This is a genomic window from Pseudomonas caspiana (assembly GCF_002158995.1).
Classification (GTDB): domain Bacteria; phylum Pseudomonadota; class Gammaproteobacteria; order Pseudomonadales; family Pseudomonadaceae; genus Aquipseudomonas; species Aquipseudomonas caspiana.
In genome coordinates, this window is the sequence record NZ_LOHF01000004.1 from 105010 (window position 1) to 152272 (window position 47263).

Consider the following 47263-nt stretch of genomic DNA (forward strand, 5'->3'; position numbering starts at 1 on the left):
CGGCAGCCTTTTGCGTGGTGACCCAGTCGGTCATCACAGCGGTAGGGGCAGTCTTCACGGTCAGCGGACGTACCGGCAGGGTGCCGATGACTTCACGCAGCGTCGACAACAAGTCTTCGGCGCGCTTCGGGCTGGCCGAGTTGACCAGAATCAGGCCCTGTTTCGGCGCGATAGCGGCGAAGGTCGACGAACGACGAATAAAGGCACGCGGCAGGAACGCCTGGATGATTTCATCCTTGAGCTGCTCGCGTTCCTTCTTATAGACCTTGCGCATTTGCTCGGCTTCGATCTCGTCGACCTTTTCCTTCAAGGCGTCACGCACAACACTGCCCGGCAGGATGCGTTCTTCTTTACGGGCCGAGATCAGCAGGAAGTCGCCGCTGACGTGCACCAGGGGTGCGTCTTCGCCTTTGCCGAAAGGGGCGACGAAACCGTAAGTGGTCAACTCCTGGCTGGCACAGGCACGGGCCGGTTTGGTGGCCAAAGCGGTTTCCAGTGCTTCGGCGTCAAAAGGCAGATCCTGGGTCAGGCGGTAGACAAGCAGGTTTTTGAACCACATGAGGTGAATCTCTCCTTCTATACAAAGGGGGGCATTATTCGCTGCTATTACCCTGCGGCCAACCCTGTGCTAAGCCTTTGGAAGGATTATAAAAATTATTTAAAAAAGTGCTTGCCAGAGGTTAGGTCGCTCCGTAGAATGCGCGCCACACCGAGAGTGAAGGGTGATTAGCTCAGCTGGGAGAGCAGCTGCCTTACAAGCAGCGGGTCGGCGGTTCGATCCCGTCATCACCCACCAACTCGCTCTAAGTGTTACGCGCAGCGGTAGTTCAGTCGGTTAGAATACCGGCCTGTCACGCCGGGGGTCGCGGGTTCGAGTCCCGTCCGCTGCGCCATATTCCGCTTCAAGGCCCTTGAACTCCTTGAAGCAACAGAAAGCCCGCCTAGTGCGGGCTTTTTGTTGTCTGGTTTTTTTGTATTGAAAGTAGGCATATAAAAGATGGGCATCCAGTGATGCCTTTTTTTGCGTTTGGCGTAGCGCTACCGCGTAGCCAGCACCGACCTGTAGGAGCGCGCGGAGGTAACGACGGGCGCGATGCGGTGCGTCAGGCGAATCGCTATCGCGGCCTCGCGGTGCTCGTGCGCTCCTACGAGGGGGACGATTTGAATCAGCCTTCCTACCAACCCCGTCCCGAATTGACCCAGAAGTTGACCGACAGCGAGGTCGACACCGACTCCACCTGGTGGAACCAGCCCTCCGGAAGAAACAGCAGATCCCCAGCCTCCAGCGTTATCCGCAGGAACGTGACCGTCCGTGCTGTGGGAAAGCGCTGATAGTCAGGCGCATCCGGATTAAAGTCGCAGCCATCCAGTCCCCCTTTAGGCGCAGTTGACCAGGTGCCCAACGCCGGGCGGTGGTGGGGCGCCGCAAGAATAAAAGACTTCTGACCCCAGACCTGCGCGAACAGGTTATCGGTATCGTCCCGATGCAGCGGAGTCAGTGTGCCTTTTGGGCCAATCCAGATCCTGGGGGGTATATAAAGCTGGCGTTCAAAATACTGCGGATACTCAATCAGCTTCATCAATTGTGCGGGCATGATGTTGTTGCCCATGTAAGCGGGCGGTGAGCCGTCAGCGCTCTTGGTCGCCGGTTTTTCAAGAGAGGCAATGAAGTCGGCCATCGACGTCGAGCGAAAGTCGCGATCTGTGGAAAAGGTCTTCTTCACGTAATCGCCATGACGGGTAATGCCTTGCAGCTCCGCGAAATGACGCAAGGATTCTTCGCGGCCCATGGTGAACAGCGGCCAGTCCTGCAAGGCGTTGCTGATGATCAGCGGAATGCCTTCGGGCAGATAACGGCTTTTGAACTCGCTGACTGATACTTCGGCGTATGGCCTGCGTTCCACGGTGCGCTGGATCGGCAGGCTGGCTGAAACCCGCTCGCTGACCCGCGCTGGTGTCGGATAGCGCTGGTTCATGTCAACCTTTTGCGCCTGGGCCGCACCGCGCCGCGCGTTATTGATGATCTGTGGCAGCAGCGTGGCCAGGCCCATGTTGCCGTTGATCTTCAATCGACCGCTGGCGAACAGCTCTTCGACATTGGCCATGCCGCCCATGATGCCGAGAAAGTCCTTTTCCGCGACTTCAATGGTCACATCGGGCGCACTGTGCCGCCCGGCCTCGGTCCGGCTCTGCGCCTTGACCTCCGACCAGAACGCCAGGTGCGGACCGAACACGAACTGGAAAACGCCTTCGATACCGACTGAGCCGGCATTGAGGAACAGCTTTGACAGGACGCTCTGCAAATCCATGGCGGTCGCTCTTGTAGGTGTGGTGAAGAGGGAACGAATGGAGGGGCGGGAAATTTATGCGGGGTAAGGGGGTGAAATCGTGGCGCCTGTATCGTCGGAATGCCGCCCAGACCAAGCACCGCTCCCACAGAAGAAACTCGATTCCATGTGGGAGCTGGGCTTGCCTGCGATAAGGACACCACAGAGCCCATTTGAAACCCCGCCCTTAATTTCAAAGTGTTTCATCCGTTTTCAGAGGACTGGTCGAGCTGCACAGCTCCCACCCTCACAACGGATGACCTGCGATGAATGCACAAGACGCCTTGAAACTCGCCCGCCGCTTTATCGAGCTGCCGCTGCAAAAACGGCGGTTGTTCCTTGAGGGATTGCAGCGTGAAGGTGTCGATTTTTCGCTTTTTCCTATTCCTCAGGGTGTGAACCCTGAGGAGTACCGAGTCCTGTCTTTTGCCCAGCAGCGGATGTGGTTTCTCTGGCAGCTGGACCCCCAAAGCAGCGCTTACAACCTGCCCAGCGCCGTGCGTCTCAACGGCGCGCTGAACAAGACAGCGTTGGAGCAAGCGTTCGCCAGCCTTATGGAGCGTCATGAAACCCTGCGGACCGCTTTCGCCGAAAAGGACGATGGCGTGCAGCTGGTTTCCGCAACCACGCCATTTCAGGTCATCCACAAGGATTGGCGTGACCTGAAGTTCCAAGAGCAAGAATCCCGAGTTGCGGAGGAAGCCGAGCGGCAGTCTCGCGAACCGTTCGATCTGGCCAACGGGCCGCTGTTGCGCGTTACGCTGATCCAGCTTGAAGAACAGCACCACGTGCTGTTGCTGACCCTGCACCACATTGTTTCCGACGGCTGGTCGATGAATGTACTGATCGATGAGTTCGTGCGTTTTTACGAAGCCCACAACACAGGTCAGATCGCACAGTTTGAACCGCTGCCGATCCAGTACAGCGATTACGCCCTGTGGCAACAGCGCTGGCTGGAAGCGGGGGAGCAGGATCGCCAGCTGGGCTACTGGCTCAAGCAGTTAGGCGATGAGCATCCGCCGCTGGAACTGGCCACTGATCACCCGCGTCCAGCGCGGCCGGATCATCGCGGCTTGCGGCATGACTTTGCGATAGATGAAACGCTGGCAGGCGAACTGCGCGAGCTGGCCCGGCAGCAGAACGTCACGTTGTTCATGTTGCTGTTGGGTGCGTTCAACGTGCTGTTGCACCGTTACAGCGGGCAGACCGATCTGCGCGTCGGCGTGCCCGTCGCCAATCGCAATCGCAGCGACATCGAAGGGCTGATCGGCTTTTTCGTCAACACTCAGGTGCTGCGCACGCAACTGGACAGCCAGACCCGCGTCGACCAGTTGCTAGCCTCCGTGAAGGAAGCCGCGCTTGGCGCGCAATCCCATCAGGACTTGCCGTTCGAGCGCTTGGTGGATGCGCTCAAGCTTGAGCGCAGCCTCAGCCATAACCCGCTGTTTCAGGTGATGTACAACCACCTGCCGAACGTCGCGGATATCGAAGTGCTGAAAGTCGGCGATGGCCTGGAGCTGAGCCCGCTAGAGTGGCAAGGACGGACCACGCCATTCGACTTGACCCTCACCACTCACGAGCGCGGCGGCAAGCTGTTTGCCTCTTTGACCTATGCCAGCGAATTGTTTGAAGCGCAGACCGTAGAGCGCATGGCTCGTCACTGGCTGAACCTGCTGCGAGCGATGGTCCGCGACCCGCAGGCGCTGCTCGGCGATCTGCCATTACTCGACGACGCTGAACGCACGCTGCAATGCGCTGACTGGAACCAAACGGCACAGGATTTTCCGGTCAGCGACAGCGTGCTCTCGCTGATCAACGCCCACACCCTGAATACGCCGGATGCGACAGCGCTGGTTTTTGCAGGGCAGCAACTGAGCTACAAACAACTGGAGCGTCGCGCCAATCACCTTGCGGCAAGACTTATTGCCGAGGGCGTTGGCACTGAGAGCCGGGTAGGCCTGGTGGCCGAGCGTTCGCTGGACACCCTGGTCGCGTTGCTCGCCATCTGGAAAGCGGGTGCGGCGTATGTGCCGTTTGACCCGGAGCTGCCGCCGCGCCGCCTGACTGACATGATTGCGGACAGTGGCGTGACGCTGTTGCTCAGCCCGGAGCAGACCTCGCTGCCGGTGAGCGAGAACGTAAACGTACTGGCGCTTGAGCGCGTGGCGCGAGGCGAGAGCGATCAAGCGCCACAGGTGACCCTCGATCCGCAGCAACTGGCCTACGTGATTTACACCTCCGGCTCGACCGGCAAATCCAAAGGCGTCGCCGTCAGCCACGGCGCGTTGCTCAACTATGTGCAGGGCATCATGCAAACGCTGCCAATCGAGCAGGCCCGCAGCATGGCCATCGTTTCCACGCTGGCCGCCGACCTCGGCCATACGGTGCTGTTCGCGGCGCTGTGTTCGGGGCGTGAATTGCATGTGATCGAAGCTGACGTGGCCCTTGATCCCCAGCGTTTCGGTGCTTACCTGAGCCAGCACGCCATCGATGTATTGAAGATCGTACCGTCTCATCTCGAAGCACTGCTCAGCGGTGATTCGCCAGAAAATGTGTTGCCGCAGACCTGTCTGGTTTTGGGCGGCGAAGCCAGTTCGCCAGCGCTGATCGATAAGGTAAAAGCGCTGGGCACGTGCCGAATCGTCAACCACTACGGCCCGACCGAAACCACCGTCGGCGTGCTCACTCAGGCTGTTGAAGGCCCGCGCTCGATTGCTCTGGGCCGCCCGCTGCCCAACGTTCAGGCGTACGTGCTGGACAGCGCCTTGCAACTGAAACCGCTGGGCAGCGACGGCGAGTTGTACATCGGCGGTGCTCAGTTGGCTCGGGGCTATCTCGGGCAGTCAGCCATGACCGCTGAGCGTTTTGTGCCGGATCCCTTCGGTGCGCCGGGTGCTCGTCTGTATCGCACCGGTGACCGGGTACGCCAGCAAGTCGACGGCAGTCTGGTGTTTATCGGACGGGTCGATCATCAGGTGAAGATTCGCGGTTTCCGCATTGATCTGGGCGATGTGCTCGCCGCGTTGCGCAGCCATCCATTGATCAAGGACGCGGCCGTGCAAGTGGTAGGCGAGCAGAGCAGCCGTCGCATTGTGGCCTGGCTGGTCTGGTCGGTACCGGGTTCGCTGGAAGCGGTACAGGCATATCTGGCCGAACGCCTTCCGGATTACATGTTGCCCGCGCAATTCATGACTCTGGAACGACTGCCACTCACCGCTAACGGCAAGCTGGACAGCCGCGCCTTGCCGCTGCCTGAGCGCGCCAGCGAGACGCAGGTTCATGTCGCGCCGCAGACCGACAGCCAGATTCGCCTTGCCGCGATCTGGGCCGAGGTGCTGAAGGTCGATGAAGTCGGTTTGCAGGACAACTTCTTCACTCTTGGCGGCCATTCGTTGCTGGCCGTGCAGATCGTCTCTCGAGTCCGTCGCCAGTTCGGCGTTGACCTGCAACTGCGGGCGCTGTTCGACACAGAAAACCTTGAGCAACTGGCCGCCGTGGTCGATCAACTGGCGCCGCAGACTCAAACCCACGCATTGCTCCCCGCTGATCGCAGTCAACCATTGCGAGCGTCGTTTGCCCAGCAGCGTCAATGGCTGTTCTGGACCATGCAGCCTACCAGTACGGCGTATCACACGCCGCTGGTGGTGAAGCTGAGCGGCGATCTGAACCTTCAAGCGTTGCAGCGCAGTTTCGACGCGTTGCTCGCTCGCCATGAATCCCTGCGCACCACCTTTATCGAACAGGACGGCGTGCTGTATCAGCAGGTTCAGCCAGCTACCTCCGTGCAGTTTGAGCTGCAAACCCTCTTGGGCGCAGATGACGTTGCCATTGAGCAAGCCATCCACGAGGAAACCCAGCGCCTGTTCGATCTGGCTAACGGCCCGCTGTTGCGGGTCAAACTGCTCGCCACTGCCGAGCAGCAATCGGTATTGGTGATGACCCTGCACCACATCACCTCGGACGGTTGGTCCATGGGCCTGCTGGTGCACGAGTTTGTCGAGTTCTACCAAGCGTTTGCCGAGCTGCGCGAGCCCGCGTTGACGGCGTTGCCGGTGCAGTACGCCGATTATGCGCGTTGGCAGCATGACTGGCTGGAGCAGGGCGAACTGCAACGCCAGCTGGATTACTGGACAGCACGTCTGGGCCACGAACATGAATTGTTGGCGCTGCCGCTGGATCACCCGCGTCCTGCCACCCGCAGTTATCGCGGTGGCCGGGTGGCGTTGCGCTTGCCGAGCCTGCTGGAAAGTGGTGTTCGGGCGTTGGCTCAGCGCAACGGCGTGACCTTGTTCCAACTGTTCCTCGGTGCTTTTGCGCTGGTCTTGCAGCGTTACTCCGGCCAGTCGGACCTGCGCATCGGCGTGCCGGTGAACAACCGCAATGCCGAAGAGCTTGAGGCGGTGGTCGGCTTCTTCGTCAACACACTGGTGATTCGTTTGCAGCCGGATGTGCGGGTTTCTGTGCAGCAATGGCTGGACCAGGTTAAGGACAGCACGCTCTCGGCTCAGGCCCATCAGGACTTGCCGTTCGAAAAGCTGGTAGAAGCACTCAACCCGGATCGGGCACTCAACTACAACCCGCTGTTCCAGGTGATGTACAACCACTTGAGCACCCTGGGCGGTACCGCAACGGGGGCAAGCTTGCCCGGCCTGCGCGCCGAGGAAATGCCGCTGCCGGGTGCGGCCGCGCAGTTCGATCTGGCCCTGGAAACCCTGGAAACAGCGCAAGGCATCGACGTCGCGCTGGTGTTCGCCGCCGAGTTGTTCGAGACCGCCACCGTTGAAGGGCTGGCCGCTCACTGGCAGCGTTTGCTGCAAGCCATGATCGACAACGATCAGCGCGCGCTGGGTGATCTGCCGATGCTGTCCAGCCACGATGTCGAGCGTGCCGAGCGCTGGAATGCCACCGATGTTCGCTATGCCGATGAGGTCTGCGTGCAGCGCCTGATCGAAGCGCGGGTCGAGCGTACGCCTGACGCGGTGGCGCTGGTGTTTGGCGCTGAGTCGCTGACCTATCGCCAGCTCAATCGCACGGCCAACCGTCTTGCTCGACAGCTGATTGAACTGGGTGTCGGGCCGGACGTGCTGGTCGGTGTTGCGGCCTTGCGTTCAGTCGAAATGGTTGTTGCGTTGCTGGCGGTGCTCAAGGCCGGTGGCGCTTATGTGCCGATTGATCCGGAGTACCCGCAAGAGCGGCAGACTTACATGATCGAGGACAGCGGCATCGAACTGCTGCTGGTCCAGCCCGAGTTCGAAGGCCAGTTGCCTGAGTCCGTTAAAACGCTGGTTTTACAGACACCCTTGAACGACGGCGAGTCTGGCGATGACCGCAATCCGCCGATTGATCTGGATGGCGAGAATCTGGCCTACGTCATCTACACCTCGGGTTCTACCGGCAAGCCCAAAGGTGCTGGCAATCGACACAGCGCGCTGACCAATCGCTTGCAGTGGATGCAGCAGGCGTATGGCCTGTCCGCGCGTGACACGGTGCTGCAAAAAACGCCGTTCAGTTTCGACGTGTCGGTGTGGGAGTTCTTCTGGCCATTGATGACCGGTGCGCAACTGGTCGTGGCCCAACCCGGTGATCATCGCGATCCGGCGAAACTGGTGCACCTGATCGAAGAACATGGCGTCACCACCCTGCATTTCGTGCCTTCCATGCTGCAGGTTTTCCTCCAGTCGCTGCCGCATCAACGCTGCACCAGCCTGCGAAGGATCATTTGCAGCGGTGAAGCGCTGCCGGTCGATGCGCAGAATCAAGTCTTTGCCCGACTGCCTCATGCCGGGCTCTACAACCTGTATGGCCCGACCGAAGCGGCCATCGACGTGACCCACTGGACCTGCCGCGACGAAGGGCTGGACAGCGTGCCGATTGGTGAACCCATCGCCAACCTGCAGACCTGGATTCTTGATCAGGCGCTGCAACCGGTATTGCCGGGCGTTGCCGGTGAGTTGTATCTGGGCGGTGCAGGCCTTGCCCGTGGCTATCACCGACGTCCGGCGCTGACTGCCGAGCGTTTTGTGGTCAGCCCGTTTGGCGATGGCGAGCGCCTTTATCGCACCGGCGATCTGGCGCGTTATCGCGCTGACGGCGTTATCGAATACCTGGGTCGCCTCGACCATCAGGTGAAGATTCGCGGACAGCGCATCGAACTGGGTGAAATCGAAGCGCGACTGTTGGAGCAGGCTTCAGTCCGGGACGCTGCGGTGGTTGTGCACAGCAATGATCAGGGCCAGCAGTTGGTGGCTTATCTGGTGCTGGAGGCGGGCGGGTCTGACACAACGCTGATCAAGGATGAGCTCAAGCAAGCATTGCCGGGCTACATGGTGCCTAACCAGTTTGTGTTGCTGGATCACATGCCCCTCAGCCCCAACGGCAAGCTCGACCGCAAGGCGTTGCCTGCGCCAGCGGTATCCAGTGATCAGGATTGGCAGGCACCAGAAACCGATTTGCAACGTCAGGTCGCGGATATCTGGAGCGAAGTGCTGCGTCTGGAGCAAGTGGGCCTCAACGACCACTTTTTCGAACTCGGTGGTCACTCGTTGCTGGCGACCCAGATGGTCGCTCGCACCGCCGAGGCGCTGGGTCTTGAAGTGCCGCTGGATATCCTCTTCGAGCACAGCACGCTGGGCGGTTTCACTCAGGCACTGAGCGAGCTGAATGTGCGCCGTGTGCCTGCATTGCAGCCGTTCGCCCGTGGTGATTTAGCACCGCTTTCGTTTGCTCAGGAACGTTTGTGGTTCCTCTGGCAACTGGAGCCGACCAGCGCTGCGTATCACATTCCCATGTCCCTGCGCTTGCGAGGACCACTGGACCTGGCGGCACTGGAAAGCAGCCTGAACGCAGTGATTGCCCGCCATGAAAGCCTGCGCACCCGCTTTGTTCAGGGACTTGTTCAAGAGAGTGGTGAGCCGCGTCAGCAGATACTCGCTGAGTTGAAGCTGTCCATCGCCGTGCAGAATGCCAGCGTTGATACCGATGTTCGGGCGTTCATTGCCGAGCAGACCCGTCAGCCGTTCAATCTTGAACGCGATCCATTACTGCGTCTGGCGCTGCTGCGTCTGGCCGACGACGACCACGTGTTGACGCTGGTGCAGCACCACATCGTTTCCGATGCCTGGTCGCTGACGTTACTGATTGAAGAATGGCTGCGGGGCTACGGCGCGCTGATCGCCGGCCAGCAGTTGGCGTTGCCAGCGTTGCCGGTGCAATACGCCGACTATGCCCTGTGGCAGCGTCAGTGGTTCGCGGAAGGCGAGCGCGAGCGCCAACTCGCTTACTGGCAGGAGCAATTGAGTGGCGGTGATTCGGTACTGGAGTTGCCGCTTGATCGGCCGCGCCCGGCGATTCAGAGCTTCCGTGGCGGCCGGGTCGAAATGCGTCTGCCGGTCGAGCTGAGTGAAGCCCTGCAGGTGTTGGCCGGGCAGCAGAACGTCACGTTGTTCATGTTGCTGCTGGCGTCGTTCCAGGTCCTGCTGCAACGTTACAGCGGCCAGCGAGATATTCGCGTCGGCGTGCCAGTCGCTAACCGTCACCGGGTCGAAACCGAAGAACTGATCGGCTTCTTCGTCAACACTCAGGTGCTGCGCGCCGAGGTGGACGGTCAGCAGGGCTTCGATACGTTGCTGCAACAGGTGCGCCGTACCTCGCTGGACGCCCAGGCGTATCAGGACCTGCCGTTCGAGCAACTGGTCGAGGCTTTGCAACCGGAGCGCAGCCTCAGCCAGAACCCGTTATTCCAGGTCATGTTTAATCACCAGAACCGGGTTGACGACAGCGTACTGCGCAATCTGGATCTGCCCGGTCTGAGCATTGAGAACCTGGGTGTCGAGAACGATAGTGCGCAGTTCGACCTGTCGCTCGCCACCTTTGAAACCGAAGCCGGCCTCAAGGCCACCCTGACTTACGCGTCCGACTTGTTTGACGCGCAGACCGTGCAGCGTCTTGGCGATTACTGGCAGAACCTGCTGGCCGCCATCGTTGCCGAGCCCGGCCAACGCATCGGCGAACTGTCGATGATCGGTGCGGCCGAGCAGCAGCAAGTGGTGCGCGACTGGAACCTCGTTGAAGACTGCCCGATTGATTTTGCCTGCGTGCATCAAGCGTTCGAGCATCAGGTCAGCCTGACGCCAGACGCTGTTGCGTTGGTCCACGATGATCGTCAACTGAGTTACAGCCAGCTCAACGCCAGGGCCAATCAAATGGCCCATGCGTTGCGGGAGTCGGGTGTCGGTCCGGAAAGTCTGGTAGGGATCGCCACCGAACGTTGCATGGACATGGTCATCGCCGTGTTTGCCGTGCTCAAGGCCGGTGGCGCTTACGTACCACTGGACCCGCAATACCCGCAGGAAAGGCTGTACCAGATGATGCAGGACAGCGGTCTGCGGTTGTTGCTGACCCAGACGTCATTGCTCGACAGCCTGTTGATCCCTGAAGGCATTGCCTGCCTGTGCCTGGATAACGCCGAGCAATGGAACGGACATCCGACGGCCAACCTGCCGAACAGGCTGCACGATCACAATCTGGCGTATGTGATGTTCACCTCCGGCTCTACCGGTCGCCCCAAAGGTGTGGGTATCGATCAGTCGGCGCTGAGCGGGCATACACGGGTTTCCCTGGGGTTCTACAACCTGACTGCTGCCGACCGGATCCTGCAGTTCTCGACGTTCAACTTCGACACCTTCGTCGAGCAGCTTTTCCCTGCGTTGACCTGCGGTGCAGCCGTGGTGCTGCGCGGCCCGGACTTGTGGGACAGCGAAACTTTCCATCGTCACCTGATCGATCAGCGGATCAGCGTGGTGGGGCTGACAACCTCCTACTGGCACCTGCTGATCCGTGATTTTGCTGCCAAGGGCATCAAGGATTACGGCGCATTGCGGCAGATGCATACCGGTGGCGAGGCGATGCCGCCGGAAGGTATTCAGGTCTGGCGCGACGCCGGTCTGGAGCACGTGACACTGCTCAACACCTACGGACCGACCGAGGCAACCGTGACCGCCACCACCATTGACTGCGAGGCCTACGTCAGTGGCAAGCAAGCGCTGCCGCTGATGATGCCGATTGGCAAGCCACTGTCAGGGCGAAGTATCTATCTGCTCGACGAAAACGCTCAACCGGTCCCGATCGGGTCGGTGGGGGAGTTGTTCATTGGTGGCAGCCTGCTTGCTCGCGGCTATTTCAATCGCCCTGATCTGACCGCTGAGCGCTTCATCCCCGATCCGTTCGACGGGCAGGGTGGTCGGCTGTATCGCACTGGAGACCTGGCTCGCTATCGCGTCGACGGAGTCATCGAGTATGTCGGGCGTGTTGATCATCAGGTGAAGATCCGTGGCTTCCGTATCGAACTGGGCGAGATCGAAGCTCGTTTGCTGGAGCAGGATGAGGTCCGCGAAGCGCTGGTGCTGGCGGTCGATGGCGTGGGCGGTCAGCAACTGGTGGCTTACGTCGTGCCGGAAGGCGAATACGAAGCCCAGGCATTGCGCGACCGGCTCAAGGCGCAGCTCAAGCGCAGCCTGCCTGATTACATGATCCCGGCGCACCTGATGCTGCTGGAGCGTTTGCCGCTGAGCCCCAGTGGCAAGCTGGACCGCAAAGCGCTGCCCGCCGCTGATTTCAGCCAATTGCAAAACACCTGGACCGCACCGCGTACCGAGCTGGAGCAGCGCATCGCCGCGCTCTGGCAAGACGTGCTCAAGCTGGAGAGGATCGGTCGTACCGATAACTTCTTCGAGCTGGGCGGCCACTCCTTACTGGTCGTGAGCACGGTCTCACGCATTCAACTCGAGCTTGGTATGAAAGCGACTGTGCAACTGATGTTCCAATTCCCTGTTCTGGGTGATTTCGCCACACAGCTGGAAGCCCTTGGTGGCGCAGTGGAGGCCTCGACCCTCGACGGTCTTGAAGCCTTGCTCGACGAAATGGAGGAGGCATGATGGATCAGGCCGCAGCTGCACGTATCGCCCGTCGTTTCATCCTGCTGCCACTGGATAAGCGCCAAGCCTATCTGGAAAAAATGCTCGAACAGCGAGTGTCGCCCGCCAACCTGCCGATCCCCGAAGTTCGTTCAGAGCTGGATGTGCTGCCCTTGTCCTACGCGCAGGAGCGTCAGTGGTTCCTCTGGCAACTGGAGCCGGACAGCAGCGCCTACCACATGCCGACGGCGCTGCGTTTGCAGGGCGAGCTGGACATCGACGCGCTTGAGCAGGCTTTCAACGCGCTGGTTGCACGCCACGACACCTTGCGCACGACCTTTGCCCTCGATGGCGAACGCCCGCATCAGGTCATCCACGCCCAAGGCCGGTTGACGCTGGCACGGGAAACGTTGCCAGGCCATGCCGCGCACGAGCGTGACGCGCTGATCCAGGCATTCGTTGAAGCACAAACACGGCTGACCTTTGATCTGGCCGAGGGGCCTTTGCTGCGCGTCACGCTGTTGCAATTGGCTGCCAATGACCATGTGCTGGTGATGGTCCAGCATCACATCGTCTCCGATGGTTGGTCCATGCAGGTCATGGTTGATGAGCTGGTGCAGCTTTACGTGGGTTTCAGCCAGCAGCAACCGGTTGAACTGCCCGCGCTGCCGATTCAGTACGCCGACTATGCGATCTGGCAGCGGCACTGGATGGAGGCGGGCGGCAAGGCTCAGCAACTGGCGTACTGGACCGGGCAACTGGGTAACGATCAACCGGTGCTGGAACTGCCCACTGATCGTCCGCGTCCGGCGGCGCAAAGTCATCGTGGTGCGCGACTGGACCTGCCGCTGGACGCTGAACTGAGTCGTCAGCTCAAGGCCCTTGCGCACGCGCAAGGCGTCACGCCTTTCATGCTGTTGCTGGCCTCGTTTCAGGTCCTGCTGCATCGCCACAGCGGGCAGCGTGACATCCGCGTCGGTGTGCCTACCGCTAACCGTAACCGGGTTGAAACCAACGGCTTGATCGGCTTCTTCGTCAACACTCAGGTGCTGCGTGCGGAACTCGATGCTACCCAGCGTTTCAGCGAACTGCTGCAACAGGTCAAACAGACTGCATTGGGCGCGCAGGCGCATCAGGATTTGCCTTTCGAACAATTGGTCGAAGCACTGCATCCAGAACGCAGCCTTAGCCACAGCCCGCTGTTTCAGGTGATGTACAACCACCAGAGCGATGACCAGCATGGCCGCGGTCAGCGTGCGACGCGATTGCCCGGCCTGAGCATCGAAGGTCTGGTGTGGGACAGCCACAACGCTTCGTTCGACCTGACACTGGACACGGTGGAAAGCGCCGAGGGCCTATGGGCCTCGCTGACTTACGCCACCGACCTGTTCGACGCCACGACCGTGCAGCGCATGAGCGAGCATTGGCTGAACCTGCTGCACGGCATCGTCGCCGATCCGCAGCAGCACATTGGCGCGCTGCCGATGCTCGGCCAGCGTGAACTGGATCATCTGCTGCTGGAGCGCAACGGCCTCAACGACAAGCATGCCGCCGGGCTGCTGGTGCATCAGCGCATCGAGCAGTTGGCTCAGCAAACGCCGGACGCCACCGCGCTGATTTTCGGCAAGCAGACGTTGAGCTTTGCCGAACTCAACCAACAGGCCAATCGCCTCGCGCATCGACTGATCGCGGACGGTGTCGGCCCTGACGTGATCGTCGGTATTGCGCTGGAGCGCGGTCTGGAGATCGTCGTGGCGCTGTTGGCCGTGCTCAAGGCCGGTGGCGCTTATGCGCCGCTGGACCCTGAATACCCGCAGGAGCGTCTGGCGTACCTGATGCGCGACAGCCGCATGGCGTTGCTGTTGAGTGATTCGGTGTTGCGTCGGCGCTTGCCGATTCCTGACGATCTGCCGGTGCTGGAAGTCGATCAACTAGACGCCCGTGCGCAGCCCGATACCGATCCGTCTGTGGCGTTGCTGCCCGATCATCTGGCTTACGTCATTTACACCTCCGGTTCGACCGGCCAGCCCAAAGGTGTTGCAGTTGCTCACGGTCCGATGGCGATGCATTGCCGGGCCATCGGCGAGCGTTACGAGATGACGGCTGACGATTGCGAACTGCATTTCATGTCGTTTGCCTTCGACGGTGCCCACGAGCGCTGGCTGACTGCGTTGACCCATGGCGGTCGTCTGTTGATCCGTGATGCAGAGCTGTGGACGCCTGAGCAAACGTATCAGGCCATGCATGAGCATGGCGTGACCGTGGTGGCGTTCCCGCCGGTGTACCTGCAACAACTGGCTGAACATGCCGAGCGCCACGGCAACCCGCCGCCGGTGCGGATTTATTGCTTTGGTGGCGATGCAGTGCCGCAGGCCAGTTTCGAGCTGGCCAAGCGCGCGCTCAAGCCGCAGTACATCATCAACGGTTATGGCCCGACTGAAACCGTGGTCACGCCGCTGATCTGGAAGGCGGGTGCGGACGATCATTGCGGTGCTGCTTATGCCCCGATTGGCAGCCGCATCGGCGAGCGCAGCGCTTATGTGCTGGACGCTGATTTGAACCTGTTGCCGCTGGGTGTCGCTGGTGAGTTGTACCTGGGCGGGTTGGGTCTGGCTCGCGGTTACCTGAACCGTCCGGGCATGACCGCCGAGCGTTTTGTCGCGGATCCGTTCAGTGCCAAAGGCGGGCGCCTGTATCGCACCGGCGATTTGGTCAGCCAGCGTGCTGACGGCACGTTCGATTACCTGGGTCGCCTTGACCGCCAGGTAAAGATTCGTGGTTTCCGTATCGAGCTGGGCGAAGTCGAAGCCCGTCTGCTGGCGCTGGATGGCGTACGCGATGCGGTGGCTGTCGCGCAGCAAGGGCTGAGCGGGCAGCAACTGGTCGGCTACATCGTGCCTGATGCGCTGGATGTTCTGACCGATCCTCAAGTGCAGCTCGATCTGCGTGAAAGTCTCAAAGCGCAACTCAAGGCCGAGCTGCCTGACTACATGGTGCCCGCGCATGTGTTGTTCCTTGAGCGCATGCCCCTGACACCCAATGGCAAGCTGGATCGCAAGGCCTTGCCTCTGCCGGACACCAGCCTCTTGCAGCAGCATTACGTCGCCCCGCGCAACACGCTGGAAAGTGATATCGCGGCGATCTGGCAAGACGTACTCAAGCTTGAACAAGTCGGTGTCACCGATAATTTCTTCGAGTTGGGCGGCGACTCGATCATCTCGATTCAAGTGGTCAGCCGTGCGCGCCTGGCTGATATCGCCTTTACCCCGAAAGACTTGTTTCTGCACCAGACCGTTCAGGCGCTGGCCACTGTGGCCCGGCGTGGTGCGCCGACGCAGCAGATTGATCAAGGTCCTGTGATCGGCGAAACGCCGTTGCTGCCAATTCAGCAATGGTTCTTTACTCAACCGATCCCCGAGCGTCAGCACTGGAACCAGTCGGTGGTACTGGAGCCACGTCAGCCCTTGAATGCGCGGGTGTTGCGTGCCGCGTTACTGGCAATGGTCAATCATCACGACGCGCTGCGTCTGGTATTCCCGGAGGCCGGGCAAGGCCGGGCGGTATTTGCCGAACCGTTGGCTGGCGATGCTGATGCCGCGTTGAGTCTGCTGTGGCAGGTCACTCTGAACGGTGCCTTCGAACTTGAACCGTTGTTCGAAGAAGCCCAGCGTAGCCTCAATCTGCAAAACGGTCCGTTGTTGAGGGCAGTGCTGGCGGACCTGCCGGATGGCAGCCAGCGTCTATTACTGGTGGTCCATCACCTGGTGGTGGACGGCGTGTCGTGGCGGATTCTGTTCGACGATCTGCAACGGGCGTATCAACAATTGCTGGCCGAAAAGCCATTGGATTTGCCCGCGAAAACTTCGTCGTGCAAGGCTTGGGGCGAGCAGTTGCAGCGCTGGGCCCGGGGCGATGAGCTGGTTGCAGAACTGGCAGGCTGGCAGCAACGGCTGTCCGGCATCAACGGCGACATTCCTTGCGAACGCCCCAACGGCGCCTTGAATAACCGCCTGGCGCAGACCGTTCATACACGGCTGGATGCCAACGCTACGCGACAGTTGTTGCAACAGGCGCCAACGGCATATCGCACTCAGGTCAACGACTTGCTGTTGACCGCCCTGGCCCGTGTGATTGCACGCTGGAGCGGCCGCGACGATGTACTGGTGCAACTGGAAGGCCACGGTCGCGAAGAGCTGTTTGAACAGATCGATCTGACCCGCACCGTGGGCTGGTTTACCAGCCTTTATTCGGTCAGCCTCAGCGCTCATGGCGAAACCGGGGCAGCCATCAAACGTATCAAGGAGCAGTTGCGATCAATCCCCAACAAAGGCGTGGGGTTCGGCGCGCTGCGTTATCTGGGCGACGGCGCGACCCAGGCCGCCATGGCTGCATTGCCGACGCCGCGGATCACCTTCAACTACCTTGGTCAGTTCGACGCCAGTTTCGACGATGAGCAGGCATTGCTGGTCCCGGCCAAGGAAACTGCTGGTGCCGAGCAAAGCGCGGATGCGCCGCTGGGTAACTGGCTGAGCATCAATGGCCAGGTATTCGGCGGCGAACTGAAACTGGGCTGGACCTTCAGTCGGGAAATGTTCGATGAAGCCACCGTGCAGCACCTTGCTGACCAATTGGGCGATGAACTGCAGGCGTTGATCGCTCATTGCCTGGACGCCCAGGCCGGTGGCTTCACACCGTCTGACTTCCCGCTGGCCACTATCAATCAGGCACAACTGGACGCCTTGCCGCTGCTGGCCGCTGACGTTCAGGACCTGTATCCACTGGCACCGATGCAGCAAGGCATGCTGTTTCACAGCCTTTACGAGCAAACGCAGCGGGGCGCGTACGTCAACCAGATGTGTGTGGACGTCGAGAACCTTGATCCCGAGCGCTTCCGTAAAGCGTGGCAAGCCGTCGTTGAACGGCATGACATTCTGCGCAGCGCGTTCCTGTGGCAAGGCACGCTGGAGCAGCCGCTACAGGTCGTTTTCAAACGCGTCGAGTTGCCGTTTCAGGTCCTCGACTGGCGTGAGCGCGTTGCGCCGGAGCAGGCATTGCTGGCGCTGGCCGAGAGTGATCGCATGGCCGGGTTTGATCTGGGCAAGGCACCGTTGCTGCGTCTGACGCTCGTGCGCACTGCCGAGCAGCGCCATCACCTGATCTACACCAGCCACCACATCCTGATGGATGGCTGGAGCAGCTCGCAGTTGATCGGTGAAGTTTTACAGCAGTACGCCGGTCAGCCAGCACCAGCACACACCGGTCGTTATCGCGATTACATCGGCTGGTTGCAACGTCAGGATGTGGCGGCGGATCAGGCGTTCTGGGCGGCACAAACCGCCGATCTCGCCGCGCCGACTTTGTTGGCCGAGGCGCTGCAATCGGCCGCGACAAGCAGCGGCTTCGCCGACTACTACCTGCGTCTCGACGCTGCGCAAACCCGTGCACTGGGCGACGCTGCGCGGCAGAGCAAAGTCACCCTGAACACGCTGTTGCAAGCCGCGTGGTTGCTGACTCTGCAACGCTTTACCGGGCAACACACCCTGGCGTTCGGTGCCACGGTGGCGGGGCGTCCGGCAGAGATTGCTGGCATCGAACAGCAGATCGGTCTGTTCATCAACACGCTGCCGGTGATTGTTTCGGCTACACCGGAACAGGCGTTGGGCGCCTGGCTGGTCGACCTGCAATCGCGCAATCTCGCATTGCGGGAGCACGAACATACGCCGCTGGCGGACATTCAACGCTGGGCAGGACAGGGCGGTGAAGCGCTGTTCGATAACCTGCTGGTGTTTGAAAACTACCCGGTGGCCGAAGCGCTGCAACAGGGCGCACCCCAAGGGCTGCGCTTCGGTGAAGTACGCAGCCGCGAGCAGGGTAACTACCCCCTGACCCTGGCGGTCAGCCTGGGGGAATCGCTGTCGGTGCATTTCCATTATCAGCGCGAGCATCTGGACGCTGATGCTATCGAGCAGGTCAGCGCGCATTTCGCTCGCGTGTTGCAGCAGTTGTCGGTGGCGGTTGGCGAAACGCTATTGGGCAGCCTGCAAGGTGGCAGCCCATTAGAGCAGCAACAGGCCGTACAGGCCTGGAATCCGCAGCCGCAGAGCTTTGCTGTCGAGCATCCTCTGCACAAGCTGATCGAAGCCCAGGTCCAGCGCGCACCCGATGCCGTGGCATTGAGCTTTGGCAATGAGCACGTCAGCTACGGCGAGCTCAATCAGCGCGCCAACCGGCTGGCGCATCGTTTGATCGAGCAAGGCGTTGGCCCCGATGTGCTGGTAGGTCTGGCGGCTGAGCGGTCCGTGGAAATGCTGGTCGGACTGTTAGCGATCCTCAAGGCGGGCGGTGCTTATGTTCCGCTCGACCCGGTTTATCCGCAGGATCGTCTGGCGTACATGATTCAGGACAGCGGCTTGCGTTTGCTACTGGCCCAGCCACATGTGGTCGATCAGTTGCCGGACCTCAACGAGGTCGAAACCCTGCTGCTGGGCGCGAATCTCAGCAGCTTCAGCGCGGATAACCCGGTAACCAGCGTCGGGCCGGATAACCTCGCCTACGTGATCTACACCTCCGGTTCCACAGGCCAGCCCAAGGGCGCATTGTTGCCGCACAGCAACGTGGTGCGCTTGTTCAGCGCCACTCAGCAATGGTTCGATTTCGATGAGCGCGATGTGTGGAGCCTGTTCCACTCCTACGCGTTCGACTTCTCGGTGTGGGAGATTTTCGGTGCGCTGCTACATGGCGGCCGCCTGCTGATCGTGCCCCATGAAACCAGCCGCTCGCCGGAAGATTTCCACACCTTGCTGTGCCGTGAAGGCGTCACGGTGTTGAACCAGACGCCATCGGCTTTCAAGCAACTGATGCAAGTGGCTGTCGAGTCTGACGCGACACCTTCACTGCGTTATGTGGTGTTCGGCGGCGAAGCGCTGGACGTCGCCAGTCTGCGTCCATGGTTCGAGCGTTTCGGCGATCAGGCCCCGCAACTGATCAACATGTACGGCATCACTGAAACCACCGTGCACGTGACCTGGCGTCCGGTCAGTCTGGCGGACCTGCAAGCCGGCGCGGCCAGCCCGATTGGCGCCCCTATCCCTGACTTGTCCTGGTACTTGCTGGACGCTGATCTCAACCCTGTGCCGCGTGGCTGCGTCGGTGAGTTGTATGTCGGTCAGGCGGGCCTGGCCCGGGGTTATCTGAACCGCGCTGGCCTGACCGCGACGCGCTTTGTGCCGAGCCCGTTCGACGAGCAGGGCGGGCGTTTGTATCGCACCGGCGACCTGGCGCGCTACTGCGTCGATGGCTCCATCGAGTACATCGGGCGTATCGACCATCAAGTGAAGATTCGTGGCTTCCGTATCGAGCTGGGCGAGATTGATGCGCGCCTCAATGAGCTGGAAGTGGTTCGCGAAGGTCTGGTGCGGGTTCACGAAGCGGCCAGCGGTGCGCAACTGGTGGCGTATGTGGTGCCGCAGCAGTACAGCGCTGATGCGCTGACACAGGCTGGCCTGCGCGACGTCATCAAGACGCTGTTGCGTGACAATTTGCCGGATTACATGGTGCCGGTGCAGTTCCTGTTCCTTGAACGCATGCCGCTGACTGCCAACGGCAAGCTGGACCACAAAGCACTGCCTGCGCCGGATACCGGTCTGGCGCAACTCGACTACGTGGCGCCGCAAAGCAGCCTTGAACAGCAGATCGCGGCAGTCTGGCAGGACGTGCTCAAGCTGGATCAGGTGGGTGTCACCGACAACTTCTTCGAACTGGGCGGCGATTCGATCATCTCGATTCAGGTGGTCAGCCGTGCGCGTCTGGCAGGTATTCGCTTTACGCCTAAAGACCTGTTTGAGCGCCAGACGGTGCGCGCTTTGGCTCAAGTGGCGCAACTGGGCGATGGTGCGCTAACCATCGATCAGGGCCCGGTGAGCGGCGAAATGCCGTTGTTGCCGATCCAGCAATGGTTCTTCGAGCAGGACATTCCCGAGCGGCACCACTGGAACCAGTCGGTGCTGCTGGCCCCGCGTCAGCGTCTGGACGCTCAAGTGTTGAGCGTGGCCGTGCAAGCGTTGATCAATCATCACGATGCCTTGCGTCTGACCTTTGCCCAGCCCTTCAATCTGGGCCGCTTCGATGCAGCCCCGGGGCAGTCGCCGCTGTGGTGTGAGACTGTCAGTGATGCCACACAACTCGAGTCGCTGCTGAACAAGGCGCAACGCAGTCTGGATCTGCAGAACGGTCCATTGCTGCGGGTGCTGCTGGCTGAGTTGCCCGACGGCGAACAGCGTCTGTTGCTGGCCATCCATCACCTGGTAGTGGACGGCGTTTCATGGCGGATTTTGTTCGAGGACCTGCAAAGCGCTTACCGGCAGATCGAGTCGGGCAAGACTGTGCAATTGCCGAGCAAAACCACCGCCTTCAAACACTGGGCGCAAGGTTTGCAAACCCTGGCTCGCGACGGCGGTTTGTCGTCGCAACTGGCGTTCTGGCAAACGTTGCTGTCGGGAGCATCGACGGATCTGCCGTGCCTGAACAGTGCTGCCAGCCTGCGCGCCAGCGACAGCAAAACGGTCGGCGCCAAGCTGTCCGCCGACCTGACCCGGCAATTGCTGCAACAGGCTCCAGCGGCCTATCGCACCCAGGTCAACGATCTTCTGCTGACCGCGCTGGCCCGCGTACTCGCGAACTGGACCGGACGCGATGACGTGCTGGTGCAACTGGAAGGTCACGGTCGCGAGGCGGTGCTGGAAGACGCTGACCTGAGTCGCACGCTGGGCTGGTTCACCAGCCTGTTCCCTGTGCGTCTGACGGCTCAGGCCGAGCTGGAGCCGTCGATCAAACACATCAAGGAGCAACTGCGGGCCATCCCGGACAAGGGCATTGGCTTTGGCGTGTTGCGCTATCTGGGCGATGAGCCGACCCGCAACAAATTGAGTGAGCTGCCGACACCGCGCATCACCTTCAACTACCTTGGCCAGTTCGACGGCAGCTTCGACGATGCTGACGCGCTGTTCGTCCCGGCCAAAGAAAGCAGTGGGGTCGAGCAGAGCGCGGACGCGCCGCTGAACAACTGGCTGAGCATTAACAGCCAAGTGTTTGCTGGCGAGTTGAGCCTCGCCTGGACCTTCAGTGCCGAAATGTTCGCCGAGCACACCCTGCAGGCGTTGGCGAATGAGTACATCGCCGAGTTGACCCGCGTCATCGAGCATTGCAGCGATCCGCAGCACAGCGGGCTGACCCCGTCGGACTTCCCGTTGGCCCGTATCAGCCAGGCCCAACTGGATGCGTTGCCCCTCGAAGTGGCTCAAGTAGAAGATGTCTATCCGCTGGCGCCTATGCAGCAAGGCATGCTCTTCCACACCCTGTATGAAGAGCAGATGGGGGGCGATTACACCAACCAGATGCGTCTGGACGTAGAGGGCCTTGATCCGGAGCGCTTCCGGCAGGCCTGGCAAGCGGCCGTGAATCAGCATGGGATCCTGCGCAGCGGGTTCTTCTGGCAGGGCGGTCTGGAGCGGCCGTTGCAAGTGGTGTTCAAGGATGTGGTGCTGCCTTTTACGGTCGTTGACCTGCGCCACACAGCCAACCTTGCCCACGAACTGGAAAAACTGGCTGACGCCGAACTCAGCCGTGGTTTTGATTTGAGCAGCGCGCCGTTGCTGCGTCTGGTGGCGGTGCGCGTCGACGAACAGCGTTATCACCTGATCTACACCAACCATCACATCCTGATGGATGGCTGGAGCAACTCGCAGCTGCTCGGTGAGGTGCTGCAACGTTATGCCGGTGAATATCAAGCGCAACACATGGGCGGCTATCGCGATTACATCGCCTGGTTGCAGGCGCAGGATGCCGCGCTGAGCGAAGCGTTCTGGCTGGATCGACTCAGTGTGCTGGACGAACCGACCTGGCTGACTCGTGCTCTGGACTTGCCTGCGCAAGCGGGTATTGAAGCGCATGGTGATCACTTCGAAGCGTTCAGTGCCGAGCAAACCCGGTTGTTGGGAGATTTTGCCCGCCAGCAAAAAGTGACGCTCAACACCGTAGTGCAATCAGCCTGGCTGCTGCTGTTGCAGCGCTACACCGGGCAGCCAGCCGTGGCCTTTGGTGCGACGGTTTCCGGGCGTCCTGCCGGGCTTAAAGGTGTCGAGCAGCAGATCGGTCTGTTCATCAACACCTTGCCAGTCATTGCCACGCCGCAGCCGGAACAGGCGTTGAGCGACTGGCTGCAAACGGTTCAGGCCGACAACCTGGCATTGCGTGAGCATGAGCACACGCCGCTGGCCGATATTCAGCGCTGGTCGGGGCAGGGCAGCGATGCCTTGTTCGACAGTATTCTGGTGTTCGAAAACTACCCGGTGTCGGAAGCCTTGCAGCAGGAAGCACCGCAGGAACTGACCTTCGGCAAGGTCGACAATCACGAGCAGACCCACTATCCACTGACATTGATCGTCGGTCTGGGCGAGGCCTTGTCGCTGCACTTCAACTACCGGCAGGCGAACTTCCCGGAGCACACCGTGCAGCAGATTGCTGGCCAGCTTCAGCACTTGTTGATGCAAATGGCCGGCAGCCACGCGGGTAAGCGCTTGAGCGATCTGGCGTTGCAGGACGACGCTCAGATCGAAGCGCACCTTGCCCAGTGGAGCCCGGCAACTCAGGCGTTCCCGGTCGAGCAGTGTCTGCATCAATTGATTGCTGCGCAAGCAGCGCGGACGCCCCAGGCAGTGGCGGTGTCCTTCAAGGATCAGAATCTCAGTTATCAAGCGCTGGACAGCCAGGCCAACCGTCTCGCTCACGCGCTGATCGCCGCAGGCGTCGGGCCTGACGTTCGCGTCGGCATTGCCGTGCAGCGTGGGCTGGAGATGATTGTCGGCTTGCTGGCGATCCTCAAGGCAGGCGGTGCTTACGTGCCGCTGGACCCGGATTATCCGCAGGACCGTCTGGCCTACATGATCGAAGACAGCGGCCTGTCGCTGTTGTTGACTCATAGCCATCTGCGTGACCGGTTGCCGATTCCGGCGGCCGTAAGAACCCTGCTGCTGGACGCGGACCTGTCTGCACAACCGAGCCACGATCCGTGCGTGTCGGTGAGTCCTGAAAACCTCGCTTACGTGATCTACACCTCGGGTTCAACAGGGCAGCCGAAAGGCGCGTTGTTGCCGCACAGCAATGTCGTGCGGTTGTTCAGCGCGACTGAGCAGTGGTTTGGTTTCGATGAACACGATGTGTGGAGCCTGTTTCATTCCTACGCGTTCGACTTCTCGGTCTGGGAGATTTTTGGTGCATTGCTGCATGGCGGCCGCTTGCTGATCGTGCCCCATGAAACCAGCCGCTCGCCGGAGGATTTCCACGCGCTGCTGTGCCGCGAAGGCGTGACGGTGTTGAACCAGACGCCATCGGCGTTCAAGCAATTGATGCAGGTCGCCGTGGCGTCTGATGCCAACACGGCGCTGCGTTATGTGGTGTTCGGCGGCGAAGCGCTGGATGTCGGCAGCCTGCGTCCATGGTTCGAGCGTTTCGGCGATCAGGCTCCGCAACTGATCAACATGTACGGCATCACCGAAACCACTGTTCACGTGACTTATCGTCCGGTCAGTCTGGCGGACCTGCAAGCCGGAGCGGCCAGCCCGATTGGCGCGCCGATTCCTGACCTGTCGTGGTACTTGCTGGATGCGGATCTAAACCCGGTGCCGCGTGGTTGTGTTGGCGAGCTGTATGTCGGGCAGGCGGGTCTGGCCCGTGGTTACCTGAACCGTGCGGGCTTGACCGCGACACGCTTTGTGCCGAACCCGTTCGATGAGCAGGGCGGGCGTCTGTATCGCACCGGCGATCTTGCGCGTTACTGCGTCGATGGCTCCATCGAGTACATCGGGCGGATCGACCATCAAGTGAAGATTCGCGGCTTCCGTATCGAACTGGGTGAAATCGAAGCGCGGTTGCGTGATTGCGCAGCCGTTCGCGAAGCCGTGGTGCTGGCCATCGACGGCTTGAGCGGTCAGCAACTGGTGGCGTGGATCGTGCCGCAGGCATTTGATGCTGCCGGGCAGGCCGCTCTGAGAGAGCGGATCAAGGAAGAGCTCAAGGAAACGCTGCCGGATTACATGGTGCCAGCGCACTTGCTGTTCATGGAACGCATGCCGCTGACCGTCAATGGCAAGCTGGATCGCAAGGCCCTGCCGGCACCTGACGCCAGTCTCGCTCAGCAAGATTATGTCGCGCCGCGTACCGAGCTGGAACAGCGTCTGGTGACGATCTGGCAAGACGTGTTGCGTCTGGAGCGTGTCGGGCTGACCGACAACTTCTTCGAGCTGGGCGGCGATTCGATTGTCTCGATTCAGCTGGTGAGCCGGGCGCGGCAGGAGGGTATTCGTTTTACGCCCAAAGACCTGTTCGAATGTCAGACCGTCCAGGCTCTGGCTCAAACGGCCCGGCTGGGTGATGACACGCTGACCATCGATCAGGGCCCGGCAGCGGGTGACATGCCGTTGGTGCCGATCCAGCAATGGTTCTTCGAGCAGGATATCCCGGCCAGTCAGCACTGGAACCAGTCCGTGCTGCTGGCGCCGCGTCTGGCGCTGGATGCCGATCTACTGGCGACGGCTCTGGTCGCGTTGGTCAACCATCACGACGCTTTACGCCTGGTGTTCGCGCCGTCCACTGGAACTGTCACGGGTACCTTTGGCGCCGTCCTTGAAGGCCCGTCCACTGAGATGTTGTGGACAGCGCAGGTGAGTGATCCTGCGCAGTTGCAGCCCCTCTTCGAAAAAGCCCAACGCAGCCTTGATTTGCAAAACGGCCCGCTGTTGCGTGCGGTGCTGGCTGATCTGCCGGGAGCAGAACAGCGCTTGCTGCTGGTGATTCATCACCTGGTAGTAGATGGCGTGTCCTGGCGGATTCTATTTGAAGACCTGCAACGACTTTACAACCTCGCTCGCGAGAACGCGCCGGTGCAATTGTCGACGCGTACCAGCAGCCTCAAACGCTGGGCCGAGCGCCTGCAGGAACATGCGTTGACGGACGCGATGCAGCAACAGGTCAGCTATTGGCAAACGCAGTTGCAGGGTGTCCCGGCTGATCTCCCGGATGTGCGGCGTGAAGACGCGCAGCAGGTTCGTCATGCTGCCACCGTGCATTGCCGTCTCGATCAAGTGACGACCCGCCATCTTTTGCAGCAGGCTCCGGCCGCCTATCGAACTCAGGTCAATGATCTGCTGCTGACGGCGCTGGCTCGGGTGATAGCGGGTTGGACCGGACGTGCCGATGTGTTGATCCAGCTGGAAGGGCATGGCCGTGAGGACCTGTTTGAGGACATCGACCTGACCCGCACCGTGGGCTGGTTCACCAGTCTGTTTGCCGTAAAGCTGACTGCGCATGCAGAGCTGCCGGCGTCCATCAAGGGCATCAAGGAACAGCTGCGCGCGGTGCCTCAGCGCGGGCTTGGGCTGGGCGTGTTGCGTTACTTGGGTGATCAGCAGACCCGCAAGGCGTTGCAAGGCCTGGCGACGCCCCGGATCACCTTCAACTACCTCGGTCAGTTCGATGGCAGCTTTGACGAGAGTGACAGCCTGTTCAGGCCAGTCTCGGAAAACAAAGGGATTGAGCGCGATGAATCGGCACCGCTGGATAACTGGCTGACCATCAACGGGCAGGTTTACAACGACACCCTTGAACTGGGCTGGACCTTCAGCGAGCAGATGTTCGACACCGGGTTGATTCAGCGCCTGGCTGACGAGTTCTGCGTGGAGCTGCGCGAGGTGGTCGAGCACTGTGTCGAACGTCCGCTTCAGGCATTTACGCCAAGCGATTTCCCGCTGACACGCCTGACCCAGACTCAGCTTGATTCGTTGCCAGTCCCGCTGGCGGCAGTCGAGGATATCTACCCACTGTCGCCGATGCAGAGCGGGATGTTGTTCCACACCCTAGAAATGCCGGGTGAAGCGTTCTACATCAGCCAGGTCAATGTGGCCGTTGATGGTCTCGACGCGCAGCGCTTTGTTGCCGCTTGGAACACTGTCATCGAGCGACATGAAATCCTGCGCACGGGGTTCTGGGCTGCAAGCAATCTGGCAGAACCGGTACAACTGGTGTACCGCAGCGCACAGTTGCACGTACGGCAACTGGACTGGCGCGAACACAATCACCTTGAGTCGGATCTCCAGGCGCTGGCCGCCGACGACTGTGACCAGGGCTTTGATCTGCTCGCTGCGCCGTTGATACGGCTGACACTGGTTCATCTGGCCGGGCAGCGTCACCAGTTGATCTGGACCAGCCACCATATCCTGATGGATGGCTGGTCCAGCTCGCGTCTGCTGGGTGAGGTTTTCCAGTGTTATGCCGGGCATGAATCAGGTCCGCGCATCGGCCGCTATCGCGATTACATCGCGTGGCTGCAGGCTCAACCTGAACAGTTGCTGGAAACGTTCTGGAAGGCTCATGTTCAGGCGCTGGAAGGGCCGACGCAACTGGCGACTTCGGTCTATCCGCGGCCTGACGCCTCACTCAGTGGTCATGCTGCGCACTATCTGCGTTGGGACAAAGCGGCGACTGATCATCTGCGCGAGCGGGCCCAGGCCTTGCGCGTGACACCCAATACGCTGGTTCAGGGCGCCTGGCTGTTGCTGTTGCAGCGCTTTACCGGCCAGGCATCGGTGTGTTTTGGCGCGACGGTTGCCGGACGTCCGGCGGCGGTGAGCGGTTGCAATGAAATGCTCGGGTTGTTCATTAACACCTTGCCTATCGTTCAGGCGCCTGAGCCAGAGCAGCGTGTGGACCAATGGCTGGCGCAACTTCAAGCATTCAACCTCGAAGTGCGTGACCACGAGCATGCATCGCTGGCGGATGTGCAGCGCTGGTCGGGCCATGGCGGTCGACCGTTGTTCGACAGCATTGTCGTGTTCGAGAACTTCCCGGTGGATGAGCGGCTGCGCGACACCGACAGCCATCAACTGAAGTTTGGCGAGTTGAGCACCCGCGATGTGACCAACTACGCCATGGACCTGGCGGTAGAGCTGGCGCAGACCCTGCAAATCGAGTTCCTGTACTTGCGTAACAGCTTCACCGATGAAGGCGCGGCTCAGGTCATGGCCTGTTTCGAGACCCTGTTGAATGCCTTGCTGGACCAACCGCAAGCGACCCTCGGCAGTCTGTGCATGGTTGACGCTGAAGACGGCTTGATCAGTCAGCAGGGTGTCGGTTCGAAACAGACAGACAGCGATTCGCTGCCTGCATTGATTGCCAATCTTGCGCAGATTGACCCGCAAGCGGTGGCCGTTGTCTGCGGTGATGAAGCACTGACGCGTGGGCAGTTGGAGCTGCGTGTCAACCAGCTCGCTCACGCCTTGACGGCGTCAGGTGTGGGGCCACAGTCGGTGATCGGAGTCGGTCTGGAGCGTTCTGTGCAGACCATCATTGCGCTGTATGCAGCCCTTAAAGTCGGCGCTGCTTACGTGCCGATGGACATCGACTACCCGCGAGATCGTCTGGAATGGATCATCGAAGATTCAGGCATGCAGGTCTTGCTGACCCACAGTGCATTGAGCAACCGTTTACCGTGTCCGCCAACTGTCACGCGGATGAACCTGGACGAGCTGGACAGCCTCAGTTTACCGGTTGATTACCCGATGACTGCCGTCAGCGAGCAGGAACTGGCGTACTTGATTTATACCTCTGGCTCAACCGGCAAACCCAAGGGTGTTGCCGTGGCGCGTGGCCCATTGCGTGTGCATTGTCAGGCGATTGCCGAACGCTATGAAATGGATGCCGATACCCGCGAGTTGCTGTTCATGTCCTTCGCGTTTGACGGTGCTCAGGAACGCTGGTTGTCGACGTTGATCAGCGGAGGTCGTCTGGTGGTCCGGGACAACACGCTGTGGACGCCTGAGCAGACGTATGACGCCTTGCACAGCCATGCGATCACCATTGCCTGTTTCCCGCCGGCCTATCTGCAGCAACTGGCCGAACATGCTCAGGCACACGGCAATCCACCTCCGGTCAGTATCTATTGCTTCGGGGGGGATGCGGTGGCGGATGCCAGTTTTGAGCTGGTCAAGTCTGCGCTCAAACCACGCTACATCACCAACGGCTACGGCCCCACTGAAACCGTGGTCACGCCGCTGCTCTGGAAGGCTGGCGTCGATGCTCGCTGCGAGGCGGCTTACGCGCCGATCGGCACAGCTGTCGGGCCTCGTTCGTTGTACGTGCTGGATGCGCAACTCAATCGTGTTCCTGCGGGGGTGGCTGGCGAGTTGTACATTGGGGGCGATGAGCTTGCTCGTGGTTACTACCGTCGTCCTGGATTGACCGCCGAGCGCTTTGTGGCGGACCCGTTCAGCCATACAGGAGGCCGCTTGTACCGCACCGGTGATCGGGTGCGGCAGCGAGCTGACGGCGTGTTTGAATACCTTGGGCGCCTGGACAATCAGGTGAAGATCCGTGGCTTCAGGATCGAACTCGGTGAAGTCGAAGCTTGTCTGCGTGAGGCGCCGTCAGTACGCGACGCAGTGGTCATCGCCCGTGACATTGCAGGTGGCAAGCAATTGGTCGGTTATGTAGTTGCACCGTCGCAAGCCGGGCTGGCCGAACAACTACGCGCCCGCTTGCAAGAGCGTCTGCCGGACTATATGGTGCCCGCTCACCTGATGTTGCTGGATCGTCTGCCCCTGAACCCTAACGGCAAGGTGGATCGTCTCTCGCTCCCCGAGCCTGAGTTCCAGGGCAGCCAATACGTGGCGCCGCGTAATGCACTGGAAAAACATCTGGCCGAGGTCTGGCAGCAAGTACTTGAAGTGCCTCAGGTCGGTGTGACTGACAACTTCTTCGAACTGGGGGGCGACTCCCTGCGCACGCTCAAAGTGTTAAGCAAAGTCAGGGCATTGCAGTTGCCGGATTTCGAGCTGAAATTGCGTGACATGATGAGCAGGCCGACCATTGCCGAATTGTCCGGGTATCAGGCTCAAACCGAGCTGGACCCCGTCCTGCTATTGAATGCTGCATCGGCAAGTGTTCCCGCGTTGTTCTGTATTCATGCGGGTTACGGCACGGTGTTCGACTATGACGCATTGGCGCGGCGTCTTGATGGCAAGTGTCGAGTGTATGGCGTGCAGTGCCGCATGCTGCTCGACCGCGACTGGCAGGATACTTCGCTGCAGTCCATGGCCATCGATTACGCCCAGTACATTCGCCAGAAACAGGCGCACGGTCCTTACAAACTGGCCGGCTGGTCATTGGGCGGGGCGTTGGCAGTGCTTGTGGCTCAGGAGCTTGAAAGTCAAGGGCAAGCGGTACACTTTGTGGGCTTGATCGACAGCTTCATCCCGAGTGCTGAACGCGAGCCTTTGATTGACTCGCAGCACGAGTGGTCGGGCTTCCTGACGTCCGTACTGGGTCAGGCACCTGCGCAAGTCTTGCCGTTACCGAGCGATCTGCACCGGGAGCAGTTGGCAGCGATCATTCAGCAAGCTCGCGGCGATTGTGCCAGCCGCGACACGGCCAGCGCTTATGCGGCGTTCGATGCAGATGATTTGGCGCAAACCTTCCTGGTTGGCATGCACCTGGCTGAGCTGTCGGGGCAGGCAGAAGCTCTGCCGCCAGTGAGTGCCACCGTTCACTGCTGGTGGGCGCAGGGAACTGACATGCAAATGCGCGATGCTTTCGAGCAGACATTGATCGACAAGGGGCATAGCACGTCAGTCGCTGCTGACCATAACGGGATCGTGAGCCATGGGGATTTTCTCCAGACCTTTCTGACGACCTTGGAATCGGTGCCACAGATGGAGACTTAACACGCTCGCACCGGCTTTATTCCATTTCGGTGGGACCGGGTTTAGCCGGGAAGAGGGCGGTACAGTCACTGAAGACCAGTCGTCAGTGACAAAGTCTTCCCGGCTAAAGCCGGTCCCACTGGAAAGCCCCGCCAGCAGGGCTTTGTCGAGACTTCATTTTTATTCAAAGGATTTTTCATGCCAGTACATCCTGATCTAGCAGCCTTTCTGGAAATGGCGGAGTTTGGTCGCTTGAGTGGCAGCAGCAAGCCGCTGCATGAGCTGACGCCGGTTGAGGCACGCGAGACGTTTGAACTCACCTCTGAGTTGTTCCAGACGTCCTTGCCTGAAGGTGTTCAGGCGCAGGCGCTTCAACTGCCCGCACGCCAGGGCAGTACCCTGTCTGCCCGGCTTTACCGCAAGCCCTGCAATGAACCTGACGGTCAACCGGTTTTGCTGTTCTTTCACGGCGGGGGCTATGTGGTGGGCAGCTTGCAAACCCATGATTCAGTCTGTGCACAACTGGCCGCCGCATCCGGTTGGGCTGTGCTTGCGGCTGATTATCGACTGGCGCCGGAGCATATTTTTCCCGCCGCCTTCGAAGACGCTGAAGATGCCGTGAATGCGATTCCGGCGCTGGCCAGGGACTTCGCTCTGAATGCCGCTCGCGTCGTGTTTGCGGGCGACAGTGTAGGCGCCAGTCTTGCTGCCTCGCTAGCGATTCAGGCGGTACGTCAAGACAGCCCGTTGACGGTTAAGCCTGTCGCACAGCTGCTGTTTTATCCGGTGGCTGACATGAGTCGCGAGCAGCAATCGCATCGCACGTATGCCGAAGGGTATTTGCTGGAAAGCCTGACTTTGCAGTGGTTCTATCGTCAGTACTGCCCCGACCCGGCGAGCCGTCTGGATTGGCGTGCTTCTCCCTTGTTGGCGCGGGACATTGCAGGCGTCGCCCCGGCGTATGTAAGCCTGGCAGAGTTCGATCCGCTTTATGACGAAGGTGTGTTGTTTGCCGAGCATCTCAAGGAACACGGCGTACCGGTGCATCTGGAGACAGAGCCTGGACTGACCCATGACTTCTTGCGCATGACGGAGATGGTCGCGACGGTGCCGCAGATTTATCGCAGAGTGGGGCAGTGGTTGCAGTTGCAGGGGTGATTGACCGTTCGGCAATCAACAAAAGCTGAAGCATTAAAAAACCTGGCGCGGTTACCCGGCCAGGTTTTTTTATGAGGGGCAGTTTTGCTTAGAAACGATACTTGGTCGTGACCATCACGTTGCGCGGGTCACCGTAGTAACCGCCAAGAAAGGTTTCATCCAGAGAGCTGAGGTATTTTTTGTCAAACAGGTTGTTGACGTTCACCAGCGTTGAAAGGTTGTCAGTGAACTCGTAACGCGCCATCAGGTTGAATACCGCGAAATCATCCTGTTTGGCCTTGACCGTGGTAGTGCCGCCCAACCCAAAAGGGGTCGCGCTGAAGTGCATACCGCTTTGCCAGTTTACGCCGCCCCCAATGGTCAGGTGATCCAGTTCACCCGGCATGCGATAGGTAGTCCAGAACTTCGCCAGTTCAGCAGGGGCAACGGTATTTATCCGGTCGCCGTCTGCATTCTTGGTGACGGCGTGGGTGTAACTTGCAGCGACTTTCCAGCCGGGCAGAATCTCACCATTGATCTCCGCATCGAAACCACGAGTCTTGGCGCCCTGAACCGGTACATATGCTCGCTCTCTGATCGTACCAGCCACAATCTGGCCAGGATCGAGTTCGGCCAGGTTGTCCTGCTTGGTCAGGAACACGTCGAAACTGGTAGTAACCTTGCCATCGAGAAATTCGCTTTTCAGGCCGAGTTCATAGGCGTCGCCAGTGCGCGGCTCCAGAGGTTTGCCACTCCGGTCACGCGAGCTTTGAGGGCGGAAGATACTGGTGTAGCTGGCATAGACCGAGTGCTGATCGGTCAGGTCATAGACGATACCGGCGTACGGCGTGACTTCTCCAGTTTCCTGATACTTGGTGTTTGTGCTTCGGGAAGAGTTCGCTGGATCCCGGTAATGGACATAGCTGTCATATTTGTAGTCGCTTGTGCGCGCGCCCAGAATAATTGACAGATCATCAGTGGGTCTGAGACGCACTGCCGCATAGCTACCCAACTGGCGAATTACGGTGTCGTTGTCAAACAGGATCTGGCCGTTTCCTTGAGGTTCGGCTGTGTAATTGTCCCAAGTGTAATAATTGATGAACCGGCCTTCTACTGACTCACCGGCGTTCGGATCGTTGTGGTCCTCGTACTTGGTGTAGGTCATACCTACAACCAGCTCGTGGTCGCGTCCGAACAACTGGAATGGGCCTTTGGCGTTAACGTCTATGCCCGTCTGTTTTTGCCAGCCAGTCGAGGAGCCACCATAGAGCTGCACACCTTCGCCCGTGGTTTCATTCAAGAAACCCCAGCTTGCGGATGCGAGTTTGGAGTCGCGTTTGCTGTACATCTGATTAACAGAAGCCTTCAACGACCAGTCGTTGGCTAATTGTTGTTCGAGCGAATAAAACACATTGAGTGTGTCTTGCTGACGGCTACTCCAGCGTGATGCCGGGTTGGTCGAGCGGGAAAAGTCAGTTTGGGTGCCTTGGCTGGTGAACAGCGGGAAACTGGCAAATGAAACTCCACGCGGGTCCTGTTTCTGATAGTCGTACCCGGCGGTCAGCAGGAGGCTGTCGGTGAGGTCGGCTTCGATGACTCCGTAGTAGACCTCTTTTTCGGTCTGGTAGTGATCGACGAAGCTGTTGCCCTGCTGGTATGCATTGACCATGCGTCCGCGAATGTTACCGGTTGGCGTCAGCGGGCCTGAGACGTCCATCTCCGTCCGGTATTGCTCCCAGGAACCCAGGCCAGCGCTAACGTAGCCTTGGAATTTGTCGGTAGGCCGCTTGCGCACCAGGTTGATCGTACCCGACGGGTCACCGGCTCCTGTCAGCAGGCCGGTAGCGCCGCGCAGCACTTCTATGCGGTCGTAGATCGCCATATCTGAAAGGCTTTGCGGCGTCGCACTGGTGGACACTACCAGCGTAGTGGGCACGCCATCGTACTGGTAGCTGTCGATGCCGTAACCGCGAGAGAAGATGTTTACCCGCTCCGAGTCCAGAGGTTGCAGGGAAATCCCCGGGGTCTGCTCCAGCACTTTGGCCAGGCTATTCAGGTTCTGGTCATCCAGTCGCTGACGAGTGATGACGCTGACGGTCTGCGGCGTTTCGCGCAATGATAGATTCAGACGTGTTGCTGTGTTGGTTGCACCTGTGGTGTAAGACCCGGTCCCCTCGGTAGTCGCTCCCAGCCCCTTGCCGTCGATGTTGGTTGCCCCCAACTCCACCGACCCTGCACTGCCACGACCGGATACGGTCAGGGTATCGCCCTGCAGGCTGTACGCCAGGCCTGTGCCTTTAAGCAGAACGCCGATGGCCTCCCTGGGCTCATAGCGACCGCGCAGTGCTGTGCTGTTCAGGCTTTGCGTGTCGTCCGGGCTATAGAGCAGTTGCACGTTGGCTTGTTGACCAAAGGTCTGCAATGCGGAAGCCAGTGGCTGCGCAGGAATGTTGAAATCGATTTCCTGGGCACTGACCTGAGCCGACAGCGGAGCGATCATGGCCACGCCCATAGCCGCGCCCAACACGCGAGGCTGGAACAGGCGGCGCAGAGTGATGGCCCGGGTGAGGGGCGAGAGGCTGTGTAGTGCTGGCATCGTGGGCTCTTGCTCTTGAAGTTGTGTTGTAAACGGGAATTATTTGTATTGGCGACTATGAGACGTTGTACCCGAAAAAAACCGGAAAAGATTTTCCGGTTTTTTTGCGCGATCAGTAAAAGCTCATGCCACCACTGATTCTGTCTCTGTGACCACGCTGCCTGCGCGCATGCGTACGATCTGGTCGGCGACATCGAAATACCGGTCGTCGTGGGAGATGACGATGATGGTTTTGCCCAGACGTTTGAGGTCCGGCAGCAGTTCGGTATAGAAAATGCGCCGGAACGTCGGGTCCTGATCAGCGGCCCACTCGTCGAACACTAGCACCGGGCGCTCTTCCAGCCATGCGCTGACCAGTGCCAGACGTTTGCGCTGGCCGGTGGACAAGTCGGTGGTGGTGAACGCGCCATCGCGCACGCTGACTTTATGATCGATCTCAAGGCGTTTGAGGTAGCGGGTCGCATCTTCAGGAATCTGCGTGTCGCCCTGAATCACGTCATCAAACAGGTAATAGTCGGCAAAAATAGTGGTGAACAGTTGTCGGTAGTCGTCGCGGGTCTGTGCGTTCACTGCTTGCCCGTTGAGGGATATTTCCCCGGTCTGCGGTGCATACAGGCCCAGCAACAGCTTGATCAGTGTGGTCTTGCCGCAACCGTTTTCGCCGACAATAAAAGTGATATCGCCTTCTTTGATGCGCAGATTGACCGGGCCGAGCTGGAAAGGCTGGTTGCCTTCCACTGGAGGGAAACTGTAGCTGACGTTGTTGAGTTCCAGGCTGTGCACCGCAGTGGTGGTGCTGCCTTGATCGCTTAGCAGCAGGTGCGGCTCGGGTGAAGAAAACTGTCGGGACAGTTCAGCGATGCGGCGAAACGCAATTTGTGCGCGGCTGATGATCGGCAGGGTGCCGATCAGGTGTTCCAGCGGGCCTTTCATGTACAGCAGCACCAGCACAAAACCGCTCATGACCGCTTTGTCGCCGCTTGGCCAGACCGATTGCAGGGCCAGTGCCAGACCGATCACCACGAAGAACAGCATCGAGCCGAAGGACTTGGCAATGACGAAGGTGTTGATCGAGCGAATTTGCGTGTCGCGGATGTTCCCGGCCGTTTCCTGTATGCCATGGGTGAACATGCGATGGCGGCGCGGGCGATGGATGCGTAATTCCTTGGCGCCTTCGGCAATTGCGTTGTAGTGCCGTTGCAGTTCATCTTCACCGGCACGTGCCGTTTCAAAACCGGCAATGCCTTTGCCCCGTGCGATGAATTGCACCACGGTGCCGATCACAATCGCCACCAGCATGATCAGGAACATCGGCCAGGACAGCATCGCCAGATAACCCAGGCAACCGAGGGTTACCGAGAACGAAATAGCCAGTGGCGCAAAGGCGAAGGCGAAATCGCTGATGGTGTCGACGTCATGGGTCAATACCGGGATCAGGCGATGGCTACGATAGCGCTCGATCTGGTCGATGGGCGCCGAGAGCACTTTCTCGCCCAGTTCTTTACGCAGCGTGGCGATGATGTGTTGCCCGACATAGTTGGTGCCCATGTCGGAGCAAATCGAGCTGAACAAAGCCAGCAAGCAAAGCCCGGCAAAGCCCAGCACCACGCCTTGAGTCAAACCGGCATCAGAATGCAGGGCGTTGTTGATGGTCGCCAGCAAGGCCGTCACCGACAGGCCGCCGACAATACCCAGTGCGGTGGAGAGCGTTACCAGTGGCCAGAAGGGTTTGAGCAGGCCGAGCAATTCGCGCAAGGCGCTGCGAGGTTGGCTGGACATTGAAGTCTCCGCATCGAATGGGTAAAGGAGGGGGCGACAAGCGTTCGCGGCTTGTCGCCAACTACCCATAGAACGAGCAGATGGCCCGGCAATTTAGCCCGACGTCCTCTCGACTGAAGCGGGTCTTGCTGAATGAACATGGAACCTGTGGGAGCTGAGCTTGCTCGCGATAACGCTGGACGCGGTTCACTTTAGTTCGCGTCCACTCTTATCGCGAGCAAGCTCAGCTCCCACAGGGGATCGCATTCCAGTTCAAGTTTGATGTGTAATTTGCAGCGCGACTTGCAGGCCAGTACTCACTTTCAGAACTCCTCGACAACATGAAACCCGAGGAAATCACCCCTCACATCCGGATGCCGGTCGTTGCGATTGCCGGAGCGGGAAAAGATCGGTGCTTCGCCCCAATCATTACCGCGCATTTGTCGGGTGATGCAGCCGGGTTCGTCCCACACACTGCCGTCGGTCGGTGCGCCGTTGTAGTCGCCGTGCCAACAGTCTGCGGTCCATTCGTAGATGTTGCCGTGCATGTCGTATACCCCGAAAGCATTCGGCGGATAACTGCCTACCGGCGCGGTGTAGGTATAGCCGTCCTTGGGGCCGTAAGTGTTTGCGTTGCGACTGATCTGATAGTCGCCGCCCGGGTCCATCTCGAACGGGAAAGGCCCGGTACTGCCTGCGCGTGCGGCGTACTCGCGTTCTGCTTCGGAAATCATGCGGTAATGCTTGCCGGTTTTTTTCGATAACCAGGCGGCATAATCCTGCACATCGAACCAGCTGACGCACACCGCTGGCTGCCGAGGCCCCTGTTTGTACCGGGGTTTGCTGGCCACGCATTCACGGCCCGGTCGAGTATCTCCGTCGGCAATTTTCACCCCGGTTTCACGAACGTACGCATCGAGTTCGCCCGCCGTGATGTGAAAGCGGCTGATGGCGAAAGGTTTGGCGAAAGTCACCGTGTGCTGCGGGCCTTCGTCACCCTGGCGGCCGACTTCATCCTCCGGTGTGCCCATGACGAAACTGCCTGCAGGCAGCACGACCATTTCCGGGCAGACCTTTTCACAGCCTCGGTAGACGGTGCCCGGAGCCGGAATTGTCGGCGCGGCAGGGGCAGCCTGGATGGCTGTGGCCAGTCCGCACAGCAGCAGGGTGGCGGGCAAATGACGAAGAGTGGTTCGAAGCATGTGAGGTTCTCGCTTGTGTGCAGAGGGCGGTGTCATAGCTGTCTGGTCAGTACGTTCATGGCCCGGTCGACTTCCTGTTCGGTGTTGAGCAAGCCGGGCGCCATGCGCACCACCGGTCCGACGTCGCGATTCACGGCGTCGACGATGATGCGATTGGCGGTCAGCGCGGCAGCGACCTTGTCGACGTCCCGACCCTTGACCCTGAAGAAGGTAAAACCGGCCGAATAGTCCGGGCTCAATGGCGTCACCAGCTCGATTGCGCGGTGTTCCGTCAGCCGTTGCTTGAGGTAGCTGTTGAGTTCATGAATACGCGACTGCACCGCCGCTTTGCCCAGTTGCAGATGCAGTTCGAACGCCTTGCCCAGCGCCCAGCGATGCTCGAAGGCGTGGTAGCCACCGGGGGTCATGATGGTGGCGAAGTCCTGCTCTTCAGAGAACGTGGCGATGGTCGGGATCAGGTTGTCCATGCTCGTTGACGCGGCGCAGATGATCCCGGTACCGCGTGGGCCGAACATCCATTTATGAGTGCCCGCGATGAAGTAGTCGCAGGCCAGATCGCTGAACTGGATGTCTTCGACACCGAAACCATGCACGCCGTCGACCACATAAATGATTTTGTCTGGCTCGTCACGCTGGCTGTTGATTTCCTGCACCAGCTTGCCGATTTCGCCAACGGGCAGTTTCACGCCGCTGCCGGACTGCACCCAGGTCATGCCCAGCACCCGGGTTTTCGGCTGAATGCTTTTCGACAACACACCCAAAACCTCATCGGTGGAAACCGTGTGCGGGTCCTTGAACAGGCGTACTGCGCGCACCTGAGTGCCTTCGCGTTCGCTGCGAAAACGCAGGCTGCGCCGGGTGGAGTAATGTTCGTGCTCGCTGACCAGAATCTCCTTGTCCGCGGCCACCCGCAGCCCGCCGTAGATCATGCCCAGCCCTTCGGTGGTGCTGCCGGTCAGGGCGATTTGACGCGGTTGGACCTGAAGATAACGAGCTGCCCATTCGCGCACTTCGGCTTCGCGCTTCCATTCGATCTGACTCTCCCAATCGACCCACTTGGCCGGGTTGCGATTGATCTCGGCGCGGTAGTAATCAATCGCCTCCTGAACCGGCTTGGGGTGTGAAGTCACCAGGAAGTTGGAGAAGTGCGCGTAGTCCGGATCCAGGTTGAACAGTTGGCGAAAGCTGCCCCATTTATCGGAAGCAGCGGCTGGATCGGCTTTGGGCACGGCGGCATCAGCCGCCGCTACCAGCGATCCCGCCAGCGGCAGACTGGCAGCCAGCACACCGGCGTGTTTCAGGAAGGTACGGCGATCAGACATGACAGCACTCAATGCGGATTCGACGAGGAAGTGGCGGCCACCGGGCGCGCAGCGTCCTGGGTCTGTTGCCAGACGCGCAGGAAATTGCCGCCCCACAGCTTGGCGATGTCGGCCTCCGAATAACCGCGTTGCAGCAGTTCTGCGGTGACATTGCGAATTTCGCTGACGTCCTTCCAGCCCTTCACACCACCGCCGTCATTGAAGTCCGAACTGATGCCGACGTGATCGACGCCGATCTTGCGCACGGTGTAATCGATGGCATCCGCGAACTCTTTGAGGCCCGCTTTCGGTTCTTCTTCGAGGATGGCGTACAGCGCGCTGGCGTACTCACCGAAACGCTGTTCTGGCCAGGCGGCGATGATCGGATCGCCCGGCATCAGCGCCACATTCAGGTTGGGCAGCGGCGGCAGGTCGAAACGGGCGCGCAGGGTGTTGAGTTTGTCCTGAGTCGGCTGGCTGAGAGGACGCAGGTAGGCCGGGAAAGCGACAATTTGCACCACGCCGCCACTTTTCTTGATCAATTGCAGTTCGTGGTCGCTGAGGTTACGCGTGATGTCGACCATGGCTCTAGGGGCCGAGTGCGAGGCCACCATGGGCGTACGACTGAGTTGCGCGACTTGCTCAAGGGCTTTGGTGGACATCTGTGATACGTCGATGATCACGCCCAGCTCATTCAGGCGCTTGACCGCCTGACGTCCTAGCTCCGAAAGCCCTCCAAGGGCGTCGGGTGAGTCATTGAAAAATGGCAATGGCCTGGATGAGTCAGCCCAGTCATTGTTTCCGACGTAGCTGAAGCCGAACATGCGCATGCCGCGTGCCGTCCACAGGTCCAGTTGATTCAGATCGTGGCCCAGCGGGTACGCGTTGAGCATGCTGATGAAGATCGCAAACTTGCCTTCGCCGTGCAGGCGCCGGAAATCATCAGGGGTGTAGGCGATGGCGACCTGATTGGGGAAGTCCCGGACGATACCGGTAATGATCTTGTAGCGGATTTCCTGCTGCTTGCGCGCCTCGTCGACAAAGCCTGGAGTAGGGTGGTGCGGCGCGTTGGGGCCGTTCCACATTTCCGGCCAGCCAAACACCGTCAGCGCCGCGCCAGACAATCGGCCGCGTGCAGCCTTGGCCAGGTCGAATTGTCGTCTGCCGTCTTTGTCTGCTTCATTGCCTTGCGTGCCGAAGTCCATCGGCACGGTGATGTGACTGTCGAAAGACAGAATACGGTCTTGCAGTTCAGTGGCCTGTTTCATGATCGCCCGCGGATAGTGAACACCGTCGTCGATGAAATACTTCCAGCCTGCGAACCCAGCGCCAGCAAGCACCGCCAGGCTCAAGGGCAGGGCGATGAACCAGGTCTTCTTCGAGCGTTTGATCGTCATTGCCGTCCCAGCATGGTTGGAGATTGGCCATTTGCTGTTCGGATAACGAGTCGGTTATCTCTAAATTTAGGTGCGGGTTTTATGCAATGGCTTGGAATGCTATGCCTGTGGGAGCTGAGCTTGCTCGCGATAAGAACGACGCGATCCAAGATGAGCGCGTCCAGCCTTATCGCGAGCAAGCTCAGCTCCCACAGGGAATGCGATCTCCCGCTTAAATTTCCCGCATGACACCTCGTTACTAGCTGGACAAGCCCGCTTCAGGGCTGGCACAGGTAGGGCGATGACGATTTCTCGGCGCGGTTTCATGGCGGGGCTGGCATTGACCGGGGCAGCGGTCCCGGCGGTTTATTACGCTCATCGTGAGTGGAAGAAGCCGGAGTTCCCCGTGACCCCCGGCGAGGCGACGGTGGACCTGCCGGAGACGGCCGGGCGGCAACTGGCGGACAAGCTGCGGGGTGTCTGGCAGATTCGATTCGTGGAGGGTGACAGCGCAATCGACGGCTTGCCTCGCGAGGGGCTGGAGCTGTTTCTCGATGTCGCCCAGCGCGGTCGCGGTCTGCGCGGTTATCTGGACACCGCGCAAAACCTGCGCAATAACAGCATCGAGCCACGCTATCAGGTGATCGGCGAACTGGTGCAAGCCGACGGCGGAAAACTCAGCTGGCGGATGACACGTTCGGACTCCGTTTCGGGCGATCCCGAATATGAGTGTCTGGTGGTGCTGGATGAAGTCTGGGCCGGGTTCGGCAATGCTGGCCGGGCGACGCTCAACGTAAAATTGCTGCGCCTGGATCAACCGCTGGCGCTGCCTGCCACGAACAAAGGTTTTGTCGCCCTCAAGCAACTGTTTCCTGAGGCCCGCGAGCGCATTGCGCTGCATCCAGACCTGTTGGCCAGCATGGTCAGTGCGGAGCACCGTCTGTTCCACCAGTTGTGGCACGCCTCGCGAGACAAGTGGCACAAGCTGTCCGAAGACAAACGTAATGCGTTACGCGGCCTCGGCTGGCAACCCGGCCCGCGTGAGCAGGAGCGTGACGCCCGTGGTGAGAAAAAAGATCGCAACGGTTCTGGCATCGATTTTTTCTTCATGCACCGGCACATGCTGGGCGAGGCGCGCAAATTTCAGGACCTGCCATCGTGGCGGCGCTTTCCTCTGACTCAGCCGGATGTTGAGCGTGACCGAGCCGGGTTCGCCGCATATTTCGATAATCATGACGGCTCGTCCGTCCCGCCGACCTGGCTGGCGGGCGATGATGCTGAATACACCCAGTGGGTCAGCGATATCAAGAATGCCGAGGCTTATCACAGCAACTTCGAGGTATGGGAATCCCGCTACCGTGATCCTCGTTATTTGTCGCAACTGACCCTCGGGCAGTTTGGTTCCGAGATGGAGTTGGGGCTGCATGACTGGTTACACATGCGCTGGGCGACGGTGCCGCGCGATCCATCGAATGGCGGGCCAGTGCCAATGGGCAGGAATCAGGCGGATTTTGCGTCGCGCTGGTTCGAGCCGGAAAATGACTTTCTGGGCGATCCGTTTTCTTCTCATGTCAATCCGGTGTTCTGGCGTTTCCATGGCTGGATCGATGACCGCATCGAAGACTGGTTCCGGGCACACGAGCGCTTTCATCCGGGGGTAGTGCAGCGGATGCAGGTCAAAGGCGTGCATTGGTTCGCGCCGGGTCGCTACGTCGAAGTGGCTGATCCATGGCTGGGCCCAAGCACCCATGGCTGCAGCACCACGCCGGGTCTGATACCGGGCAAAACCGTGGAAATGGACCCGGAAGTGATGAAGCTCGCTTTGCGCATCACCTTTGGTGAAGACAAGTCCATCAGCGATCTGCTGCGCCGAGTGCCGCAACGGCCTTGGTATGCGCGGCATCTGAAGTTGGGAGGAGGTTGACTGCGACGGTTCCTGGCACCGGTGTTTTGCGTAGGACTGGCTTTAGCAGGGAGGGCAGTCTCTCTGGCGATGTAAAGCCAGTTACGGGGTCTATGTGGGAGCTGGGCTTGCCCGCGATAGGGCTAGACGCGATCTAAAGTGAACCGCGTCCAGTCCTATCGCGAGCAAGCTCAGCTCCCACATGCATTCCAATTCAGAATCGGCAGTGTATCTATTGCAACGCGTCCGTTTTCCACCCACCCCCCAAGGCTTTATAAAGCGCCACACTCGCTTGCAGGCGCGACAAGCGTAACTGGACGTTGAGGTTCTGCGCTTCATAAAGCGTGCGTTGGGTTTGCAGCACGGTGAGCAGGTCTTCGGCGCCTGCTCGATAGCGGGTTTCGGCGATGTCAAAAGCGCGCTGGGCCTGATGAAGTTCTTCGTGCTGCCAGCGGTGCTGCTGGTCTAGGCCGTCGATGCTGTTCAGGGCTTTTTCTACGTCAGCGAAAGCGTTGATGATCGCGCCGCGATAGTTCTCCAGTAACTCCTGCTGTTTGGCGACGCTCTTGTCGCGCTCGGCCCTCAACCTCCCGTTGTTGAAGATCGGTGCCACGAGTCCGCTGGTGAGGTTATAGAACGGATTCTGCAGCATGTCATGAGCCTTGTCGGCACCCGAGCCGAGTGTCGCGGTCAGGGTGACTTTGGGCAGCATCGCTGCCCGAGCCACCTGAACATCCGCTTGCGCCGCCGACAATCGCGCTTCAGCTGCAGCGATGTCGGGCCGTCTGCCGAGCAGTTCACTCGGCACGCCAGCACCAATGTCCGGACTGGTCAAACGTTCGAATTCGGCGTCCAGTGCGCGCAGGTTCTGGACCGGTTGCCCGAGCAGAGTCGCCAGACTGATCAGTGCTTCCTGAGCCTGTTGTTTGAGCAAGGGCAGTTGGCGTTGTTGAGTCGCCACCAGGCTTTTCTGCTGGGCGAGCTCAAGAGCCGTAGCCGATCCCGATTGGTAGCGCGTCTGCACCAGTTGCATAACCCGCTCGACATTGGCCAGATTAAGTTCGGCGATGCTCGCTTGAGCGCGTAAGGCCAGCGCTTGCAGATAAGTATTGGCGACACCGCTGAGCAACGTCAGCTCCACGGTCGAGCGGTCGAATTCACTGGCCCGCAAGCTGTTCTCGGCACTGTTCACGGCAGCCTGCTTGCCGCCCCAGAAGTCCACCTCGTAACTGGCGACCAGCGAGGTGTCGAAGTACTCCGCATTGCGGTCGTATTTATCCACATCCAGTTGCCGGTAGCCCTCACCGCTGATCAGGCTTTGCCGGTTATTGGTGAGGTTGCCGTTGAATTCCGGCAACAGTGGCGCTCCGGCGATGACTGCTGAGGCCTGAGCCTGACGCACTCTGGCCATGGCGGCAGCCAGGTCGTAGCTGCCTGCGCGTGCCTGAGTGATCAGCGTGTCCAGTTCCGGGCTGCTGAAGTGCTGCCACCAGAGTCGGTTGTCTGCCTGATCCGCGATGTGCGCGGCTTGCTGCCAGGCAGCAGGAGCTGCAATACCGCTGTCTGGAGGTGTCGGGTTTTGGCTGCATGCCGCCAGGGCAAGGCACATGGTCAGCAGACTCAAGGCGGGTTTCATTGATCGCTCATTCACTGGTAAGGGCCGTCACCGGGTCGAGACGCGCAGCCTTGCGCGCAGGCATGAAGCCGAACAGCACTCCGGTCACCAGGGCGCAGCCGAAAGCGCCGATCACGGCCGATACGGAAAATGCCACCGCGACCTTGCTCAGCAGCAATGCGCCACCGAGCAGCAGGGCCAGGGCAATACCGGTCAGCCCGCCCACCACTGAAAGCATCACGGCTTCGGTGAGGAACTGACGCAATATGTCCCGCTGACGAGCACCGGTGGCCATGCGAATGCCAATTTCCCGGGTGCGTTCGCGAACGGTCATGAGCATGATGTTCATCACGCCGATACCGCCCACCAGCAGCGAGATGGCTGCAATCGAGCCCAGCATCAGCGACAACGTGTTCTGGGTCCGGGCCTCTGCCTGGATCATCGCGGCGTTGTTAGTCAGTTCGTAATCGCGGGTGCCGTTGTGCAGCTTGAGCATCAGTTCATCGATCGCCTGCTCGGTTTCCTTGACCTTGCGGGCGTCCGCCGCAGCGATCACGACATATTCCGGATCGCGATTGCCAAACAGCCGGACGCTGGCAGAGGAGTAGGGGATCATGACCCGCATGTCGCTGTCCTGCTCGCCAGAACTGGCACCTTTGGCGGCGAGCACCCCGATCACCTGAAAGGGCACGTTTTCGATCAGGATGAAGCGGCCCAGTGGGTCCACCTCGCCAAAGAATTTCTCACGGACCTTTTCGCCAATCACAGCGACAGGGGCGGCACTCGTTTCATCGGCGTCGGTGAAGTAACTGCCCTGAACCACCGGCCAATTGAAAATGCCCGAAAACGAAGTATTACTGCCGCCGACGTATACCCGCTGGTCGACACTGCCAAAGCGTACGCTTGCCTTGCCGCCGTTGACCGGCATGACCCGTGTTACCTGAGGCAGGGTAGCAAGTGCGGCAACGTCAGCGAGGCTAATAATGCCAGGGGCTGCGCGGGGTGTGGCCGCAGTACCGTTGAGGTAAATGATGTTCGAGCCAAACGCGCCCATCTGCGCCATGACCTGTCGCTTGCTGCCTTCCCCTACGGCGAGCATGACCACCACCGATGCGACGCCGATAATGATGCCCAGCAGGGTCAGGGCCGTACGGAAACGGTTGATCCACATGACTCGCCATGCGGCCTGAATCGAGTCGATCAGCTCACCTTTCCAGGCACCACTCGGGCTACTGCCGTCGCTCAGCCGTTGACGCAGATCAATCGCCTGCAAAGCGCCATTGACCGGGCCTTGCTGAGCGGGTTCGGCGTTAGCGGTGTCGCTGATGATCAGGCCGTCGCGAATCTCGATCACGCGCTTGGCGCGGTCCGCCACTTCCCGGTCATGGGTGATCAATATGACCACATGACCCTGCTGCGCCAGTTCGTCCAGCAGCAGCATGACCTCTGCACCACTGTGGCTGTCGAGGGCGCCAGTCGGTTCGTCGGCGAGAATAATATGACCGCCATTCATCAAGGCGCGGGCGATGGACACCCGTTGCTGTTGACCGCCGGATAACTGATGAGGGCGGTTGCCGGTGCGACTGGCAAGGCCCAGACGCTCGAGCAGTGCGGCAGCACGGATGTGGCGTTCGGCAGCAGGAAGCCCGGCATAAATAGCCGGCATCTCGACGTTCTCCTGGGCGGAACTGGACGGAATCAGGTGATAACCCTGAAACACAAAGCCAAACGCTTCGCGCCTTAGCCACGCCAACTCGTCGCTGCTCAGCGATGCCACAGCCTGACCGGCGAATAGATAATTGCCTGATGTCGGACGATCAAGGCAGCCGAGAATATTCATCAGCGTCGACTTGCCTGAGCCGGAAGTACCGACAATGGCAACAAACTCGCCAGGGTGAATCGACAGGTTGATGCCGCGCAGTACATCCACTGTTGGCGTGTCCCCGCCGCCATAGGTTTTGCAGATATCTTGCAGGTCAATCAGCGGCGTTTGCATTCAGCCTCCCGTCCCTGCAGCGGGGCCGATCAGCAACCGATCACCTTCAGCGAGCCCATCCAGGACCTGTACTCGCAGCCGGTCACTGAGGCCGGTGCGTATCTCGCGACGCTGGATGTCGCCGTTGCGGGCGACAACCTGAACGGTCGGGCGTTGCTGGTTATCACGGTGCAGTGCCGCCACGGGAACAGTCAGGACATTTTCTGCACGCCCTGCGACGAAGAATACCTGCGTGGTCATTTCCGCCATGAGTGCATGGTCAGGGTTCTCGACGTCGAGCAGTACGGTGTAGAGCACCACCCGGCCGCCACCAGGATTGGCGCTCGCCGGGCTGCCGCCGCCCTGACTGATCTGATCGAGAGGTTTGGGCGGAATCGGCAATACCTGCCTCACCGTACTGTTCCAGCGTCGGGTGCCGCCGCTGAGGGTAGTGAACCATGCAGTCATGCCCGGTTTGACGTGGCCAATATCCGCTTCGGACACCTCGGCCCATACGGTCATCGGCGACAGCTTGGCAATGCGCAGGATCAGTGGCGTCTGCTGCTGGGCATTGAGGGTCTGGCCGACTCTCGCGTCCAGCGCTACAACGGTGCCGGACATCGGCGCATAAATCCGGGTGTAACCCAGCTCTGCTTCGTCGCTGCGTAAACTTGCCTGAGCCTGGGCGATCTGTGCCCTGAACATATCGATGCGCGCTTGAGTGGCGTGCAATTCGGCCTGGGCGGTTTGTACATCCTCCTCACGGGTCGCGCCGCCAGCGGCCAGACTTTGCTGGCGATGGAATTTCTGCCGCGCCAACTCATGTTGCGCACGCTGCTCTTGTAATTGAGCTTTGAGGTTGTCAATGGAGTAGCGCGCCGCGTCGAGTCTGGCCGTTTGGGTGGACGGGTCTATCTCCACCAGCAATTGGCCTTTCTGAACCTCGTCGCCGATCTCGACATGGATCGTACGAATTTGCCCGGAGGCCTGAGCGCCTACATCGACATAGCGCCTGGGTTGTAACGTGCCCAAGGCCGTAACGCTGCTTTCGATATCGCCACGGGTCACTTGCACGGTGGCCAGTTTATCCTGACCGTCGGGCAGTACTTGCCAGGCAGCCAGAGCAACCATGGGGATCAGACACAGCGCTATCAACACAGCGCGTCGGGTGCTTCGCAGACGTTTCATGCAGGGTTCCGGCCAATGGGATCGGCCCGTCGTTCCACACTGTGTTCAAAGTGGATGCTGCCGTAATAAGCGGCAGAAACGGGGAACTGCCCAATAGACGAGAAAACCGCTCAGGAAATTAAGCAGCACGGATCGCGGAGGCGGGGGCGGTTACACAATATTTGTACATTTATTACACACTTTGCTTTAAATCTAGATGAGAATTGTTATAGATTGCGCTCGCGTTCAAAGTGCCATTATTGCTCGTCCGTTTTTGGCAGGGGCGCAGCGGTGATCATGCTCATGGAGAGGTGCCGCCACCCGGCGGGCCAGAGGTGATATTGGAAAACTACTATCGTGAGCTCGTGTCCTTCCTAAACGCCCGGCTGGGTAATCGCCAGGCGGCGGAAGATATCGTCCACGATACCTACCTGCGAGTACTTGAGCGCTCCAGCACCACGCCGATCGAGCAGCCCCGGGCATTTCTGTATCGCACTGCGTTGAATCTGGTCATCGATGGTCATCGGCGCAATGTGTTGCGCCAGACCGAGTCGCTGGAGGTCCTCGAGAATGAAGAGTGCTACTTCAGCCCGTCGCCACAGGTGAGTATCGATACCGGTCAGCGGCTGGACATGGTGCAACGCGCGTTGGCCGAGTTGCCTGCGCTCTGTCGCGAGAGCTTTATGCTGCGCAAGCTTGAAGGTCTGTCGCACCCGGAGATAGCCGAGCGGTTGGGTATTTCCCATAGTCTGGTCGAGAAGCACATTGTTAATGCGATGAAGCATTGTCGGGTGCGGATGAGGCAATGGGAGGGGTTTTAATTCTTCATGGATTTTTGTACATATCCATTGTTGCGGTCACGGCTGATATTGGTTGCGCTTTTACAGCGCGTCACTTTTGATGGATCCGGAAGCCGGCCCAGACAAAAGTAACCAAAATGCTCTTGCCCCACCACTCGGCACCTCGCTGTCGCTCGGTGTACCCGCCCGCAGATCCTGAAGCGTTCGGCCAGCGTGGTTTAACGGGGCGCCTCAGATCAAAATCAAAAGCGCGGCGGCCTGATAGCCGACCTGATTGTGCGAACTTACCGGTCTTCTGTAGGAACAGCCGAAGGCTGCGAGGCGGTGTGTCACGTACACCGTGATCGGCGCCGTCGTAACCTCCGACAACTCCTACAGGTCCGGAGCCCTACCGCTCTTTCCGCTCTGCTTTTGATCTGCTTGTGATTTTGATCTGAGGCGCCCCGTT

Annotated in this window: 15 protein-coding genes and 2 tRNA genes (1 of these 17 cut by a window edge); 7 read left to right on the top strand and 10 right to left on the bottom strand. The window is 59.9% G+C overall.

The genetic code is table 11. The features are described 5' to 3' along the window. Positions 1-559 carry the 5' portion of a recombination-associated protein RdgC gene (rdgC, locus tag AUC60_RS07210; RefSeq protein WP_087265406.1) on the bottom strand. 362 nt of this gene lie to the left of the window's left edge, so only the first 559 of its 921 coding nucleotides appear in the window; it begins with the start codon at positions 557-559; the stop codon falls past the left edge of the window. A 161-nt stretch (positions 560-720) separates the two neighbouring features. Between rdgC and AUC60_RS07215 the strand changes: the two genes are divergently transcribed. Continuing rightward, positions 721-796, top strand: a tRNA-Val gene (locus AUC60_RS07215). Between the two features lie 20 nt (positions 797-816). Next, a tRNA-Asp gene (locus tag AUC60_RS07220) sits at positions 817-893 on the top strand. Positions 894-1175: 282 nt separating this feature from the next. On the opposite strand, the gene AUC60_RS07225 is transcribed toward AUC60_RS07220, so the two are convergent. Further along, positions 1176-2309 carry a cupin-like domain-containing protein gene (locus AUC60_RS07225; protein WP_087265407.1) on the bottom strand — a complete coding sequence of 378 codons (1134 nt, stop codon included), beginning with the start codon at positions 2307-2309 and terminating at the stop codon, positions 1176-1178. Positions 2310-2593: 284 nt separating this feature from the next. Between AUC60_RS07225 and AUC60_RS07230 the strand changes: the two genes are divergently transcribed. The 3 genes from AUC60_RS07230 (at position 2594) to AUC60_RS07240 (ending at position 31143) form a co-directional block, all read left to right on the top strand. Next, the gene (locus AUC60_RS07230) at positions 2594-12259 is read left to right on the top strand and encodes a non-ribosomal peptide synthetase (RefSeq protein WP_087265408.1); all 9666 of its coding nucleotides are present in this window, start codon (positions 2594-2596) and stop codon (positions 12257-12259) included. Continuing rightward, on the top strand, positions 12259-30006 hold the full coding sequence (locus AUC60_RS28045; RefSeq protein ID WP_405624279.1) for a non-ribosomal peptide synthase/polyketide synthase: 17748 nt from the start codon (positions 12259-12261) through the stop codon (positions 30004-30006). The genes AUC60_RS07230 and AUC60_RS28045 overlap by 1 nt, the downstream gene beginning before the upstream one ends. 177 nt (positions 30007-30183) lie before the next feature. Then, positions 30184-31143: an alpha/beta hydrolase gene (locus tag AUC60_RS07240; RefSeq protein WP_087265410.1), complete on the top strand. Its 960-nt coding sequence runs from the start codon at positions 30184-30186 to the stop codon at positions 31141-31143. 88 nt (positions 31144-31231) lie between these two features. Here the strand turns inward: AUC60_RS07240 and AUC60_RS07245 are convergent, their stop codons facing one another. The 5 genes from AUC60_RS07245 to pvdM form a co-directional block, all read right to left on the bottom strand. Further along, positions 31232-33718 carry a TonB-dependent siderophore receptor gene (locus AUC60_RS07245; RefSeq protein ID WP_087265411.1) on the bottom strand — a complete coding sequence of 829 codons (2487 nt, stop codon included), beginning with the start codon at positions 33716-33718 and terminating at the stop codon, positions 31232-31234. Between the two features lie 123 nt (positions 33719-33841). Further along, positions 33842-35497 (bottom strand): cyclic peptide export ABC transporter, encoded by a 1656-nt coding sequence (locus tag AUC60_RS07250; RefSeq protein WP_087265412.1) that lies wholly within the window; start codon positions 35495-35497, stop codon positions 33842-33844. Positions 35498-35799: 302 nt separating this feature from the next. Then, positions 35800-36678, bottom strand: coding sequence for a dihydropyoverdine dehydrogenase (gene pvdO / locus AUC60_RS07255; RefSeq protein WP_087265413.1), 879 nt, complete (start codon positions 36676-36678; stop codon positions 35800-35802). A gap of 32 nt (positions 36679-36710) precedes the next feature. Beyond that, the gene (pvdN, locus tag AUC60_RS07260) at positions 36711-38000 is read right to left on the bottom strand and encodes a pyoverdine-tailoring periplasmic protein PvdN (protein ID WP_087265414.1); all 1290 of its coding nucleotides are present in this window, start codon (positions 37998-38000) and stop codon (positions 36711-36713) included. Between the two features lie 8 nt (positions 38001-38008). After that, positions 38009-39376 carry a pyoverdine-tailoring dipeptidase-like protein PvdM gene (pvdM, locus tag AUC60_RS07265; RefSeq protein ID WP_087265415.1) on the bottom strand — a complete coding sequence of 456 codons (1368 nt, stop codon included), beginning with the start codon at positions 39374-39376 and terminating at the stop codon, positions 38009-38011. A gap of 280 nt (positions 39377-39656) precedes the next feature. Here pvdM and pvdP point away from each other — a divergent pair, with 280 nt between their 5' ends. Then, entirely contained in the window at positions 39657-41279 is a 1623-nt protein-coding gene (pvdP, locus tag AUC60_RS07270) for a pyoverdine maturation tyrosinase PvdP (protein WP_087265416.1), read from the top strand. A gap of 211 nt (positions 41280-41490) precedes the next feature. On the opposite strand, the gene AUC60_RS07275 is transcribed toward pvdP, so the two are convergent. The 3 genes from AUC60_RS07275 to AUC60_RS07285 are packed head-to-tail and all read right to left on the bottom strand — an operon-like array spanning position 41491 to position 46036. Further along, on the bottom strand, positions 41491-42894 hold the full coding sequence (locus AUC60_RS07275; protein WP_087265417.1) for an efflux transporter outer membrane subunit: 1404 nt from the start codon (positions 42892-42894) through the stop codon (positions 41491-41493). Between the two features lie 7 nt (positions 42895-42901). Next, positions 42902-44869, bottom strand: a complete 1968-nt coding sequence (locus AUC60_RS07280; RefSeq protein ID WP_087265418.1) for a MacB family efflux pump subunit — start codon at positions 44867-44869, stop codon at positions 42902-42904. Continuing rightward, a complete protein-coding gene (locus tag AUC60_RS07285; RefSeq protein WP_087265419.1) occupies positions 44870-46036 on the bottom strand; it encodes an efflux RND transporter periplasmic adaptor subunit in 1167 nt (388 codons plus the stop codon). 317 nt (positions 46037-46353) lie between these two features. Here AUC60_RS07285 and AUC60_RS07290 point away from each other — a divergent pair, with 317 nt between their 5' ends. Continuing rightward, positions 46354-46836, top strand: a complete 483-nt coding sequence (locus AUC60_RS07290) for a sigma-70 family RNA polymerase sigma factor (protein ID WP_087265618.1) — start codon at positions 46354-46356, stop codon at positions 46834-46836. Positions 46837-47263 lie beyond the last annotated feature (427 nt).

Coding starts and splice junctions, on each gene's coding strand:
- AUC60_RS07240 (WP_087265410.1), top strand. CDS start 30,184: ATGCCAGTACATCCTGATCTAGCAGCCTTTCTGGAAATGGCGGAGTTT.
- AUC60_RS07230 (WP_087265408.1), top strand. CDS start 2,594: ATGAATGCACAAGACGCCTTGAAACTCGCCCGCCGCTTTATCGAGCTG.
- pvdP (WP_087265416.1), top strand. CDS start 39,657: ATGACGATTTCTCGGCGCGGTTTCATGGCGGGGCTGGCATTGACCGGG.
- AUC60_RS07285 (WP_087265419.1), bottom strand. CDS start 46,036: ATGAAACGTCTGCGAAGCACCCGACGCGCTGTGTTGATAGCGCTGTGT.
- pvdO (WP_087265413.1), bottom strand. CDS start 36,678: ATGCTTCGAACCACTCTTCGTCATTTGCCCGCCACCCTGCTGCTGTGC.
- AUC60_RS07225 (WP_087265407.1), bottom strand. CDS start 2,309: ATGGATTTGCAGAGCGTCCTGTCAAAGCTGTTCCTCAATGCCGGCTCA.
- pvdN (WP_087265414.1), bottom strand. CDS start 38,000: ATGTCTGATCGCCGTACCTTCCTGAAACACGCCGGTGTGCTGGCTGCC.
- pvdM (WP_087265415.1), bottom strand. CDS start 39,376: ATGACGATCAAACGCTCGAAGAAGACCTGGTTCATCGCCCTGCCCTTG.
- AUC60_RS07245 (WP_087265411.1), bottom strand. CDS start 33,718: ATGCCAGCACTACACAGCCTCTCGCCCCTCACCCGGGCCATCACTCTG.
- AUC60_RS07275 (WP_087265417.1), bottom strand. CDS start 42,894: ATGAAACCCGCCTTGAGTCTGCTGACCATGTGCCTTGCCCTGGCGGCA.
- AUC60_RS07280 (WP_087265418.1), bottom strand. CDS start 44,869: ATGCAAACGCCGCTGATTGACCTGCAAGATATCTGCAAAACCTATGGC.
- AUC60_RS28045 (WP_405624279.1), top strand. CDS start 12,259: ATGGATCAGGCCGCAGCTGCACGTATCGCCCGTCGTTTCATCCTGCTG.
- AUC60_RS07250 (WP_087265412.1), bottom strand. CDS start 35,497: ATGTCCAGCCAACCTCGCAGCGCCTTGCGCGAATTGCTCGGCCTGCTC.